The organism is Stenotrophomonas sp. NPDC078853 (assembly GCF_044901215.1).
Lineage (GTDB): Bacteria > Pseudomonadota > Gammaproteobacteria > Xanthomonadales > Xanthomonadaceae > Stenotrophomonas > Stenotrophomonas lacuserhaii.
Genome location: NZ_JBJDOQ010000005.1, coordinates 1 through 55837 on the forward strand (window position 1 = coordinate 1; position 55837 = coordinate 55837).

The window sequence follows — 55837 nt, forward strand, 5'->3', positions numbered from 1 at the left end:
AAATAAACCACATACAAGAAACTAAAGCCTGACGTGACGATGCCGAGCCGCGCGCGCGGTGAATCCAGCACGGTGCGGTCGATGCCGTTGGCACGCGCGAACGCCTGCGCGGCCTTGACCGCATAGCGGTGCAGGCGCATTTCCTGGTCCAGCGGCGGGTCCGGCCAGCGGATGTTGAGACCGCCGGCCGGCATCTCGAAGTCCTCGGGCAGCACGATGCGTCGTGCCAGCGGGTCCACGTCCACCGATGCCGATGATTCCACCGTCTCGGCGATGGTCTTGAAGCCGATCCAGCGCCCGGTGTAGCGGCTCATCGCCCAGCCCAGCACGCCCATGTCCAGGATGTCCTGCACACCGGCCGGGTTCAGCACCGGCATCATCGCGCTGACGAACTCGTCCTCGCTGCCGTGCGGCAGGGTGGAACTGCGGCAGGCATGGTCATCGGCCGCCAGCGCCAGCACGCCGCCCAGGCGTGAGGTGCCGGCCGCGTTGGCGTGCTTGAAGACGTCGCCACAGCGGTCCACGCCCGGCCCCTTGCCGTACCACATGCCGAACACGCCCTGCACGTTGGCACCCGGGAACAGGTTGGTCTGCTGCGTTCCCCAGACCATGGTCGCGCCGAGATCCTCGTTCAGGCCGGGGGTGAACTTCACCCTGGCCGCGTCCAGATGCTGGCGCGCGCGCCACAGTTCCAGGTCGAAGCCGCCCAGCGGGCTGCCACGGTAGCCGCTGATGAAGCCTGCACTGTCGATGCCGGCGGCGGCGTCGCGCAGACGCTGCATCAGCGGCAGCCGGACCAGCGCCTGCACACCGCTCAGGTAGATCCGCCCGGTTTCGCGCGCGTACTTGTGGTCAAGCGTGTAGTCGCGGTCGAGCTGGTCGGCAGAATCGGGAGACGTGAGCTGGGCGGTACTGGTCATGGCTGGCCTGGTTCGGATCGGCTGGCGCCGGCTGCGCTGGCGCAGGACCGGAGGGCGCGGATTGTAACAGTGGCCCGGTCGTCGGCCGGTACTCGCTTCTGGTACCGCACTGCGGTTAGGATCAGGAAGTGGGAGGTTGTTGTTGCAACCTGGGGAAAAATCGATGTCACTTGTTAGACAGTTCCTTGCCAGCCTGGTGCTGGTATCGGGGACAGCCGCTGCATGGGCTGCCCCCCTCCTGCCTGCGCCGCAGGAGTTCTATTTCGATCCTGATCCCGCTGCCGTTCCGGTGGTGGTGGTACAGGCCGAGGGCGATGAGCTGGTCAGCCAGCTGCTGCGCCAGCGCGAACGCGGGCGCAAGTCGCTCGAGGCGACCGTGCAGCTGGCCGGTGTGGCCATCGCGCAGGGCCGCACCGAACTTGGCCAGCAGCTCTACACCGAAGCGCTGCAGGCCACCGCGGCCAATTCGCCGTCGGGCCGGATGGTGCGCTGGAACCATGGCTGGGACCTGTTCCGCCAAGGCCAGCCTGAGGCGGCGCTGGAGCAGTGGCATGCCGCCGCCAACGCATTGCGAGGCAATCCGTCGTGGATTCCGCCGACCTACGCACTGGCCCTGTGGCAGCTCGGGCAGAAGGAGGAAGCGGTCAAGTGGTATGCCGCCGCCGTCCGCACCGAACCGGGCCAGTGGAGCACCTCGACGAACTACCCGAGCCTGTTGCCGACGTGGCGCGACAGCGAGCGCGCCACACTGGCACAGGTGCAGCAGGCCTGGGCCGCGCAGCCGCCGAAGTGGCCGTGAACGAGCATGCCGCGCCAGGCCGCCGGATGGCGCGCCCGGCGCCGGTCATCAATCGTCGGCGTTGACCGTGCGTGCTGCGGCCCACTCGCGCAGCGCCTGGACCTGTTCGGCCATCAGCACCGACAGCGGGCGGCTGCCGCGGATTTCCGCCATCAGCACGTCGGTATCCAGCGCCCGCTGGTCGGCATGGGCGGCGTACAGGCCGGCAACGATGGCCTGTTCGATCTCCGCGCCGGAAAAACCATCCGCCGCGGCCGCCAGCGCCGGCAGTGCGAAATCATCGGCATTCAACTGACGACGTGCCAGGTGCAGGCGCAGCAGTTCCACGCGTACATCCGGGCCGGGCAGGTCGACGAAGAAGATCTCGTCGAAGCGGCCCTTGCGCAGCAGTTCGGCGGGCAGTTCGTGCACCTGGTTGGCGGTGGCCACGATGAATACCGCTGCCTTGCGCTCGGCCATCCAGGTCAGCAGCGTGCCCAGCACGCGGCGTGATACGCCGCCGTCTTCGCCGCCGGTCGCCAGGCCCTTTTCGATCTCATCGATCCACAGCACGCACGGCGCCAGCTGTTCGGCCGATGCCAATGCCTGGCGCAGGTTGGACTCGGTTTCGCCGTGGTACTTGTTGTACAGCGCGCCGACATCCATGCGCAGCAAGGGAACGCCGAACCCAGCGGCGGTCGCCTTGGCCAGCATCGATTTGCCGCAGCCCTGCACGCCCAGCAGCAGCATGCCGCGCGGCGGATCCAGGCCGGCCGGTGCGGCGCCGGCCAGGAATGCGATCCGGCGCTGGTTAACCCAGCGCTTGAGCCGGTTGGCGCCGGCCACGTCGGCAAAGCGCGCGGTGTCGTACTCGTACATCAGGTGGCCGCTGCGGTTGAGCAGTTCGAACTTCAGCCGCGCCAGCTGCGGCAGGTCGTCGTCACCGAGCGCGCCATCGGCATAGATCAGCTGGCGGGCGATCCGCCGCGCATCGACCAGGCTCAGGCCCTGCAGGTTGCGCAGGATCTTCTTCACCGCCTCGCTGTCGACCTCGACGCGGCGGCCGCCGTGCTCGCGCGCGTAACCGGCCGCTTCCTCGCGCAGCATCTTCAGCAATGCGTTGGCGTCGGGCAGGCGCGGGTTGAACCGCGTCGCCAGCGCTTCCAGTTCGGGCGGCAGGGTCACTTTCGCGCCGATCAGCACCAGCACGTGCGGCTGGCTGTGGCGGCGCTGGATGAGGTCGCGCAGCGCGCGCTGGTGGCTGGCGTAACCCAGGTAGGGATGGAAATCGAGCAGCAGGTAGATGCCGCGCTGGTCGGCCTGCTGGATCATCTGCAGTGCCGCGCTGGCATCGGGCGGGCCGACCGCATCGTCTTCACGTTCCAGGTCGATGCGGCGCAGGCCTTCGGTGATCGACCAGCGATGCAGTGCCCGCCATACCTGCAGCAGGGTCTGCCGGAACAGTTCGATGATCCGACCCTCATCCTGGGTCTCGATCACGATCAGGGGCGTATTGGCGCGTATCAGCGCGCTGAGGTCCTGCAGTTCGCTCATGACGGTTCGATCCTTCGGGGGCGCCACGATAACAAAGCCATCGCCCGGGTGGTTCAGCCGCGCGACTATCACCCTCACCTGCACCGGTGTACGCTCGGGCAACGTTCTCCCGGAAGCGAGGCCTGCATGAAGACCATCCTGGTGGCCGGTTCCAAGGGTGGGGTGGGCAAGACCACCCTCGCCACCCACCTGGCCGCACATGCGGCACTGCAGGGCCGGCGTACGGTGATTGCCGACGCCGACCCGCAGGGCTCCAGTACCCGCTGGGCACAGCGCAGGTCCGAGCTGGAAAGCGCGGTGCTGCCGATCGACGTGCACAAGAAGAAGCAATGGGCGCAGAAGCTCCCCGATGGCACCGACACGGTGATCATCGACGCCCCGGCCGGTGCGCTGGCCGACGATATCCTGCATTTCCTCGACGCCGCCGATGCCGTGGTGGTGCCGGTGCTGCCTTCGGCGCTGGACATCGAAGCCATCGTGGGCTTCCTCAACAGCCTGTCCAAGGTGGCCCGGGTGCACAACCGCAAGCTGCCGGTCGGGCTGGTGCTCAACCGTACCAAGCCGTGGACACAGACCTCCCAGCAGGCCATCCAGATGCTGTCCGACTGGCCCTATCCGGTGGTGGCGCAGCTGCGTGACAGCCAGAGTTACGTGGTGATGACCGGGCTGGGACGCAGCTTGTTCGATTACCGATCCGCCCAGGTCCGCGAACACCAGGCCGACTGGGAACCTCTGCTGAAATGGCTGGACAAGGCATGAGCCGCTTGTACCCCTCATCCAATGGAAGACTCCGATGCGTGAACTGATCCTGCTTCGCCATGCCCACGCCGAACCGGCCAGCACCGGCCAGGCCGATCTTGACCGACCCCTTTCGGCGGTCGGACTTGCCGAGGCCGAAGCGGCCGGCAAGTGGCTCAAGGACAACAACCTGCAGCCTGATTGCGTGCTCTGTTCACCGGCACGCCGTACCCGCGAAACCCTGGAGGCGGTGGTCGGCGTCACCGGCTTCTTCGAACACAAGCTGGAAGACAAGGTGTACGACGCCACGCCCGGCACCCTGATCGGGCTGGTCGACGACCGCAACGACGTCGAACGACTGATGATCGTCGGTCATAATCCCGGCCTGGAGCGCCTGGTCGCCCTGTTGAACACGGGCGAGACCAGCGACTACCGTGGCATGCCGCCGGCAGGCATCGCGGTGCTGCAGTTCCCCAAGGAAGCCAGCATCGAGCCGGGCGTCGCCAGCCTCAACGCATTCTGGTGGCCGTGACCCGATGAACGCGTGGCAGAGGGGGCTGCTGCTCGGATTGGCCGTGGTTCCGGGAGCGCTGGCCGCACAGCCGGCGCCTGCGGCATTGCCGGTGTTGCCGCCAGTGCAGGTCGTGCACCGTGCGCCGCTGGTGCTGGATACACAGCGCTCGCGGCTGGGGTTCGAAGTGCGCAGCCGGCTGGGGCAGCGCATCGAAGGCAGCTTTCCGCATTTCGAAGGCCGCATCGAGGTGCTGTCCGATGGGCGCCACCAGGTCCACCTGAAGATGTACACCCGCTCGGTCGAGATCCCTGGCAAGCCGCGCTACACCGGCTGGATGCGCGGGGAAGAGTTCTTCGATGCCGCCCGCCACCCGGTGGTGGAATTCGATTCGCTTCCCTACGACCCCGCCCGGGTGGACCACGGGGGGGACATCGAAGGTCGCCTGATGCTGCGCGGGGTCAGCCATCCGGAAACGCTGCGGGTGGAAAAGGCGGAATGCGCCAGACCCGGCTATGATTGCGATGTCGTCAGCCGCGGGACCGTCCTGCGGGGCCGCTACGGCATGGACAACTGGCAGCTTGCCCTGAGTGATCGAGTGACCTTCGTACTGCGAGCGCGCCTGAGCGAGGCGCCGAAACCGTGAACCTGATGTGCCGCTGGGTGATGCTGGCAGGCCTGCTGCTGCTCGGCGGCTGCGCGTCGCTGTCCAACAGTGAGCGTGAGCGTGCCGCGGGGATCGCCGTGCAGGCCCGCTCCACCGTCGTGGACTGCGACCGCGCTGATCGCTGCGCACAGGATTCACCGCTGCGTGCGCTGGCCGGGCGTGCCTTCACCGCATCGACCCCCGACCAGCCCCGGCATTACGCCACCATCCTGGACGAGGGCGAAGAAGCGCTGGTGGCGCGGCTGAACCTGCTGCGCAGCGCCACCCGCAGCATCGACCTGCAGACCTACATCTTCGACAAGGATGACAGCGCCAGGCTGGTGATCGACGAACTGCTGGCGGCCAGCCGGCGTGGCGTGAAGGTGCGCCTGCTGATCGACCAGTTGTCGGCGATCTCCGACCTGCAGATCCTCGGCGCGCTGTCATCGGCCCACCAGAATTTCGAACTGCGCGTCTACAACCCGACCTTCGGCAAGGCGCAGCTGAACTACTTCGACTACGCAGGCAGCGTGCTGTGCTGCTTCCGCCGCTTCAACCAGCGCATGCACAACAAGCTGCTGGTGGTCGATGATGCGATCGGCGTGGTGGGCGGGCGCAACTACCAGGACGATTACTACGACTGGGATTCGGAATACAACTTCCGCGACCGCGACGTGCTGGTGGCCGGTCCCGAAGCGCGGGTGATGGCGGCCAACTTCGAAGCGTTCTGGAGGGCCCCGCGCAGCGTGCCGGCCGAACGCCTGAACGATGTCGGGCGGATCCTGCTCGACAGTGGCCCGCCTTCGCTGCCGCCGGCCGTGTATCGACGGCCCGAGCGGGTCGAGCGGGTGCTGGCCGAAGCCATCGATGATGCGTGGATCACCCGTAGCTTCGTCGACACCGCGCTGCCGGTGGCATCGGTGCGTTACGTCGCCGACCTGCCGCGCAAGCATCGCCGCGAAACCGTCGAGCAGCCACGCAACGGGCAGCATGTCACCGAACCGCAGCTGGACCGGCTGATCGCCGAGGCGCAATCCGAAGTGCTGCTGCAGACGCCGTACCTGGTGTTGTCCAAGCCGGCGCGCAAGCTGTTCGCCGACCTGCGCAGGCAGGCCGATCCGCCGCGCGTGCTGGTGTCCACCAACAGCCTGGCGGCCACCGACAACCCGATCGTCTACGCGCTGTCCTACAAGTACAAGCGGCGCAACATGCGCGAGCTGGGCTTCAATATCTTCGAGTTCAAGCCGTTCCCGCTGGATGCACCGGTGGATTACCGCAACCTGCTGCCGGACCCGATCGCCGGCGACTCCCCGGAAGGCGGTCGCGGCGGGCTGCTGGGCGGCAGTGCGGCCGGCAGCAATGCCCGGCCTCCCGGCAGCGGCGGCCGCAACGACGGCAGCGCACGCGACACGGCCGCGCCGCGCAGCAATCCACGCACCGGCAGTGCCTACCAGAACGCACGCGAACGTCGCCGCGCGGCCGGCAGTGAAGTGGAGCGCGACCTGCTGCGCACCGAGACCCGTCCCTCGTTCCTGGGCAGCAAGGCGGTCAATCGCCCGCTGCCGGTGACCCGCCAGGGCGCACGCATGGGGCTGCACGCCAAGTCGCTGGTGGTGGATCGCCGCATCGGCGTGATCGGTACGCACAACTTCGATCCGCGCAGCGAAAACTACAACACCGAAGGCGCGGTGATCATCGACGACCCGGTGTTCGCCCAGCGCCTGGCCGACAGCATCCTGCGCGACATCGATCCGCAGAATTCCTGGACGGTGGCACCGCGCAGCAAGCCGCCGGTGCTGTCCGGGCTGAACTACAGCATGGGCAAGGCCTCCGAGGCGCTGCCGATCCTGGATTTCTGGCCGTGGCGCTACGCCACCGACTACGAGTTCCAGCCGGGCCCGGCCTGCCCCGAGCCGCTGCCGCGGCAGCATCCGGACTTCCATGCCTGTTACACCGCCGTGGGTGACTTCCCCGAAGTCAATGTCGGCCCGAAATTGTTGCTGGTGCGCATGCTGACCGCCTTCGGCGCCGGCCTGGTACCGATCCTCTGACTGGAGTCGTGCCGTGCCTTCCGTATTCCGCCACGCGGTTTCCCTTGATGCCCTCAACGCGCTGAGCGCCAACACGGTGATATCCCAGCTGGGGATCGTCTTCAGCGCGGTCGGCGATGACTGGCTGCAGGCGACCATGCCGGTGGATGCACGCACCCACCAGCCCTACGGCATCCTGCATGGCGGGGCATCGGTGGTGTTGGCCGAGACCCTGGGCAGCAGTGCCGGCAACCTCTGCGTGGACAACAGCCAGCAGGTCTGCGTCGGGCTGGAGATCAATGCCAACCACGTGCGCGCCAAGCGCGAGGGCGTGGTCACCGGTACCGCGCGCGCGGTGCATGTCGGCCGCAGCACGCAGATCTGGGACATCCGCATCGAAGACGAACAGGCGCGGCTGGTCTGCACTTCGCGGTTGACCCTGGCGGTGGTGGCGGCCGGCCACGGTTGAGCGGCGAACTGCAACCGCGGCACCGCCAGGATGCTGCAGAACACAGCGTTGCCGCCGGATGGCCCATCCGCGCAGCCGCCTTGGCCACCCCGCGCTGGCAGGCGCTGCGGTGCTCGGGTATCGTTCCCGCATGAATTCCCCCACTCCGGCCACCCGTGGCGGCGTGGCGCGTGTGTGCCGTTACCTGTACCGCGTACCGCTGCTGCTCATCCACCTGCTCGTGTTCCTGCCGCTGATCCTCATCGGCATGCTGCCGCCGTGGGGCGAACTGCGCGTGGGCGATGAACCGCTTGGCTACAAAGTGGTCAACTGGTGGTCGGCCGGCCTGATGTGGATCTTCGGCTTCCGCCTGGTGCGCATCGGCAACCCGCTGCACGGCGCGGTGCTGTTCGTGGCCAACCATGTCAGCTGGGTCGACATCTGCGTGCTGCACAGCCAGCGCATGATGGGTTTCGTCGCCAAGCGCGAAATTGCCGGCTGGCCGGTGGTCGGCTGGCTGGCCGGTCGCGGACAGACCATCTTCCACCAGCGGGGCAGCACCGAATCGCTGGATGGGGTGATGCAGCAGATGGTCGTGCGCCTGCGCGAAGGCAAGGGCGTGGGTGTGTTCCCGGAGGGCCGCACCCGTGGTGGTCATGAAGTGGGGCCGTTCCACGCGCGCATCTTCCAGGCGGCGGTGGAAACCGGCGTACCGGTGCAGCCGGTGGCGCTGCGCTACGGTGCAGGCGGCGACGCACAGACCGTGGTGGCGTTCGGCCCGCGCGAGAGTTTCTTCGCCAACTTCCTGCGCCTGCTGGGCGAGCCGGCCCGCCGTGCCGAAGTGCATTTCCTGGAGCCGATCGGCGGGCAGGACCTGGAAGGTCGCCGGCGCATCGCCGAAACCTCGCGTACCCGCATCATTGCGGCAATGGCCGGCAGCTGAGCCGACGGTGTCCGTCCCCGCGCCCGCGATGTCCTTTGATTCCGGTCCGCCCGGACTGCTGACGGCGGCCGATTACCAGCCGCCGCGCTGGCTGCGCAACGCACACCTGCAGTCGATGCTCAGTTCAAGCCGGCTGCGCCTGCGGCGCGGGCAGGAGCTGCTGGCCGCTACCGGTGCGGCACATCGGGAGCTGATCGTCGATGGCGGGCAGGGCGTGCGCCTGCAGGCCTGGCACAGTGCCATCCAGGCACGCGCGCCGCGCGGCATCGCCCTGCTGCTGCACGGGTGGGAGGGCAGCGCCGAATCCAGCTACATGCGCATGACCGCGGCCCGCATGCTGGCTGAAGGCTTCGACGTGGTCCGGCTGAACTTCCGTGACCACGGCAATACCCACCACCTCAATCCCGGCATCTTCCACTCCAACCGCATCGATGAAGTGGTGCATGCGGCCGCTGACATCGCCCGCCGCTGGCCGCAGCTGCCGCTGGTGGCGGCCGGTTACTCGCTGGGCGGCAACTTTGTGCTGCGGCTGGCCCTGCGCGCGCCGGCGGCCGGCGTGCCGCTGCAGCGGGTGGCCTCGGTGTGCCCGGTGCTGGACCCGGGCCTGACCATGGACAGCATCGAAAACGGCCCGGCCATGTATGACTGGTATTTCCGCCGCAAGTGGGCCGGATCGTTGCGGCGCAAGCAGGCGGTCTATCCGGAGCTGAGCGACTGGGATGAACGCGTACTGCGGCTGGACATCCGGGCGCTGACTGCCTGGCTGGTCGAGCACCATACCGATTACGGCTCGCTGCAGGCTTATTTCGATGGCTATTCCATCGCCGGCGAGCGGCTGGCGGAGCTGCAGGTGCCAGCGGACATCCTGATGGCCAAGGATGACCCGGTGATCCCGTACACCACCTTCAACGACTGGCAGCTGCCGCGGTCGGCGCGCCTGCAGACCGCCGAATGGGGCGGTCATTGCGGCTTCCTGGAGAACTGGCGCGGCGATGGATTCTCCGAACGCTGGGTGGCCCAGCATCTGGGACAGGCCGCGCGGGACGGTTGAGCGCGGCCGCGCCTGCACGATCGATCAGGGTCGTTACAATGCGGGTTTGCACTCCAGCCGGACCCGTCATGCAAGATCAGATACTCCAAGCCCTGCGTCTTCGCGACGCCGATCAGGCCGTGCAGCTGGCCACCCGCTGGATCGCCGCCGAGCCGCAGCAGCCCCAGGCCTACCGCTGGCACGCGCTGGCGCTGCAGCAGCAGGGCCAGTTGGCGGCTGCGGTTGACAGCCTGCAGCGCGCGCTGGAACTCGCCCCGGACGATGCCGACCTGCACCTGCAGCACGCTGGCCTGCTGCTGGCACTGCACCAGTTCGAAGACGCCGAAGCGGCGCTTGGACGCACCACCGGTTTCAATCCCAACGAACTGTCGGCCTACCTGATGCAGGCGCACCTGGCATTGGCGCGCAACGACGTGGACGAGGCGGAAAAGCAGCTCAAGCTGGCCTCGCGCGTGGATGCCGGGAATCCCGAAGTGGTGGCGCTGTCGGGCATGCTGGCGCTGCGTCGTGGCGCGCTGGATGAGGCGTTGGCCCAGTTGTCCAGCGCCGTGCGGGCGCTGCCGGATGATCCGCGCATCGTCTATGCACTGGGTACGGCCTACCTGCGCAAGGACATGTTGGCCTTCGCCGAACAGGCATTCCGCCGCGTGCTGGTCCTGAACCCGAAGATGACCGCGCTGCATGGGCTGCTGGTGCAACTGGCACTGCGCCAGGACAATCCTGCCGCAGCGGCCGAGATCATCGAGCAGGCCCTGCAGCAGCCCGGGCAGGACAGCGTGGCGATGCGCCGCTTCGCCGCGCAGATGGCCCTGCAGTCCGGCCAGCCCCTGCAGGCGCGCGACCACCTTCGCCCGCTGCTGGCCAGCAACGCGGGCGATCCGCAGTTGCTGCAGCTGCTGTTGATGGCCTGGCAGCGCCTGGGCCGCGACGAAGAAGCGCGTACCGAACTGGATGCGGTGTTGGCCGACCACGACCAGTTGCACAATCTGTGGCTGGCCCGCCTGTCGGTGGAAGGCGTGGGCAGCGAAGGCGCCGTGGCCGTGGGCGAACGTTGGCTGGCGGCGATGCCGGCGCACCTGCCGGCGCTGGAAACCCGCATGCGCCTGCATGACATGAACGGCGAACAGGACGCAGCCGAAGCCATGGCAGAGCGCATCCTGGCGCTGGAACCAGGCCGTGTCAGCGGTGCCACGCGACTGGTGGACGGGCTGGTGCGGCGCGATCCTGCCGCCGCGGCAGCCCGTGTGCAGCAGATGGTGGACGCGGCCGAAGGGCGCGCCAAGGAAGACCTGCGCACCTGGCTGGGCGAAGTGCACGACCGTGGCGGCCAGCCGCGCGAGGCCCTGCGTACCTGGCTGGACCTGCATGCCGACAACGTGGCCAACCGCCTGCCGCTGCCGCCGCAGGCCAAGCCACCGGCCAGCTGGCCGGCCCTGGGCGAGGTCGATCCGGAGCTGGCATCGCGCCCGATGTTCCTGTGGGGCGCACCCGGTTCGAACGTGGAAAAAGTGATGAGCGCGCTCAGCGCGGCCAGTCCGCTGGTGCGCGTTGACCGCTTCAGCGCCACGCCCCCGGACGATGCCTTCCAGAACTACAACACGCTGCAGGACCTGGCTTCGGGCAAGCTGACGCCGCAGGCGCTGGTGGACGGCTGGCGTGCGTGCCTGCCTTCGCGCGGCTTGGCCAACGACACGGTGATCGACTGGTTGCTGTTCTGGGACAACGCCCTGCTGTGGGCGCTGCGACCTGCGTTGCCGCAGGGGCGTCTGCTGGTGGTGCTGCGCGATCCGCGCGACATGCTGCTGGACTGGATCGCCTATGGCTCCGGCGCGCAGCTGGCGATCACCAGCCTGCAGGAAGCCGCCGAATGGCTGTCCCGTGCGCTGACCCAGGTTGCCGTCCTGAGCGAGCAGGATCTGTATCCAAACGTGCTGGTGCGCGTGGACGCGGCGGGCAACGATCCACAGGCGATGGCGCTGCTGCTCAGTGAGGTGATGGGCGTGCAGCTGCCACCGGCACCGAACATCGGTCCGCCGCGCCTGCCGAGCGGCCACTGGCGCAACTACCGCGAGGTCATGGGCGCTGCCATCGAGCTGCTGACCCCGGTCGCGGTTCGCCTGGGTTACCCGGAGGAATGAGCCACATGCAACTGACCAGCACCAGCCTGATCAACGGCGCACCGATCACGCGCGAGTTCGCCGCCGGCGATGGCGATGGGTTCGCCCCGGATCGCAATCCGCAGCTGGCGTGGAGCGGGGTGCCGGAGGGCACCCGTTCCTTCGCGCTGATCTGCGTGGATCCGGATGTGCCGACGGTTGCCGACACCGTCGGCCGCCAGGACATGACCATTCCGCGCGACCAGCCGCGCTGTGATTTCGTGCACTGGGTGATGGCCGACATTGCCGCGGACGTGCGCGAGCTTGCTGCCGGCAGCTGCAGCGATGGTTTCGTGGCCAAGGGCAAGACCGCGCCGGCCGGCCCGGCGGGCAGCCGCCAGGGACTGAACGACTTCACCGGATGGTTTGCCGGCAATCCGGACATGGCCGGTGACTATCTTGGCTATGACGGCCCGTATCCGCCGTTCAACGACGAGCGCATGCACCGCTACTTCTTCCGCGTGTTCGCGCTGGACGTGGCGACGCTGGAGCTGCCGACGCCGTTCACCGCCGGCGACGTGCATCGTGCGATGCAGGGCCACGTGCTGGCCGAAGCTTCACTGCACGGCACTTACACGTTGAATCCTTCGCTGTAACAAGCAACGTCAAAAGTGGAAGAGCTGCTTGTTGGCGGGGCGGGGTGGCTGTGCAGGACACGCCGTGAATCCATCCATGGAGGCTCGCTTTTCGCATCCATGCGAAAAGACGGTCCTGCACAGCCACCCCGCCCCACCTTCGACAGGTCCATGGCGGCCATGGAACCTGCGGTAGCGCCGACCCATGGTCGGCGGAATCTTCCCGCCAACAGCCCGCTGCGCTCGCCGACCATGGGTCGGCGCTACCGCTTTTCCATTTTCTTATTACGCGGCGGGCGGCACTCGGAACCTGTCAGAGCGACGGGAGGGTGGGCTGTCCGGGACACTGTGAGGCAGAAGCCGAACAGTAGCCTACAGGGACGTACTTGCGGCGTGTCCCGGACAGCCCACCCTCCCGTCGCAAATCACGCAGCCTGCTCCTGGCAGCAGCACGCCGCGAGGGGGGTCTCACCCGTTCGCCGTCACTTCTCGACAGCCGACTCCACCACCATGTCCAGCACGTACGCCTGCGAGGATGCATCCGCCGGCGGGTTGGCCACCTTGAAGCGGTTCACACGCAGTACGTTGCGGGTGCCGGCCTCGTGGGTGTAGCCCTCGATGCTGTCGTAGAAATTCTCGAAGGCGCCCGGCTGACCCTGCTCCAGTCCCTGATCGTCGAACTGCACTTCGCGCACCTGCAGGCACTGCTTGTCCTTGATCAGCGGATGCGGGCACGGCTTGGTCTGTGCGGCCACTTCCAGGAACACGCGCTCACCCGGGCCACCGAAGCGGGTCTCGGCCGTGGGCTCCGGCGCGAACACCAGCACCTCGCCCTGGGCGGTGCGCAGGGTCAGCTCGCCGTTGTCGCCCAGTTCGGTCTTCAGCGGGCCCTGCAGGCGGCTGCCCACGGCCTCGTCCAGTGCCATCAGGTCCGGACCGCAGGCCATCCGCGTGGATGCCAGCTGAGACAGCACCAGGTTGCCATCGGCCAGGGTGTAACCGCCGTTCATGCCATTGCAGGTGTTGGACACCGATACGCGGCCATCGCTGAAGTCCAGCGTCACCGGCTTGTCGGCGCGTGCGAACAGCGCATCAATGCGCTTGCCACCGGCATCGGTGGCGTCCTTCAGGCGCCAGTGCTGTCCCTGCAGGCGCTGCACGTCCAGATGCGCGACGGTCTTCTGCGCGGCGGCCGCGGCCGGTGCCGGAGCGAGGTCGTCGGCATTGCCGGCCGGGGCCGGGTTCTGGCTGCAGGCCGCCAGCAATGCCAGCGGCAGGGACAGGATCAGGGTGCGCTTCATGTTGGATTCTCCTTGGATTGCCGGATTCAGAACGGATGCGCGCGCCCGGTGGGGTCATGCGCATCCCACCACCTTCAGTTGCCGGCAGGCAACCACAGCAGCAGTCCCGCGCCGAGCAGGATGCGGTACACCGCGAAGGCGGTGAATTTGTGAGACTTGATGTAGCCCAGCAGCCACTTCACTACGACGAAGCCGGTGACGACCGCGGCAAGGAACGCCACGCTCACCTCGGTCCAGTTCTCGCTGGCCAGCTTGCCTTCCTTGGCCAGTTCCAGGAAGGCATACGCGCTGGCGGCGAACATGGTCGGGATGCCGACCAGGAACACGAACTCGGTGGCCGCGGCACGGCGGCTCAGGCCCAGCAGCATGGCCAGGAAGATCGCCGATGCCGAGCGCGACGTACCCGGGAACACACCGGCCACCACCTGCGCGATGCCCACGCCGATGGCCACTGTCCAGGTCACCTGGTCACGATCGGGCAGGCGTGCCGTATAGGCCTCCACCAGCAGCATCCAGATGCCACCGATGATCAGCGCCCATGCAACCGGACTCACTGTCTCCGGCAGTTCCCAGCCGGCCAGGCGCACTGGCAGGCCGACCACCGCAGTCACCAGGAAGGCCGTGCCCAGCTTCATCACGTAGTCGCGGTTCTCACGCTGGTGCAGGCCGGTGGCGAGCGTCCACAGACGCTGGCGGAAGACCAGGGTGATGGCGAGGATCGCACCGGCCTGGATGATGATGTTGAAGAAGTCCGAGCGCGCGCCCAGCCAATGCTGGGCAATCAGCAGGTGCCCGGTGCTGGAGATGGGCAGGAACTCGGTGACACCTTCTAGGATGCCCAGCAGCAGGGCGGAGAGCAGGTCAGACATGGAGGAGGAATCGTCGGATGGCAGCAGAGGTGCCGACGAGGATAGACCATCTGCCTACGCACCAAGGCAGTGCGCGGCGCTGGTAACGCACCACCATGGTGCGTTTTGTTGTGCACCATTCAGGCGCACGCTCATGCAAATCAACGGCTTGTGAGGGTCCAGAAGTTGGCACGGAGATTGCTCTGGTAATCCCAGGCATTCAATTCCAACCGAGGTTCCACCCGATGTCCGTTGAAAACGTTGAGAAGCTGGTCAAGGACAACCAGATCGAGTTCGTCGATCTGCGTTTCGTGGACATGCGTGGCATCGAGCAGCACGTCACCTTCCCGGTCAGCATCATCGAAGCGTCGCTGTTCGAAGAGGGCAAGATGTTTGACGGCAGCTCCATCGCCGGCTGGAAAGGCATCAACGAATCGGACATGGTGCTGCTGCCGGATCCGTCCAGCGCGTACGTGGACCCGTTCTACGCCGACCCGACCATCGTCATCAGCTGCGACATCCTCGACCCGGCCACCATGCAGCCGTACGGCCGTTGCCCGCGCGGCATCGCCAAGCGCGCCGAAGCTTTCCTGAAGTCCAGCGGCATCGCCGAACAGGCCTTCTTCGGCCCGGAGCCGGAGTTCTTCATCTTCGATTCGGTCCGCTTCGCCAACGACATGGGCAACACCTTCTTCAAGGTCGATTCCGAAGAAGCCGCCTGGAACACCGGTGCCAAGTATGACGGCGCCAACAGCGGCTACCGTCCGGGCGTGAAGGGCGGTTACTTCCCCGTGCCGCCGACCGATTCGCTGCACGACCTGCGCGCGGAAATGTGCAAGACGCTGGAACAGGTCGGCATCGAAGTGGAAGTGCAGCACCACGAAGTGGCCACCGCCGGCCAGTGCGAGATCGGCACCAAGTTCAGCACGCTGGTGCAGAAGGCCGACGAACTGCTGCGCATGAAGTACGTGATCAAGAACGTGGCCCACCGCAACGGCAAGACCGCGACCTTCATGCCCAAGCCGATCGTCGGTGACAACGGCAGCGGCATGCACGTGCACCAGTCGCTGTCCAAGGGCGGCACCAACCTGTTCTCCGGTGATGGCTACGGCGGCCTGAGCCAGCTGGCACTGTGGTACATCGGCGGCATCTTCAAGCACGCCAAGGCGATCAACGCCTTCGCCAACGCCGGCACCAACAGCTACAAGCGCCTGGTCCCGGGCTTCGAAGCACCGGTGATGCTGGCCTACTCGGCCCGCAACCGTTCGGCCTCGTGCCGCATCCCGTTCGTGACCAACCCGAAGGCGCGTCGCATTGAAATGCGCTTCCCCGATCCGATCCAGTCCGGCTACCTGACCTTCACCGTGCTGATGATGGCCGGCCTGGACGGCATCAGGAACCAGATCGACCCGGGCGCACCGAGCGACAAGGACCTGTACGACCTGCCGCCGGAAGAAGAGAAGCTGATCCCGCAGGTCTGCTCCTCGCTGGACCAGGCGTTGGAAGCACTCGACAAGGACCGCGAGTTCCTCAAGGCCGGCGGCGTGATGGACGATGATTTCATCGACGGTTACATCGCGCTGAAGATGCAGGAAGTCACCAAGTTCCGTGCGGCCACCCACCCGCTGGAATACCAGTTGTACTACGCCAGCTGAGCACGCGCGGCGGTGGCGGAGGATACCCCTCCCACCTTCGTCATCGCCGCATCTTTTCCGGCTGGGGAGCCGGGACGGATGAGCCTGCAACGCGGTAGAAATCGTTCCACCGTTCAGGGGCAAGCAAAACCGGACGCGCGTCATGGGCCTACCTCCCTCCCGCGTCGCTGGCTGTGTTTGGAGAGAGACACAGCCGCCAGGGCCCAGACCACGTTCGGCGCGACAGCCACGGCCACCCTGCGGGGTGGCCCGTGGTTGCAGACGCCACGGCCTGCATCCGCCGTGGACCCATCCACCATCGGGATATGCGCATGAAACTGATCTCCGCCATCATCCGGCCGTTCAAGCTCGACGAGGTCCGCGAGGCCCTCTCCGATGCGGGCGTGTCCGGCATCACCGTGACCGAAGTGAAAGGTTTCGGTCGACAGAAGGGCCACACCGAGCTGTACCGCGGCGCCGAGTACGTCGTCGATTTCCTGCCCAAGATCAAGATTGAAACCGTGGTGACCGACGAGCGGACCGACGCGGTGATCGAAGCGATCCAGAACGCAGCGGGCACCGGCAAGATCGGCGACGGCAAGATCTTCGTCACGCCTGTCGAACAGGTCATCCGCATCCGCACCGGCGAAATCGGCGCGGACGCGCTGTAACCCACTCGGAGATCCCTCGCATGAAGATTCGACTGTTCGCCGGGTGGCAAGCCCGGTTCCATCTGGTGTGCCTGCTGATGCTGCTCAGTGCGTTGGCCGTGGGTGCGTTCCCCGGCGCTGCGCATGCCCAGGCGCAGGTCACCCCGGTGCCAACCGAAGAAGTGACCGTCGAGCCGCTGGCTGCCGAGCCGGTCGCCGCACCGGTGGCCGAAGCCGCCGCCGCGCCCACCTTCGACCACGGTGACGTGGCCTGGATGCTGACCTCCACGCTGCTGGTGCTGCTGATGGTGGTGCCGGGCCTGGCGTTGTTCTACGGCGGCCTGGTGCGTTCAAAGAACGTGCTTTCGGTGCTCAGCCAGATCCTGGTGGTGTTCTCGCTGGTGATCATCCTGTGGGTGGCCTACGGCTACAGCGCGGTGTTCAGCGAAGGCAACCCGTTCTTCGGCTCCTTCACCCAGTTCGCCTTCCTGAAGGGTTTCTCGCCCGATTCGGTGGGCAATACGCCGATCGCCGGCCTGCCGGATTATCTGTTCGTCGCCTTCCAGTCCACCTTCGCCGGCATCACCACCGCACTGATCGTCGGCGCCTTCGCCGAACGCATCAAGTTCAAGGCGGTGATCCTATTCTCGATCCTGTGGTTCACCCTCAGCTACATCCCGATGGCGCACATCGTCTGGGGTGGTGGCTACCTGGCCGAACTGGGCGCGATCGATTTCGCCGGCGGCACCGTCGTGCACATCAACGCCGGCGTGGCCGGCCTGGTCGGCGCGTACTTCGTCGGCAAGCGCATCGGCTACGGCCAGACCGCGCTGAAGCCGCACAACGTGGTGTTCACCTACATCGGCGCGATGCTGCTGTGGGTGGGCTGGTTCGGCTTCAATGCCGGCTCGGCCGCAGCCGCCGACACCGTGGCTTCGCTGGCCTTCCTCAACACGATCCTGGCCACGGCCGCAGCGGTGGTGGGCTGGACACTGGTGGAAGCGATCACCAAGGGCAAGCCGTCCGCACTCGGCGCTGCATCCGGCGCGGTCGCCGGCCTGGTCGGCATCACGCCGGCCTGCGGCACCGTGGGCCCGATGGGCGCTCTGGTCATCGGCGTTGTCTCCGGTGCGCTCTGCGTGTGGGGCGTCACCGGCCTGAAGCGCCTGCTGAAGGTCGATGACACGGCCGATGTGTTCGGCGTGCATGGCATCGGCGGCATCGTCGGTGCACTGCTCACCGGTGTGTTCAGCGCACAGTCGCTGGGCGGCACCAAGGCCGACCTGGATATCGGCCACCAAGTATGGGTGCAGTTCGTCAGCGTCGCCTTCACCATCGCCTGGTGCGCCGTGGTGACCGCGCTGATCCTGCTGCTGGTCAAGGCGCTGGTTGGCCTGCGCGTCACCGAAGAGGCCGAGCGTACCGGCCTGGACGTGACCTCGCACGGCGAGTCCGCTTACGAGGTCTGATCGACCTGCCTGCTGCAGAACAACTTGTTGATGGCGCCTGCGTGCGCCGTGACCGGCGGTCCGGGGGCCGCCGGTTTTTTAATGGGTACAATCGGAGCATGAAGATGATCCGCCACCTGGCCCTGCTGCTTTCCTGCGCGCTGCTGGCCGCCTGCGCCGGTGCGCCGGTGGAAGAGTGCAGTCCGCTGGCGACCTGGGTGCCATCGGCGAATCACAACGCGCGCATGCCGGTGATCATCGTGTTGCACCACACCGACCAGCACTCGGTGCAGCAGAGCCTGGATACGCTGCGCAGCGCCAACAGCGGCGGCAAGGTCAGTGCGCATTACCTGATCGGCGCCGACGGCAAGCGCTACCAGCTGGTCGCCGACGATCGCCGCGCCTGGCATGCCGGACCGGGCCGCTGGGGCACCATCACCGACCTGAACTCCGCATCGATCGGCATCGAACTGGACAACGACGGCGACACGCCTTTCAGCCAGGCGCAGGTCCAGTCCTTGATCGTGCTGCTGCAGGACCTCAGCACGCGCCTGCGGATTCCGCCCTCGCAGGTGATCGGCCATGCCGATCTGGCGCCTTCGCGCAAACAGGATCCCAGCCGCTTCTTCCCGTGGCAGCAGCTTGCGCAGGCCGGTTTCGGGGTCTGGCCGCGCGCTGCCGACGGACTGCCGCCGGCCGGCTTCGATGCCTGGCAGGCGCTGGCTGCGTTCGGCTATCCGCTGGACGACCGGGAGGCGGCCGTAAGGGCATTCCACCGGCGCTTCCGCGGCAGCGACGACCTGCCCCCACTGCTGGACGCCGAAGATGCGCGCATCCTGCATTCGCTGCTGCTGCAGCACCAACCAGCGCTCTGAGGCACACTCAGCGCCCTTTTTCCAGATTTCCGGGCTGCTGGCCCGGGCAGGACAGTTGATGAACACCGACAAGAAGTATTACAAGCACCCGGCCGAATCGGACCTGGGCAAGGGCAACGTGCTGATGGAAGCCCGTGGCGAAAAGATCCTGCGCCAGGTCGAAGTGTACGGATTGCGCGCGGTGTGGTCCGATGCCACCGGGCAGAGCGATGACCGCTTCCTGCTGGCCGACCAGCCGCTGTCCTTCTTCGATTTCGATGAAGATGACGAGATCAGCGCCCGCGAATTCGAGAGTGCCTGGAAAAAGGCGCGGGACGCCTCGGGCACGCCCTGAACGCTGACGGTTCCAACGCGTTCTCATTCGCGCAACCGCCCCGTTGTTCCGACTGAAATACCCCGGGTTTTGCACTACATTGGTGCAATGACTGTTTCCCCGCCGCCGCCCCTCGTTGAACAGCTCGGCACGCCGGTTGCCTGGGCCGATGCCGAAGGGCGCATCACCGGCTGCAACCCGGCGTTTGCGCGCTGGCTGGGGGTCAGCGGGCGTCGACTGGTCGGCCAGCCGCTGGTGGCGCTGGAAGCGCAGGGCGATGCGTTGGCGCATTTCCTCGCCCGCGACGAGCGCGACAGCCTGCGCCTGCACCGGTTGGCGCTTGCGCTGCCGGGCGAAGCCGCCCGCTTCGCCGAAGGCTGGATGAGCCGGCTGGACGATGGCGGCTGGTTGCTCGAAGCGCATCCGGTAGATGAATTCCCCGGGCTGGACCCGACCCAGGCCCTGCCCAGCGCGCTCAGTGCGGCCCTGAAAGGGCTCGCCCACGAGTTGCGCAACCCGCTGGCCGGATTGAAGGGTGCGGCCCAGCTGCTGGCGCGCCGGATAGCCCAGCGCGATGCCGACGAGCGCGAACTGGTGGACCTGATCGGCACCGAAATCGAGCGCCTCAACAGCCTGCTCGACCAGCTGCTGTCGCCCGCCCCGGCCGCCCCGCACGCCGCGCTGAACATCCACGCTGCGCTGGAGCAGGTGCTGCGCCTGGCAGAAAGCGAAGCCGGCTGGGCGGTCAGGTTGCAGCGCGATTACGATCCCAGCATTCCGGAATTCAATGGCGATGCCGACCGTCTCAGCCAGGCGGTATGGAACCTGGTGCGCAACGCCATCCAGGCCGGTGCCGGCGGCATCACCCTGCGCACGCGGGTGGAGCACGGCGTGCGCATCGCCGAGCAGCTTCACCCGCTGGCACTGCGGCTGGAAATCGCCGACGACGGCCGTGGCGTGCCCGAAGAGCTTGCCGAACACCTGTTCCTGCCGCTGGTGAGTGGCCGCGCCGAGGGCACCGGACTGGGCCTGGCACTGGCCCAGCAGGTGGCGCGCGAACACCGCGGTACGCTGACCTATCGCTCGCGGCCAGGCCATACCGTATTCACCCTGCTGCTGCCGATCCGCGGCGGCGCCCCCCATGAGGTCGTGGCCCATGACTGATGCCCCGCATCCCGCCCACCCCGGCCAGCGGGTCTGGGTGGTCGACGATGACCGCGCCGTGCGCTTCGTGCTCTCCACCGCGCTGCGCGATGCCGGTTACCAGGTGGAAGGTTTCGACAGTGCCGCCGCCGCGCTCGACGCGCTCACCCGCCAACCGGTGCCGGCGCTGCTGTTCACCGATGTGCGGATGCCCGGCGACGATGGTTTGGTGCTGCTGGACAAACTGAAGGCAGCCCACCCGCAGCTGCCGGTGATCGTGATGTCCGCCTATACCGACGTCGCCAGCACCGCCGGTGCCTTCCGCGGCGGCGCGCACGAGTTCCTGTCCAAGCCGTTCGACCTGGACGATGCGGTCGCGCTGGCGCGGCGCGCGCTGCCGGGCGCCGAAGCCCTGCTGCCCGACGATCCCGACCCGGGCGAGCCCGGCCAAGCGGACCAGACGCCACAGCTGGTGGGGGATACGCCGCCGATGCGGGCCCTATTCCGCGCCATCGGCAAGCTGGCGCAGGCGCCGCTGGCGGTATTGATCACCGGCGAAACCGGCACCGGCAAGGAGCTGGTGGCCAGTGCGCTGCACCGCGAATCGCCGCGGTCGCGTGCACCATTCGTTGCGCTGAATACCGCGGCCATCCCGGCCGAACTGCTGGAAAGTGAACTGTTCGGCCATGAAGCCGGAGCCTTCACCGGCGCACAGCGGCGCCATGTCGGGCGCTTCGAGCAGGCAGACGGCGGCACCCTGTTCCTGGATGAGATCGGCGACATGCCGCTGGCCTTGCAGACGCGCCTGCTGCGCGTGCTGGCACAGGGCGAATTCTTCCGCGTGGGCGGCCGCGAGTTGATCCATGTCGACGTGCGCGTGGTCGCCGCCACCCACCAGGACCTGGAAGGTCTGGTGGCGGAGGGACGTTTCCGCGCCGACCTGCTGCACCGGCTGGACGTGGTGCGCCTGCAGCTGCCGCCGCTGCGCGAACGCCGCGACGACATCGCCCAGCTCGCCACCACGTTCCTGTCCGCGGCGTCGCACAAGCTTGATGGCCCGGCCAAGCGGCTGACCGCGGCCGCGCTGCAGGCCCTGCGCGAGCACGACTGGCCGGGCAACGTGCGCGAACTGGAAAACGTCTGCTGGCGGATGGCGGCGCTGGCAGCCAGCGATACCATCGGCGCGGCCGACGTGGAGATGGCGCTGAACCGGGGAGCCGCGCGCAGCGGCCCGCGCGCCGGCCATGCCGACCCCGGTCAGTGGGAAGCGCTGCTTTCGCAGTGGGCGCGGCAGCGGCTGGCCGAAGGGGCCGAGGGCCTGCATGCACAGGTCCGCGAGCGCGTGGACCATGCATTGCTGGAAGCCGCCCTGCAGATCACCCATGGTCGCCGCGCCGAAGCGGCCGCGCGGCTGGGGCTGGGCCGCAATACGTTGACCCGCAAGCTGGGCGCCGGCCGCCGGCGTGGCAGCCATTGAACCGAAATCCAAAGCTGCCTGTGCACGCTCGACACCTGGCGTTGATGTGTCGTGGACAGGCAGGCCCGTAACGTGCATTGCAAGGAGTCCACGATGTCCTCGATCCGCCTGATCCTGCCGGCTGCCGCCGGCCTGTTGTTGGTTGCCTGCGGTACCACGCCGCCACCGCCCGCTGCGCCGCCGGTAGCGGTGAGCGTGGTGAGCACCGCGCAGATGGCCGAGAGCAATCTGTCGCCGGCTTCGGCCAGCATCGTCAGCGGTCGCCTCGCCCTGGTGCCCGAAACCGGTGGCGTGCACGTGACCGGTGTGATCGGCGGACTGCAGCCGCTGCAGCAGCCGGCGTTCCACGTGCACGAGCGCGGTGACTGCAGCGCCGTGGATGCCAGCAGCGCGGGCAACCATTTCAACCCGACCCAGCAGCCGCATGGCGCGCCGGGCAGCGGGCCGCACCACCTTGGCGACATGCCCAACCTGCGCGCCGATGCGCAGGGCCGCGCCAACGTCGATATCCACCTGCGAGGCGTCACCCTTGGCGGTGGCGCCGCCAACGACATCGCCGGACGTGCACTGATCGTGCACGCCCAGTCCGACGATCATCGCAGCCAGCCTGCCGGCAATGCCGGCGCACGCATCGCCTGCGGCCTCATCCGCATCACGAAGTAGCCCTTGGGCTGCGGGCCCTGCACCCATCCAATGGAGAACCACCTGATGCGCCTGATCCACACTTCGCTGTTCGTTGCCGTTGCCGCCCTTGGCCTGAGCGCCTGCAACAAGCAGCCGGAAAACGCCGCCGACACCGTTGCCCCGGCCACCCCGGCCGAAGCCGCCGCAGCCACCACCCCGGCCGAAGCCCCGCCGCCGATGACCGGCCCGACCGCAGAAACCGGCGCCACCGCCGTCGCCGAACTGGCACCGACCCAAGGCAATGAAACCAAGGGCTCGGTCAGCTTCAAGCTGGTCGACGGCCGCGTCCACGTCACCGGCCAGGTCAGCGGCCTGAAGCCGGGCAGCGAGCACGGCTTCCACATCCACGAAAAGGGCGACTGCAGCGCACCGGACGGCGCCAGCGCGGGCGGCCACTTCAACCCGGGCACCCAGGACCACGGCAGCGTGGCCAGCGACCCGCACCACGGCGGCGACATGCCCAACATCACCGCCAACGCCGAAGGCGTGGCCACCATCGACGCCCCGGTCTCGACCAACGTCAACATCGGCAAGGGCGACGACTTTGACATCATCGGCCGCGGCCTGATCGTCCACGCCGACGCCGACGACTACAAGACCCAGCCCACCGGCAATGCCGGCGCCCGCCTGGCCTGCGCAGTAATCAAAGCCCCGTAACAGATCAGCTGCACGCAAACAGGAACGCCGGCGAAAGCCGGCGTTCTGCTTTCAAATCCCCCACCGCCGCCGGCACCAGAAATCCGTCAGCAGAGTCGATGGTCCGGGTCAGGCAGGACCGTCTGTTGCCAAGGATGGCAACAGCGAGCCCCCATGGAAGGGTTCACGGCGTGTCCTGCCTGACCCGGACCATCGCCTCACCCCGACAAAATCAAAGCGCCGAGCAGCAGAAATTCACCGTTCCAACAACGCCCGCGCATCCTGCCCCGCCTCGCAATGCACGAACAACACCGGCACCCCATGCGCCTCCAACACCGCCGCCATCTGCCGCTGTCGCATCAGGTACTGCTCATACACGCCCTTCAACTGCTCGCAGTCATTGCGCCCGTGCGCGTAGTACGTGCACCAGCCTGCCGGATCGAACAGCGCCATCCGCGCCTCGCCCTGCGTATAACGCAGCAACGGCTCCGGCGCGGCATCCAGCCACTCATCCTGCCCCGGCGCCATGATCGCCGTCTCGATCAGCGGCCATAGAACCGCCAGGCCCTGGTTGTCGTACTGCATCGACATCATCGCGGCGAGATCGTTCACGGTGAAATAGCGTGCATGTTCCACGCGTGCACCAAACGCCTTCTGCGCCAGCAGCGCGGTATCGGCATGCGCCATGCCCTCGGCCAGCAGCACCGTTTCCAGCGCATCGGATACTGCCGCCGTGGTGGCCGCATCCGTGCCGGTCAGCAGGAACGGCAGCACGCGCAGGCCGCCGCCTTTCAGCGTGGCATCGGCCTGGAACGGCAACGGCACATCGCCATTGGCGTCGGCGCCGAAGGCCAGCAGGCGCGGGCCCTGGCTGCGACCCGGTGCGCGCATCTGCAGCTCTTCCAGGCGGCGGTGGATCGGCCAGCCCGGACGCAGCACTTCGGCCGGGTCGAAATGCGCCGCGGCGAACACCAGGTCCAGCTCGCTGGCCTGTGGCACCAGCTTGGCCAGGTCGCGGCCGATGCGCTCGGCAAGTTCGCCGGATTGGTCGGCGGTCAGTGCGGCCTGCGTGGGCGATTGCCCATCGGCGAGCTCAAGGGCCAGCACGCCGATGGCGTTCATGGCGGGGTCGGTTTTGCTCATGGTTTCACGGTTGGCCCATCACAGGGCGGCAGCTACACTTGGGACCATTATGCCTGCCATGTCGTGCAGGCCATGTTGCAGACACCCTATCCCATGCCAGGTATGTCCATGCCCAACGCCCGACCCGTCGCCATCCTCGGTGGCGTCCGTATTCCGTTCTGCCGCCAGAACACCGCATATTCGGATGTCGGCAACCTTGGCATGTCGGTGCGTACGCTCGGCGCCCTTGTCGAACGGTTCGGCCTGCATGGCCAGCAGCTCGGCGAAGTCGCGATGGGGGCGGTGATCAAGCACTCCAGCGATTGGAACCTCGGCCGTGAAGCCGCCCTGTCCTCGGGGCTGTCCGCGCTGACGCCCGGCATCACCATGCAGCGTGCCTGCGGCACCTCGCTGGACACCATCATCGCGGTAGCCAACAAGATCGCCCTGGGCCAGATCGAATCCGGCATCGGCGGCGGTTCGGATACCACCTCCGACGTGCCGATCGTCTATGGCAAGAAGCTGCGTGCCCGCCTGCTGGCGGCCAACCGGGCCAAGAGCCCCGGCGACAAGATCCGCGCGCTGACCCGCGGTTTCAAGTTCTCCGAGTTCAAGCCCGAGTTCCCCGGAGTGGCCGAGCCGCGCACCGGCAAGAGCATGGGCGACCACTGCGAAGACATGGCCAAGGAATGGAACATCTCGCGCGATTCGCAGGATGAGTGGGCGGTGTCTTCGCACCGCAAGCTGGCCGCAGCGTACGAGCGTGGCTTCTTCAACGACTTGATCGCCCCGTTCCGCGGCGTGGAGCGCGACAACATCCTGCGCGCCGACACCTCGCTGGAAAAACTGGCCACGCTGAAGCCGGCGTTCGACAAGGTCTCCGGCCGCGGCACGTTGACCGCCGCCAACTCCACCCCGCTGACCGATGGCGCCTCGGCGGTGCTGCTGGCCAGCGAAGAATGGGCGCGTGCGCACGGCCACGAACCGCTGGCCTACCTGCGTGACTCGCAGGTCGCAGCGGTCGATTTCGTGCATGGCGAAGGCCTGTTGATGGCTCCGACCGTGGCCGTACCGGAAATGCTCAAGCGCAACGGACTGACCCTGCAGGATTTCGACATCTACGAAATCCATGAAGCGTTCGCCGCGCAGGTGCTGTGCACGCTGCGCGCCTGGGAAAGCGAAGACTACTGCCGCAACCGCTTGGGCCTGGATGCTCCGCTGGGCCGCATCGATCCGGAAAAGATCAACCCGCTGGGTTCCTCGCTGGCCACCGGTCATCCATTCGCGGCAACCGGTGCGCGGGTGATCGCCACGGCGGCCAAGCAGCTGGCCGAGCGCGGCGGTGGCCGTGCGCTGGTGTCGATCTGCACCGCCGGCGGCATGGGCGTGGTGGCGATCGTCGAACGCTGATGGGCGTGATCCGGTAGCGCCGAGCCCTGCTCGGCGAGCCGGGCGCCGCATACGCCGAGCAGGGCTCGGCGCTACCTCAATGCTACGGAACGCGCGGGAAACCGTTGTCGTCGCGCGGCTCACCGGCGTCGTACACCGGCGGCACCGGCGCCATCACCTGCTCTTCCACCGTTGCGCGCGGGGCCACCACCACGGCCGGCTCCGGGCGTACCAGCGCGATGCTGTCTTCGCCGCGCTGCTCGCGCAGTGCGTTGGCCAGGCATTGTGCGGCCAGCGTGGTCTCACCGCGGGCGAGCAGCGATGCGCCCAGCGCTTCCCACGCCGATGCACCGGCGCCGGCGGCGATCGCCTCGTGCAGCAGCACTTCGGCCTCTTCATTGCGGCCCTGTGCCAGCGCCACGCGACCCTGTGCCAGCAGCAACGCGGGCGAACCGTCGTGCACCCGGCGCCAGCGCGCCAGGTTGGATTCGCGGGTCGCCAGCCGCGATGCCGGCAGCGCCCCATAGAGCTCCACCAGCTCATCGCTCCAGCGTTGGTCCAGCGCCTGTTCCAGCGCCAGCAGGGCCGGCTCGTCCCAGTCCAGTGCCACTGCACGTGCGGCATAGGCGGACACCACCGCAGGGTCGGCACGCAGCGCCTTCGGCGTGGTCTCCCACTGCGCGGCGAGTGCGTTGACGTCGGCCGCTTCCAGCAGCGCCTGTGCCGCCAGCCGGGCTTCCAGCGTGGTCAGGGCATCGGCGGGCAGCACCTTGCTCTGGCGCAGTGCACCCAGCTGACCGTACGCCTCGTGGGCACGGCCGGCGCGGGCCAGCGCTTCACTGCGCAGCCACAGTCCGCGCGGCGGCAGTGGCTGCAGGTTGGCCGCATCCAGGGTGTTGATCGCATCCACCGGCAGGTCGTCGGCGAGCAGCTGTTCGGCGCGCAGCAGCGCCAGACTGGTGGCATCGGCAGCGCCAAGGCGCTGCAGGTAGGTCTGGCTGGCGGTGTCGTCACCGCGCGCACGCGCACTGCGCGCCGCGTTGGCCAGCGCCACGCCGGTCACTTCCTGGTCCTGGGCCGCGCCGTCGAACAGCTTCTCCGCGCGCTGCCAATGGCCGTGTTCATAGGCCTGCAGGCCATCTACCAGGCGCACGCGGCCCTGCTTGCGGCGATAGCGGCCCCATGCACGGAACGGTGAAGCGATCAGGCTCCACAGCAGCCACAGCACCAGCAGCGTCACCAGCACCAGCAACGCAACCTGCGGCAGGGTGCTTCGGTAATCGGTACCGCCGTAGCGGAAGATCACTTCGCCATACTGGTTCAGCGTGTTGGCGCCCAGCCACTGCGCGCCGACTACGCCCAGCGCCACGGCCAACAGCAGCACGATCAGGGATTGCAAGGGCTTCATAACGGGGTCTCTCCATCGCGCAAAGTACGAAGTTGTTGCAGGGTGCTGCCCAGTTCCGGTGCGCTCAGGCGCAGCGGCGCCGAGCGCAATGCACGCAGTTCAGCACGCTGCCTGCGCAGGTCCGGTGAATCCGGCCACAGCCGGGTCATCCCGTGTTCAATCCGGTCCAGCGCCTGCTGCAGGGCCGTGCTGTCGCCGCGTTCCACCGCAGCGCGGGCGAGGGTCAGCTCCACCTGCAGCGCGTCGGCACCGGCCACGCGCTGGGCATCGGTCAGCGGGCCACTGAGGCGGCTGGGCGTGATCTGCACGAACGGGGCCAATGCGACCTCCCACCACGGTCGTTGCCGTGCGGTGCTGGTCGGCGACGCCGGGGCCTGCAGCGGCAGGGTCTGCAACGCCTGGGCGAAGGTCGCCAGGCGCAGCCGGGCATCGGCCCGCGGCCCGTTGCCGGCAGCATCAAGCACGTTGCGTTCCTGCAGCAGCGCCTGGCGCAGGTTCAGCCCGCTGGCGGCCGGCAGGTCTTCCAGTTGGGTGGCGGCAAGCGCATACAGCCGGCGCGCGCCGGCCAGGTCATCGGCGCCATCCAGCCGCTGCGCGGCCTGGGTCAGCAGCAGTTCGGCCTCGTCCGCATGCAGCGCATGGCTGTCCTGGCGGGCGCTTTCGGCGAGCCGCGCCAGGTTCTCTTCAATCAAGGCGCTGCGCTGGCCCAGGCCCAGCACTTCGTCACGCAGCACCCGGTTGGTGCTGGCCGCGTCCTGCAGCCGGGCGCTGGCCGCGCGCTGGTCGCGACGCAGCGCTTCCACGCTGTCCAGCAGGCCCTGCAGCCGGACCGCGTCGGCCTGCGACTGCAGGCGGGCACGTTCCTGCCATTGCTGCACGGCATGCCATCCCCAGCCGCTGGCGGCGACCAGCAGCAGGACAAGGACCAGCGGAACGATCCAGCGCAGCGACCGCTGCGGCGGGGTGGGTGGGGGAGTTTCAGTCATCAGGACAGCATCCCTGTTGCATGCGCCAGCGGCAAGCAGCGCAGAGGGGGGCAGGGCCGCGACATGCCTGGCGGACGTCACCTTGGACCTCGGCATGACCGCCGCTGCGCTCGCCGAGCGTGGCTCGGCGCTACCGGGTCTGGTTCACATCAGCGTGCAGTGCCAGCGCGGCGGTGGCCATCTGGCTGGGAGTCGGTCCGGCGGCCACCCGCACCGTGGCCAGGCCCAACGCCCGTGCCTGCACCGCCAGCCGCTCGCTGGCGACCACCACCGCCATGTCGGCCTGCCAGCGTGCCTGCCACGTCGGCGACAGCTGCGCCCAGACACGCTCCAGGGCTTCGCCACTGCTGACCGCCAGCACCCACGGCCGTGGTGATCGCGACAACCGCGCCAGCGTCCGCGCCGGCAGCTGCACGGGCACACGGCGGTAGACGTCGGCGCGCAGCAGCCGGGCACCGCGCGCCTGCAGATCGGCGGCAATCAATCCGCGTCCACCGGGTGCGGTGACCAGGCCTATGGTCATTCCCTGCACATCGGACAGTACGGGCAACGCCAGCAGGCCCTCGCTGTCCATCCGCGAGGGCGCGATGGCATGTTCGATACCGTGCGCACGCAGGGCGCGCAGCGTGCCTTCACCCACCGCCAGCCAAGGTCGTTCGGGAGCATTCAGGAAACCATCGCCGCAGGAGGCCGCCGCAGCCACCGCGCCGGGGCTGGTGAAGATCACCGCAGAGGCCTGCAGTGCCGTGCACAAGGCGCGAGCCCCTGCGGCATCAGGGCGGCGCTGCAGCCGCCACGGCGACAAGGCGACGATCTGCGCCCCTGAATGGGCCACGGCGGCACGCAGCGCCGCGTGCTGCCCCTTCGGGCGCAGCGACACCAATGTCCAACCACACGGTTTCGCATGTTCATCCATTGCCTGCATTATGCGGGCCCGCGTTGTTGCAGGTGTAACCACCGATGTCCGTCGAACCCGTTTCCTCCTCGCTGCTGGTCCTGCAACAGGTGCTCGACAGCATGCCGCCGGTGCGGGCGATGCAACTGCGCCTGGAAAGCTACGCCGATGGCCAGCTGCAGCTGACCGCGCCCTTGGCGGTCAACGTCAATGACAAGGGCAACGCCTTCGGTGGCAGCCTGGCCTCGGCCATGACGCTCTCTGGCTGGGCCCTGGTGACCCTGCGCCTGCGGCTGGCCGGCTTTGAAGCGGAGGTGTACGTGGCCGACAGCCAGCTGCGCTACCGCGCCCCGGTGTACGGCGACCTGCATGCACAGGCGCAGATCGATCCGGACAGTGACTGGGACACCTTCCTGTCCACGTTCAAGCAGCGCGGCAAGGCGCGGATCGGCGTGGTCGCGGTGCAGCCCGGGACCGATGGCAAGCCGGCCGCTGAACTGAGCGGTCGTTTCGTTGCCTTCGCCAAAGGGTAGGATGGCAGGCTGATGCCTTGGGGAGCAGACCGTTGAAGCACCTGCACATGCGCCGCCTGATCCAGTTGTTGATGCTGTCCAGCCTGCTGGTCGCCTCGTCCATGACGATGGCCGCCGATTTCAGCCGCAAACAGCGCACGATGCTGGAAGAGACCCAGAACGCCTACGGATCCACCATCCGCTGGGGCAGCATGGAAGACGCCGTCGGCTATCTCGACCCCGAACGGCGCAAGACCAACCCGCCCACCGAATTCGAGCTCAACCGCTATTCGCAGCTGCGCGTTTCGGCCTACCGCGAACGCAGCACCGCGTCCTTGCCGGATGGCACGGTGGAGCGCCGCGTGGAAATCGGCGTGATCAACATCAACACCCAGGCCGAGCGCCTGGTGACCGTGGTGGAGCGCTGGCGCTGGGATCCCGAAGGCAAGCGCTGGTGGCAGTTCAATGGCCTGCCGGACCTGTGGCAGGGGCATTGAGGCCCGCTGTGGCCGATCGCCGGCGGCCGGGCTGACGCCGGAAATCGCCGCTGGAATCCCGCGCCCATCGCCTTGTGCGACAATCGGCGCCCGCTTATCGACCCGTGACCTGCGTGAATTACGAAGAGTTGGTGGCCTTTGCAGGCCGAAACCCCATGCTGTCGGCCGCCCTGGTGGGCCTGACCGCCGCGATCATCGTCACTGAAATCCGCCGTCTGTTCCGTGGCTACAAGTCGCTCAAGCCTGCCGAGCTGGTGCAGCTGATGAACGCCGGCGACGCCGTGGTGGTGGACCTGTCCGCCAGCAGCGACTTCGAGAAGGGCCACATCGCAGGCAGCAAGAACGTGCAGGCCAGCCAGTTCGGCCCGGAGCACAAGCTGGTGGCCGCGGCCAAGCAGCGCCCGGTGGTGCTGGTATGCCGTGCCGGCACCGCATCCGAAGCCGCTGCCAAGACGCTGAAGAAAGCCGGTTTCGAGCAGGTTTCCGTGCTCGACGGTGGCTTGCCGGCGTGGCAGCAGGCAGAACTTCCGCTGGTCAAGGGTCGTCATTGACCTGATGGCGCAGGCAGGGGTTGTGCACTGCATGACCCGCCCCCATCGCTGTTGATGCAACATACCGATCAAACATAACGTTCAACGAATAATCTGGAGCAACAGGAAATGTCCGAAGAAAACACCAACGGCGCCGTCGCGCCGGTCGACGCCGCCAACGGCCCCGCGTTCACCGTCGAAAAGATCTACGTCAAGGACGTTTCCTTCGAATCGCCGAATGCTCCGAGCATCTTCAACGACCAGGTGCAGCCGGAACTGCAGCTCAACCTGAACCAGCAGGTTCAGCGCCTGGGCGAGAACGCCTTCGAAGTCGTGCTGGCCGTCACCCTGACCTGCAAGGCCGAAGACCGCACCGCGTACGTGGCCGAAGTGAAGCAGGCCGGCGTGTTCGGCCTGGTCGGCCTGGACCCGCAGTCGATCGACGTGCTGCTCGGCACCCAGTGCCCGAACATCCTGTTCCCGTACGTGCGTTCGCTGGTCAGCGACCTGATCCAGGCCGGCGGCTTCCCGCCGTTCTTCCTGCAGCCGATCAACTTCGAAGGCCTGTACGCGGAAACCCTGCGCCAGCGCCAGGAGCAGGGTGAAGCGTCTTCGCTCGCCAACTCCGAGCCGGCCGGCAACGCCTGATCGGCGTTCCGACCCCGCGCATGAGCGATAACGCTGACAAAGTAGCCGTACTCGGCGCCGGTTCCTGGGGAACCGCGCTGGCCAGCCTGCTCGCCCGGCATGGTCTTCGGACCGTGCTGTGGGGACGCGACGCGGCGATGGTGGAAGCCATCGACCAGCGCCACGAGAACACCCGTTACCTGCCGGGCATCCCGCTGCCGGAGTCGCTGCGTGCGACCACCGACATGGCGCAGGCCGTGGAAGGCGCCGCGTGGATCCTGGTCGTGACGCCGTCGCATGCGTTCAACGAAACGGTGACCGCGCTGGCGCCGCTGCGTCCGGCCGGTGCCGGCGTGGCATGGGCGACCAAGGGCTTTGAACCGGGCTCGGGTCGCTTCCTGCATGAAGTAGCGCGCGAGATCCTCGGCGATGACGTGCCGCTGGCGGTGGTCACCGGGCCGTCGTTCGCCAAGGAAGTCACCCAGGGCCTGCCCACTGCGATCACCGTGCACGGCGACGTGCCCGAATTCGCGCAGGCCGTGGCTGAAGCCATGCACGGTCCCGCCTTCCGCGCCTACACCGGCGATGACATGCTGGGAGCCGAGCTGGGCGGTGCGATGAAGAACGTGCTGGCCGTGGCCACCGGCGTTGCCGATGGCATGCAGCTGGGCCTGAACGCACGTGCCGGCCTGATCACCCGTGGCCTCAACGAGATGCTGCGCCTGGCCGCGGCCATCGGTGCCAAGCCGGAAACCCTGATGGGCCTGGCCGGGCTGGGCGACCTGGTGCTGACCTGCACCGGCGATCTGTCGCGCAACCGTCGCCTGGGCCTCGCCCTGGGCCGTGGCCAGACGCTGCAGGATGCCATCCGCGAAATCGGACAGGTGGTGGAATCGGTGCAGACCGCTGACGAAGTGATGCGCCAGGCGCGTCGTTACGGCATCGACCTGCCGATTTCCGATGGCGTTCGTGCCGTGCTGCACGGCGAACAGACCCCCTCCGAAGGCCTGCGCACCCTGCTGGCGCGTGAGCAGAAGCCGGAGTATCCGGACACGCTGTTCAAGTGACCCGGGCAGGGCTCGCCTGATCTGACCTGACGAACCCCGGCCAACGCCGGGGTTTTTCTTTGCCGATAGCGCCGCGCCATGCTCGGCGGTTGCTCGCGGAAAGTTAAAGAGTGCGCGTGACTTTTTAACTTTTCGTGGATAAAGTTAAAAAGATAGCCTGTTTTTTAAACTTTCGAGGTGATCGGCCATGCGACAGAGTGATGTAGCTCCGCACCTGCGCCAACATCTCGTGCCGGTGGACGGGAAACCCAACGTGCGCGCCATGGTGGCGCCGCCCACGCCGAGGGCGTTGCCTGCAGGATCCGGTTCGCCTGAACTTGCCCACGCCGCGAGCCAGGCACTCGGCCGCCTTATCGGTGCGATGGAGGGATGGAACAACCCGGATATCCTGACCCGCACACTGGTGAGGCGCGAGGCGGTTCAGAGTTCACAGATCGAGGGCACAAAAACCGATCTCGATGAATTGCTGACCTATGAAGCGACATGGAGCGCCGATGGCCTTCCGCCGGACGTGCGCACCACCCAGCATTACGTGGAAGCGTTGCAGTACGGACTGGACGCCGTGCGAAGCGGGGGACGGGCGGCGCTGGATTGCACGCTCGTCAGGCAGATCCATGCAATGCTGATGGAGCACGAGAACGTTCCAAGGGGCACTTACCGTGACATCCAGGCATGGATAGGCACGGGCAGGATCGAGGACGCAAGCTTCGTGCCTGCGCCGCCCGCCCATATCGACGCGTGCATGCGCGATCTCGAACAGAACATGCTGCGTTACGCCCGTCGTGAAGATGAGCAGGGTGAGCTGACCGTGCTTGCCCAGATGGCGATCGCGCATGCGCAGTTCGAGACCATCCATCCCTTCAACGATGGAAACGGGCGGACCGGACGTATCCTGATGCCGCTCATTCTTGCCGCTGAAGGCTTGCCCCCGCTCTACCTGTCCGGAATGCTGATGCGTAACCGCACCGGCTATTACGCCGCGCTCAAACAGGTCCAGTTGCAGGGGAAATGGGGTCCCTGGATGGATATGACCTACCGTGCCGTGCTTGAGGCGGCGGGCGAGTACGTATCGTTGGCCGACGATCTGCGCGCGATCGGGCGCGCATGGTCAAAGGCGACCTCGGGCTATCGCAGCCACTCGGTGGTGAGGCGGCTTCCCGACTTGCTGATAGAGCAACCGGTGGTTACCGCAAACAACGTCGCAGCCCTGCTGGACGTGTCGCTGGTAGCGGCGACCAAGGGCATCAACGAGCTGATGACGATAGGCATCTTGAAAGCGAAGGACCAACGGACCTGGGGTAGGTCATTCCATGCGTCCGAAATCATCGATCGCCTGAACAAAGCGCCCGCCACGCCTCGTTGAGCCTGCATGGAGGGGCCAAAAAAAGAGCCCGACCAAAGGCCGGGCTCCGTGGGCGTATGGGAGAGAGGTCACACGCCGTTTCGCACTTACCACCACACCATTCTTACAACTACGTATTACGCACTAACGACAGGCGTTCTTACCAGGTGAAGCGCGGACCGACGAACCACTCGCGGTCACCGGCCTTGGCCAGCTTCACTTCGCCACTCAGGCCCCAGTTCTGGTTGAACTTGGCGGTGGCGCCGACGCGGCCGTAGAACTCGCCGTCCGGATTGATGCCGTGCTTCTCGCTGAAATCTTCGTAGCCGGCCAGCGCATAGCCTTCGATCATCGGGGTGAACGCAGTGCGCACGCCGACTTCGGTCGAATAGCCATTGAAGTCCAGGCCACGCTTCGGATCGAACTTCTGGTACGCGACGCGGGCCACCAGGTCGGTGGTCGGCGCGATGCCGTAGTTGTAGCCGACACCCAGGCGCCACTGATCGACGTCAGCGTTGCTGCGCTCGGTTTCCTGCGCGCTGTAATCACCAAAGATGTGGAAGTTCGGATGCACCGCGACCGAACCCTTGACACCCCAACCGTCGGCATCGCCGCCACGGGCGTCGGTGTTCACGTAACCGCCTTCCACGTAGTTGTAGGACAGGCCATCAGCGGCGGAGGCCGCGAACGGCATGGCAACCACGAGACCCAGGGCCAGCAGGGAAATCTTGTTCATCGGGACACTCACACCTTTCTTGTTTTGGTAGATCGGACGAGCCTGAAAAACCCGTTCGACAGGTGTGAATTATCCGTTTGCCACCGCAATCGCTCCTGAATATTGAACTGACTGGTACATGAACTTGGTCCCCGTTCAGGGAACTAAGGCACCGGCTTGTGGGGCGAACACACGCGGAGCAGCGGCCTGGTAGCTACTGCGGGCAGCGTCGGCTGGACCACCGCGATGCGCAGGCACTGTTGGACGGCGAGAAAGCGCGAGCGTCGGTCTGGCGCCGCACGGGGGAGGCTGCGCGGCCGTTGATGACGCTGCGAATCCACACATGACGCTGGCGGCACCTTCCCGATGGATATCTTGCCGGGACGTTCGCCCACGATGAGCTCGCCGCGCTTCAGGACCACCTGGACCGATACTGCTGCCACCAAGCAGGTCTGTTTCGTGATCAGTGAGCCCGCTTGGTCTCTTTCACGCCAGCTGATCTATATTCGGCCCCAACAGGCCGCACGCCGCGGCCGCGTCGGGAGATTTCCATGACAAGCGCACGACTGCTGGGCGTTGCATTGACCACGGCGGCACTGCTGGCCGTGACCCCGGCCTGGGCCGACCCGCCGCACCATGCCAAGGGCAAAGGCCCTCCTGCCCATGCCGGTGGACCGCACAACCGCGATGCGCCGCCGCCCGGCTGGCAGAAGAAGGCGTGGCGGCGGGGTGAGCGCCTGCAATGGGCGGAGGTGGATCGTCGCTATTGGGTCGACGATTACGCGCACTACCGGCTGCGCGATCCCGGACGCGGCGAGCGCTGGGTCCGGCAGTCCGACAGCGAGTATCTGCTGGTGGAAATCGCCACCGGCTTGATCATCGACGCCCTGCATCGGTGATCCAACACGGATGAGCGACGAGGCGGCTGGCCGGATCGACGCATCGGCCCGGCCAGCGCCAGACAGTTCCCTGAAGACACCATCGGCCCGCTCTTTCCGCGAAGGCTGCGTTGGCGGATACCGCGCTGGATCCCGCTCGGAGAACCAAGATGAAACGTCTTGCCACGGGTCTATCCGTCCTGCTTCTGTCCGGCTGTGCGGGCTACGCGCCCAAGCCGGTTTCCGCGCCCGCCACGATGGCCGCCGCGCAGGATGCCGCCGACGTCATCTACTTCGGCGGTGACGTCGTCACGGTGAACGACGCGCAGCCCACGGCAGAGGCGGTGGCGATCAAGGACGGCAGGATCCTTGCCGTTGGCCGCCTGGAGGATCTGGTCGCCCGCGCACAGGGCGCTGGCACGCAGCTGATCGACCTGGCAGGAACCACGATGCTGCCGGGTTTCATCGACCCGCACAGCCACTTCCTCAACGCCATGACGATGGAGGACCAGGCCAACATCACCGCCCCGCCGGTGGGTCCGGCCAGCACGGCCGCCGAGATCGTCGCTGAACTCCAGCACTTCGCAAAAGCGAAATCCAAGGCGCCTGGTGACCTTGTCATGGGCTATGGGTACGACGAGAACCTGCTTCCCGGCGACCACCCGCTGACCCGCGATGACCTGGATCCGGCGTTCCCGGACACTCCCGTGGTCGTCGTGCACGTGTCCACCCATGGCGCGGTGCTCAACTCGGCCGCGCTGAAGAAGTTCGGAATCTCGGCCGCCACGCCCACGCCGCCCGGCGGCATCATCGCGCGCAGGCCGGGCACCCGGGAGCCGACCGGGCTGCTGATGGAAACGGCCTGGATTTCCCTGCACGAACAGATGCCCGCTGCTTCGCAGGAACAGGAGCCGCGCCAGCTCCGCTATGCGCAGGACCTGTATGCCGCCGCAGGGGTCACCACCGCCCAGGACGGGGCCTCGATGGCCGCACAGGTAGAGGTGCTGAAGCGCGCTGCGGACCGCGGTGAGCTCTTCATCGACATCATCTCCTACCCCTTCATCGGCGGACTGGAGAAGGTCCTGCAGGCACACCCCGCCAGGACGTTCGGTCACTACGACAAGCGCTTCAAGCTGGGGGGCTGCAAGATCATGGCCGACGGTTCACCGCAGGGCAGGACGGCCTACTTCACCACGCCCTACCTGACCGGCGGCCCCGGCGGCGAAACAGACTGGAAAGGTGAGCCCACTTTTCCGCGGGACATCCTCGATGGCATGTTCAGGACCTGCTATGACCGGGGGCTTCAGGTCATCGCCCACGCAAACGGCGACGCTGCCATCGACACCGTCCTCGGCGCGCATGCGGCCGCCACCGCTGGCACCGCACCCAGGGACCGTCGCACGGTGGTCATCCATTCCCAGTTCGTCCGCCGGGACCAGCTGCAGCAGTACGTGGACCATCAGCTGATCCCCTCGTTCTATACCGAACACACCTTCTTCTTCGGGCAGGCGCACATCAAGAACAGGGGGATCGCGCAGGCATCGTTCATCAGCCCGATGAAAACGGCCATCGCGATGGGGCTCAAGCCGACCAATCACACCGATTTCAGCGTCGCGCCGATCGATCAGATGATGGTGGTGTGGTCAGCAGTGAATCGCAGACTACGCAGCGGAGATACCCTGGGGCCCGCTGAACGGATCAGCCCCTTGGACGCCCTCAAGGCGATCACACTCCATGCCGCCTACGCGTACTTCGAAGAAGCGGAAAAGGGCTCGATCGAACCGGGAAAACTGGCCGACCTGGTGATTCTTGACGGCAACCCGCTCACGGTCGACCCAGGTGCGATCAAGGACATCAAGGTGGTCGAAACCATCAAGGAAGGCAGGACGATCTACCGGGCAGCGTATGACCGATCGTCGGGCGTCGCCAGCCCCGAAGGCGGGTAACACCTGCAACGCTGCACCAGTACCATGGCGAAAAAAGGGATCTTGCATGCTCGAGACAGGAAGTGCGCGAAGCAGCCGGGAATGGGTGACCCGCAAGTTCCCCGATCACTCGCAATGGCCGCGCGTGAAGCGTCTGCTGCACCTTGGAGGGATGGTCTGCGTGCTGCATGGCGTGGCGTGGGCGGCCTACTACGGCAGTCATGGCATGCTCGTGCTGGCCTGCGTGCTGTGTGCGCTGATCCTGGTGGGTGTGGGCTGCTTTGTCATCGCCAACCGGCGCGACCGGCTGCCGATCGTGCTCATCGCGCACGTACTGCTGCTGATGACCATCTTCGTCAGCCTGGCGGAAACGCCTACCCTGGCGGCGGCACGTTCCACCCACCTGTTCCTGCTGCCGATTGGTGCGGCGACCTTCTTCCTGTTCCGCAGCGAAGGCGTCTACCTGCGCTGGATCCTGCCGACGCTGTGCGTGGTCGCGCTGGCCTGGCTGGCGATCAGCCCGGCCAGCCTGGGTGCCGGCCTGGAACTGCTCTCCGACACCGTGCGCAGGGTCCGCCATGGCCTCAATACGGTGACGGCCATGGCGTTGACCGTCGGGGTGCTGGCGATCTTCCGCGAAGACTTCAGCACCCAGATGGACCAGTATGCCGCGCTGGTGCGTGGCATCGCCCAGCGCGAACTGCGCGGCTACCTGCAGCCGCAGGTGGCGCTCAACGGCCAGGTCGTGGGGGCCGAGCTGCTGCTGCGCTGGGACCGGCCCGGGCACGGGCTGCAGTCGCCCGCAAATTTCATTCCGCTGGCCGAGCAGACCGGCCTGATCCACGAAATCGGCCTGATGGCGCTGCGCCGTGCGTGCGTGCAGTTGGCCGCATGGGCCACGTTGCCGGGCGTCAATACGTGGGTACTGTCGGTGAACGTGAGTCCGCTGCAGCTGGCCTCGGACAGCTTCGTCAACGACGTGCGCGGGATCTTGCGCGGCACCGGGGCGCCGGCCAACCGGCTGCGCCTGGAGATCACCGAATCCGCCCTCGCCCACGACCACGCGCAGATCGCTTCAACGATGAACGCCCTGCGCGAGGACGGCGTCTCCTGGTCGCTGGATGACTTCGGCACCGGCTTTTCGTCGCTGTCGCTGCTGCAGGTATTGCCGCTGGATGAGCTGAAGATCGACCAGACGTTCGTAAGCGGGATGGGCGGGGACGCAAGCCATCGCGAACTGGTGCGCAAGATCATCGAGATCGCCGCCATCCTCGGGGTGTCCACCGTGGCCGAAGGCGTGGAAACCGAGCAGCAGCGCGCATGGCTTGCCAGCATGGGTTGCCGGGTGTTCCAAGGGTATCTGTTCGGCCGGCCGGTGCCGGCCGATGACTTCCATGCCGCGCATGTGGCGCCGCTGGTCTGAGCGGCGCTACCCGGCTGGGGTTCGCAGCATGCCCTTGGTAGCGCCGAGCCATGCTCGGCGGGGGCATCGTGACGCGGCAACGAACGGCCGCCGAGCACGGCTCGGCGCTACCGGTATCCCGGCTGGCGGGCGCTGGCCGACCACGAGCGCACGCCCAGCATCGCCAAGCCGATGAACACCACGTACAGCGCGGCGGTCACGTGCAGTGACTTGAACAGGTACACGCCGATATAGATCACATCGACGAAGATCCACAGCCACCACGCCGCTACGTGCCGGCGCGCCTGCCACCACTGCGCGACCAGGCTCAGCGCCGCCAGCAGCGCATCCAGCCACGGAATCGCCGCGTCGGTGAGGGTGTGCATGCCGGCACCGAGCGCCAGCCCGAAGGCCACGCCGATGCCGAGATCGCGCACTACATGACGCGCCGGCAACGGCACGATGCTCACCCGGCCATCGGCCTGCGCGCTGTGCCGCCAGCTCATCCAGCCGTACACCAGGAAACCACCGAACACGACCTGCAGCAGCGTGTCCGAATACAGGCGCGCCTCGGCGAACACCAGCGCATACAGCGCCACCGAGGCCAGCCCGATCGGCCAGCCGATCAACCGCCGCCGGGTCATCAGCCACACACCGGCGATGCTGAGCGCCGCGGCCGACCATTCCAGCAGTTCGGCGTTCATAGCGCGATGGTGACCGACAGGCGCGCCTGCCGTGGTGCGCCGGCGAACAGGTAGTAATCGCCGGCGCTGCTGCCGGTATCACGCCAGTAGAATTTGTCGAACACGTTGTCCACCGACAGCCGCCAGGTGACTGGCTGCTGGCGCAGCGTGTGCTGGTAGCGCAGGCCCAGGTCGACCACGCTGTAGCTGGGCGCGCGCACGCTGCCATCCACCGTGGCGGTGTTGGACGAGGCATAGCGCCAGCCACCGGTGACGCCCATGCCGGCGACCAACGGCAGCGCGTAGTCCAGGTGCACGGAGGCCCGCGTCTTTGGCACGTTGACCAGCTGGTGGTCTTCGTAGGCGGCCGTGGCGGTATCGCGTGCACGCGCCTGCAGAACACTGGCGCTGGCCGTGATCTGCAGCTGCTCGGTGAGGTGCCCGTTGGCGGTCAGCTCCAGCCCGGTGTGGGTCTGCTGGCCTTCCTGCACGAAGGTGTATCCGGCATCGCTGTCATCGGCACGGGCGTACTGGAAAGGCTGGCTGGTGCGGAAGAGCGCGGCCCCCAGGGTCAGCGCATCGGTGGCGCCGTACTTGATGCCCACTTCCAGCTGGCGCGACAGCACCGGCGCCAGGAACTCGCCATCGTTGGACGTCCAGAACGGGGCCTCCTGCCCCAACGAAATGCCGCGCACGTAGCTGACGTAGGCGTTCACTTGATCGGTCGCGTTCCAGATCAGCGCGGTCTGCGGCAGGAAGCGTGAGATCCGGCTGTGACGTTCCGGATTGCCGCGCTTGTCGTAGGCACGTTCGTCCAGCCGCACCATGCGCCCACCGGCCAGCCACTGCCAGTCATCGCCGAAGCGCATGCGGTCCAGCACGAACAGGCCATCCTGGCGGCTGTCCAGCCGACGCACGGAGGCGCCGGGCTGCAACGGGGAAGGCGCGAACACCGGTACCTGCGGGTCATGGATGTTGGCGGTGCCGACGTACTCGTTGACGTTCTGCCGCTTGTCCACCGTGCGCCGGAAGGTATCGGCGCCGATGCTCAACTGATGGGTGACGCGGCCGATGTCGACGCTGCCGCGCAGCTCGGCGCGCAGTTCCTGGTTGACCCGGGTGTCGTCCGGGCTGCGGTAATCGTAGATGTCATAGTCGCCGTTGGGCGCGAAGTAGTTGCCCGGCACGCTGCCGTCGGCGCACTGCGCGGCGTAGTAGCAGCCGTAGGCGAAGGCCACGTTGTCATCGATCACCGAACGGCTGTGGCTGGCCGACACCCGCGATTGCCAGCGCGGCCCCAGCTCAAAGGTATGCAGGGCGGTCAGGTTGGTACTGGCGATGCCGACCGGCTGCTGCCACGGCTGGTAACCGAGCATCTTCGAGCGGTCCACGCCGCGCGGCAGCTCGGTTGCGCCCAGCAGCTGGAAACCCGATGCCGAGCGCTGTGCGCTGGTCTGGTAGTTGGCATCCACTTCCAGCTTGCCGCGTTCGCCGATCAACCAGTCCGCAGCGAGCGAATAGAAGTTGCGCCGCCCGTGGGCGTGGTCGATGTAGGACGCGCTGTCTTCCCATGCGGCGTTGACGCGCACGCCGAAGCGCGGGGTCAGCCAGTGGCCCACGTCCACAGCGGTGTAGCGGGTGCCTTCCGAATCGGTGCCCAGGGTGACGGTGCGCACTTCGGCGGTGCGCTTGCCGACGTAGTTGATGATGCCGCCCGGCGCCATCACGCCGGCAGCCAGCCCGGCTTCGCCCTTCAGGATTTCCACCTGCTGGATGTTCTCCAGCGCGATGCGCTGCTCGCCGGTGGTGGCCAGGCCATTGAAGCGGTAGCCGGTGGCGGTATCCAGCGCAAAGCCGCGGATGGCGATGTTCTGGTAGTAGCCGACCGGCGCGTAGCTGTCGCCCAGCGAGGCATCGTTGGCGGCCACTTCGCTCAGCGTGCGCACCTGGCGGCTGTCCAGCAGGGTGCGGTCCAGCACGTTCACCGAGGCCGGGGTGTCCTTCCAGCTGGCCGCACCGAAGCTGCTCGACGGCGTGATGGCGGCCGGAGCCTGCTGGGCCTGCACGCGCACGGCAGCCAGTTCGGTCGGTGAGCGATCGGGGACATCGGCAAAGGCATCGGCAGCGTGCAGCGGCAGCACGGCACAGAGGGCAATGGTCATCAGCGTGGGGCGCAGGCAGCGGTTCATTCGATTCGTCATCAACAGGAAGAAAGACGAAGCGACGGCGCGCGCGCAGTGACCCGATGGGTCCATGTGCTTGCAGCTCAAAGCTCCCTACGCCGGTGCAAACCGGATCAGGTTCCAAGGGACTCTCTCAGCCTGGTCAACCCAGGCACCCCCGCTTCAGGCGCTCATTTCACACCAAAACGGCTGAAGAAGCGAATCAGCCGCTCAGGCGGCGCCGCGCAGGGTGGCCAGCAGGCCCTGGCCGGCGGGCGTGCGGAACCAGTCGGCGTGGCCGAGCAGGAAGGCCCGGTAGGCCACGTCGGCGTTGGCGCGGGAGCGGGTGATGGCGTGGAAATACTCAACTTCAGACAGCGCGAAATCCAGGTGCACCACGGGCAGCAGGTCGGCCAGCAGCTGGACCTGGTCGGACGACAGCGCACGCGCATCGCGGTAGCCGACCAGCAGCGCCAGTGCGATGTCACCGCGCACCGCCTGCGCGCCACGGTCCAGTTGCAGCCACGCGATGGCATTGCGCTCGATCGCCGTGGCCAGGTCGTACAGCGCGCTGGTGGGCGAGGCCAGCCCGAAATCGAGCACGCTGCTGACCGTGGTGACGCCGCTGCCGGTCTGCCACAGCAGGTTGGACACATGCCAGTCGTTGTGTCCCCACAGGCGAGGCTCGGCGGCCAGCCGCGTGGCGAGTCCCATGTGCCAGGGCAGGATCGCGCGCTGCAGCTCGGCCCGCCACGGCGTGTCGGCCAGGTACGCGGCCAGCCCGGGACGGTCGGGCAACTGCGCGGTGAGCGCCGCGATCGGGTCCTCGGCGCGGATCAGGTCATCGCGGGCCACCAGCAGGTGCGTGGCCCGCTGCGCTGCGTGGAAGCCTTCTGCGGCGGTGTGCAGCAGGGCCAGCATGCGGCCGGCCTGCCAGGCCTGTTCGACGCTGGCCGGTGGCGTCCATGAGGGCACGTCGCGATACAGGTCCTGGCCGATGCCTTCGGCATGCACTTCGAAGGTCCAGACGCCGTGCTCGAGTGCGGTCGCGCCATTCTGATCGGCAATCACCTGCACCACCGGCAGGCCCTGCGCGGCCAGATGGGCGATGAAGCGATGTTCTTCGGACAGCACCGCGGCGCTGCGCACGCTGTGGTGGTGGCGCTTGATGAAGAACCGTCCGTGTGGGCCCTGCACGAGCGCGGCCGCGGAAAACGGCCGCGGGCTGTGCCACAGCAACCGGCAGTCGCCCTGCAGCTCCACGAAATGCTGCTGCAGCCACGCGATCTCGCCGGCGCTGATCGCAGGCCAGTCGGCTGGGACCTCGTCGTTGTCGAGACCTTGGACGTGGTGGGCAGGAGTGGTCATGGGCAGGCTTCAGCAGGGACGCCATGGTACTCCGCCGACGTGGTTGCGCTCTGCGATGTCATGTCCACGTCATTCCCCCTGCCAATACTCCGGCGGACCCCACCCCATGAACCGACCCGATGCCTGCTCCCGGACATAGCCGCTATCCGCGTATTTCCCTGCTTGCCTTGATGTTGCTGCCTGCGCTGCATGCCTATGCGGCAGAAGAAGCCGCCCCTGCCGACGATGCGCGCACGCTGGACCAGGTGCAGGTGATCGGCCAGGCCACCAGCTATGCCAAGACGTCGGTCAGCAAGGAAACCATCAACCGGCAGACCATCCTGAGCAGCGTCAACAACGCGCTGAACGAGCTGCCGGGCGTGGTGGTCAGCGAGGCCGATGCCACCGGTTCGTCGGTGTGGGGCACGCAGATCAGCATGCGCGGTTTCGTCACCAACCGCGATACGCAGCAGATCGGCACCACCATCGACGGCCTGCCCAACGGCGGGTCCGGCTATGGCGGTGGTTCGCTGGCCAACCGCTACATCGACACCCTGGACCTGGAAACGGTGGAGGTCAGCCAGGGCACGGCGGATATCTCATCGCGTTCCAACGAAGCGCTGGGCGGAACGCTGAATTTCCTCACCAGCGATCCGCTGCAGGAACAGCGCGTGCGCTTCGTCGTTGGCGGCGGTGACAACGATGCACGCAAGTATTACGCACGCTTCGATACCGGCCTGCTGGCCGGCCACACCCGCGCCTGGATCAGCGCTTCGTCGGCCGAGGTGCGTGACTGGATCGACGGTAGTGGACGCACCAGCAACGACCACGTGGCGGCCAAGTTCGTCACCGAACTGGATCGCTGGACGCTGAGCGGCTACGCCTCCTACAACGATGCCAACGAACCGGAATACACCAGCGTTTCGCCGGCCAGCTTCGCCACCAACCCCGAACGTGATGGCCTGGTCGGCAACCTGACCGGCATCCCGAACCTGGACCAGAACTTCCGCTCCGGCTCGCGCGCGCTGCGCGAAAACACGTTCGGCTACCTGCGCGCGGCGTTCGATGGCGGCAACGGTTTCAAGGCCAGCGTGGCCGGCTACGCGCACAAGATGGAAGGGCGGGGCGACTGGCTGCCGCCCTATCTGGTGCAGGCGCGCGAAGACGGCGTGGGCAATCCTGAGTCCGAGTACCGTGGCGGCGACACCGTGTACGGCGGGTCCGCGCTGGGCCAGTTCTATTTCGTCAATCCCGATGGCAGCGCCGCGCAGATGATCCCAGGATGCACGCCGCGTGCCGGATTCACCGCCGACTACGATCCCAACTGCTACGCCGCAGGCGTGCAGGGCGTTCAATCCTATCGTCACTCGCACTACGACAACGATCGTGCCGGCTTCACCGCCGACGTGGAATGGAAGCAGGATTTCGGCCGCATCGACAACACCGTGCGCGGTGGCGTGTGGGTGGAGAACGTGGACCGCAGCGTGCGCCGCGACTGGCACCGTCTGCTCAATGTCGGTACCGATATCTCATTCGACAACGTGCCGTACTGGGTGCAGTTCGAAGACCGTTACAAGGTCGACGAACAGATGTACTACGTCGAAGACGTCGCCCGCTTCGGTCCGTTCAGTGCACGCGTTGGCGTCAAGCAGTTCTTCGTCGACCAGAAGCGCCAGCGCACGATCGGCGCGGCGGAGAACGTGCGTTCGGATTCGAAGTCCGATCCGCTGCTGTCCGCAGGCGCCACCTGGACGTTGCCGGTGCAGGGCCTGGAGGCATTCGCCGGTTACTCGCAGAATTTCGCCGCCATTCCGTCCGGCGTGCTCGGCGAGACCGACGCCCAGCGCTTCGCGCGGGTGGAGCCGGAAACCGCAGACAACATCGAACTGGGCCTGCGCGTCAGCCGCTGGCCGCTGACCGGCTCGATCACCCTGTACAACATCAAGTTCGACAACCGCATCGTCTACCTGCCCGCGCGCCTGGCCGACGGCATTGATTACCTGGACGAGACCGATGGCGTCTACGAGAACTTCGGTGGCGTGGAAAGCACCGGCGTGGAAGCCGCGCTCGGTTACGGCTGGGACAACGGTTGGCGCATCAACGGGGCCTACACCTACAACCGCTCTGAATACCTGGGCAGCGGCAACGCCGCGCGCGATGCCGAACTGGGCATCGTCGACGGCGCCGATGTGATCGGTCAGCCGCGCCATATCCTGGTGATGTCGGCCGACTGGCAGGGTGAAAGCTGGAACTTCGGTGTGTCCGGCCGCTACCTGGGCGAGCGTTACCTGGATGCGTCCAATGCCAACAAGCTGCCGTCGGCCACGGTGTTCAACGCCAACATCGGCTTCGATCTGCAGGACCTGTCGCCCAAGCTGAAGGGCGTGGGTGCCAGCTTCGTGGTCAGCAACCTCACCGACCGCCGCTACCTGTCCGGGGTGGATGGCAGCGATACTGCGTTCATCGGTGCGCCGCGCACCGTGGGCTTCTCGGTACGGGTAGATCTGTGAGCGAACAGCCGCACACGCCGCACGACATCGGCCGCCGCCGCCTGGTGCAGGGCGGCATTGCGGCCGGCATCGCCGCGTTGATGCCGAGCATCGCGCGCGCGGCGGCGATCGCCCCGGACGCGCGCACGCGCAGCCTTCAGGACCTGCAGCACATCGTGGTGCTGATGCAGGAAAACCGCTCGTTCGATCATTACTTCGGCACCCTGCCGGGCGTGCGTGGTTTCGGTGACCGTTTCGTGCCGCCGGCGCCCCCTCTGGAGCCAGGCCAGCCGGCGCGCACGCTGTGGCTGCAGCCCAATGCCGCCGGTACCCACGGCATCGCGCCGTTCCCGCTGGATACCGCCGCGCACTTCGGCCACATGCGGGTGGAGGGCACCCCGCACACCTGGCCCGATGCACAGAAGGCGTGGGACCACGGGCGCATGGCGCACTGGCCTGCGGCCAAGCAGGACCACGCGATGGGCTATTACCAGCGCGCCGACCTGCCGTTCCAGTTCGCCCTGGCCGAGGCCTTCACCGTCTGCGATGCCTACCACTGCGCGATGCAGGCCGGCACCAACCCCAACCGGCTGTTCCTGTGGACCGGCCATAACGACCCGCACGCCCTTGGCGGCGGGCCCGCGGTGGCCAACTCGCACGACAACTTCCCTGAGCTGGGCGGCCACCCCGCGTCCTACACCTGGACCACCTACGTCGAGCGGCTGCAGCAGGCAGGCGTGGACTGGCGCATCTACCAGGACATGGCCGACAACTTCACCGACAACCCGCTGGCGGGCTTCGAAGCATTCCGACTGGCCTGGCGGAACGCACCCGGGCACGATGCCGAACTGCGCGAACGCGCGGTCAGCACGCGCGGACTGGACCAGCTGCGCCAGGACGTGCTGGACGGGCGCCTGCCGCAGGTCAGCTTCCTTATTGCCGATGCCGCCGGCAGCGAGCACCCCGGCCCCTCCAGCCCGGCGCAGGGCGCGGCCTATACCGCGCAGGTGCTGGACGCCCTGACCGCCGATCCGGCGGTCTGGAGCCGCACTGCGCTGCTGGTGATGTTCGACGAGAACGATGGCTTCTTCGACCACATGCCGCCGCCGGCGCCGCCCTCGGCCGACGCTGCGGTGGCGGGCGGATGGGCCGGCGCTTCGGTGGTGGGCACCGAAGGCGAATACCACCGGCATCCTTCGCCGGGTAATGAGAAGCAGGACGAAGCCGCGCTGCGTGGCCGCCCCTATGGGCTGGGGCCACGCGTGCCGATGTACGTCATTTCACCCTGGAGCCGCGGTGGCTGGGTGGATTCGCACGTTTACGACCACACCTCGGTGATCCGCCTGATCGAGCGCCGATTCGGCGTGGCCGCGCCGGACATCTCAGCGTGGCGGCGCGCGGTGTGTGGCGACCTGACCGCGGCGTTCGACTTTTCGCAGATCGACAACCGCCCGTTCGCGCACGCATTGCCGGCCACGGCCGCAACCGCCGCGCGCGCCGCCGCCTTGCCCGCGCGTACCGTGCCGGTACCTCCGCAGGCCCTGCAGCCGGCGCGCCAGGAGCCCGGCGTGCGACCCTCCCGCGCGCTGCCTTACCGCCCCGACGTGGCCATCCAGACCGACCCGCAGGCAGGCGAAATCCGCCTCACCCTGGCCTGCGAGGGGGCTGCCGCCGTGCTGCACGTCTACGACCTGCTGCGCCTGGATGCGCTTCCGCGTCGCTACACCGTAGGCCCGGGCAAGCAGCTGCAGGGCAGCTGGCCGCTGCATGCGGAACAGGGCTACGACCTGTGGGTGCTCGGCGCCAATGGCTTCCATCGGCGCTTCCGCGGCAGCGCGCAGGCGCCGATGCCGGTCGAAATGGAGATCGAGCGTGTCGCAGATGGCATGGTCCTGCAGCTGCGCAACCCCGGTTTGGCGCCCGTGTCGGTGGCGGTGCGCGGGGCGGCCTATCCGGGCCTGATGCCGGAGCGATCGCTTTCGCTGGATGCCGGTGAAGCGGCGCGCATCACCTGGCCGGCGGCTCCAACGGGCGCCTGGTACGACCTGCAGGTGCAGCAGCCGGGGGCCCGCCAGCGGCTGGCCGGGCGCGTGGAAAACGGCCAGTCCGGCAGCAGTGATCCGGCCATGGGCACTGCCCCGCTGCGGTTGGAGGTGGGATGAAACCGGTGCGGAATCAGAGTTGGCCGTTGCGCAGGTAATCGAACAACTGCGCATCGCTGTTCAACCCCAGCTTCAGCATCGCATCGCCCTTCTGGCGGCTGATGGTGCTGGCACTGCGATGCAGCAGCGTGGCGATCTCCTTTACCGTCATGCCCTTGCCGAGCAGGCGCAGCACCTCCACTTCGCGCGGTGACAGCGGGCGGCCTTCGCCTTCCACCATCGCGCTGCTGCCTGCTGCTTCCACGCGTTCCTTCAATGACAGGCTGACGTAGGGCAGGCCACGGTGGACCGTGCGGATGGCGACGGGCAGTTCGTCCATCGACGATCCCTTGTCCACCAGCCCCAACACGCCGGCGTCGCGCACCATGCGCAGGATCGCCAGGTTGCTGGACACGCTGAGCATCAGCACCGGCAACAACGGATAGCGTCGACGGATCATGCTGATCATCGCAAAGCCATCCGGCACGGTGCTGTCCGGCATCGAGTAGTCGGTGACCAGTACATCGCAGGGATGGGTGGACAGGTAGGCCAGCAGGTCCTGCGCGGTGGCGGCCTCGGCCACGACTTCACCGACGCCGCTGCCGTGGATGACCGACCGGGCGCCGATGCGAACCACGGGGTGGTCGTCAGCGATGATGATGCGAAGCGTCATGCTCTAGTATGGCCCCGGGTGACATGGGTTGGGTGGAAAGCAGGCATCGACGATATCCCTATTCTAAGGAGAGCGAAGCTGGTGCGCACGATCCTGGCTCACTGTCGAGGATGCGGCATGGGCGTGCTGCTGTCGCTGTTGCCTGCGATGGCATGGGCCGCGCCCCCCGCTCCGCGCGCCGAGGCACCGTCACCTGCACGGCCCCACGCGGTTCTGTCGGTGGGGGTCTACGACAGCGGCTGGCCGCCGTTCGAGTTCGTCGAAGGGGACAGGGTGCGCGGGCTGGGCCCGGACACGCTGGACGATCTTGCGACACGGATGGGCGTGAGGCTGGACTACCGTCGCTATCCGGACTGGGCACAGGTGCTGGAAGCCGCCTGCCGGGGCGATATCGACGTGGTGATGAACGTATCGCCGAGCGCGTCCCCGAACCGCTGCCTGGCCTACAGCACGTCGTATGCGACCGCGCCGTTGGCGGTGGTGGGACGCAGCGATGACCTGCGCGCGTCCAATGATCCGGACCTGGCGGGCCTGCGCGTGGTGAGCGAGCAGGGCTTCCTGACCCAGGCGCAGATCCGCACCCGCTTTCCCGCCGCGCGCCAGTTGCTTGCAGCGCACACGCTGGACGCGCTGCGGATGGTGGCGCGGCAGGAGGCGGATGTGTTCATCGGCAATGCCTACGTGGCCAGCCAGCTGATCAATGACTCCGCGTTGGAAGGCATCGCCCTGTTGCGTCCGATCGACATGGAGCTGGATACGCTGCACTTCGGCGTGCCGCCCTCCCGGCCGCAGCTGGTGGAAGCGCTGGACCAGGCGATGTCGCAGCAGCCGGCGTCGGTGCGTGCAGGCATTGCCGCGCGCTGGCTGCGCGTGCCGGTGTGGTCTGCGCCGGCGCGGCAGGCATTGGACCAGGTGGAGCGTCGGGCGTTGTCCACGCCACTGCGTACCGGCTTTGCGCCCAATGCCGCACCGCTCTCCTTCACCGATGCCGATGGTCGGCCTTCCGGGCTTGCCAGTGACTACCTGCAGCGGCTGCGGCAGGCCGGTGCCACGCTCACCCCCGAACCCAGCCACGACTGGTTCGACCTGCGCGAGAAAATGCGTCGCGGCCGCATCGATGCGGTGATGGGCGTACCCAACGATTCCCGTTACCTGGGCGAGGGCTGGGTATTCAGCCAACCCTTCATCAGCGTGCCCAATGTCATCGTGACCGGGCCCCGCAGCGGCAGCGTGCTGGACATGGACGACCTGGCCGGCAAGCGCGTGCTGTTGTCCGACCCCGAACGGCTGCGCCTGCCGGTGCTGCAACGTGCGCCGGAGGCGCGCATCCTCGCCGCGCGCAGCGCGGAACAGGCGCTGCAGCGGCTGCTCGATGGCGAAGCACAGGCCTACATCGGCAACCTGGCGATCGTCGACCGGCTGCTGCGCGAGCGCTTCCCCGGCCAGTTGCAGGTGACTGCACCGGCGGGCTTCGACGATGACCTGTCATTGGCGGTAAAACGCGAGCACGCCGGGCTGGCAACACGGTTTGATCGCCTGCTGCAGGAAATGGGCCCACGCGAGCGCGAGGCGCTGCGCAACGACTGGCTGGCGGTGGCCTACCAGGGCGGCATCGACTGGCGAACGATGGCGCGCTGGGGCATTCCGATCACCCTGGTGTTGTTGACCGCGCTGCTGGTGCACCTGCTGGGCTACTGGCGGCTGCAGCGGGAAGTGAGCAGCCGTCGGCGACTGGAGAAGCGCCTGGCCGACGTCACCGGCAACCTGCCCGCAGTGGTGTACCAGATGCGACGCGCGGCCGATGGCGGCCTTGATTTCCCCTACGTTGCCGGCGACATGCAGCCGCTGTTCGGCATCGACCACGACAAGGCGATGGCCTCGGCGCAGGCGGTGCTGGACGCGATCGATGCGCGTGACGTGGCCGACGTGCAGGCCGCCATCGAACGGGCGGCGCGCGATTTCCTGCCCTTCGAGCTCGAGTTCCGCACCGTCGGCATGCCGCAATCGCCGCGCTGGGTACGCAGCCAGGCCCAGCCGTACGCGGCCGATGCCGGTATGGTCACCTGGAGTGGCTACTGGGTGGACATCAGCGAGGCGCGCGCACAGGCCGACGCATTGGAAGCGGCGATGGCCGCGGCCGAGCAGGCGGCCGAGGCGAAGGCCCGCTTCCTGGCGACCATGAGCCACGAGATCCGCACGCCGATGAGCGGCGTGCTGGGGATGCTGGAGATGCTTGCCCATACGGCCCTGCAACCGGCCCAGCGCACGCAACTGGAGGAAGCGGAATCGGCCGCCCAGTCGCTGCGGCAGATGCTGGACGACATCCTCGATTACGCCAAGATGGATGCCGGTGCACTGCGCCTGGATCCGTTGCCACTGCCGTTGCGCCCGCTGCTGGAATCGCTGCAGCAGCGCTACGCCAGGCAGGCTGCGGCCAAGGGCCTCGGCCTGCGGCTGGAACTCGACGTGCGGCTGGCGGCCACCCACGAGGTGGACGGACTGCGGCTGCGCCAGGTGCTGGAGAACCTGCTGGACAATGCCATCGCCTTCACCAGCGAAGGGGAGGTGGTGCTGCGCGCGGAGGTGCTGGAAGGAAGTTCGCCGAGCCTTCAGGAACTGCGCCTGCAGGTCATCGACAGCGGCATCGGGATGCAGCCGCAACAGGTGCAGGCGTTGTTCCAGCCCTTCACCGAAGTAGACCCCAGCGCGCCGCACCACCAGGGTGGCATCGGCCTGGGACTGACGCTCTGCCAACGCCTGGTGCAGCTGATGGGCGGGCGCCTGCTGGTGCACAGCGTGGCGGGTAAGGGAACCGAGGTCGACGTGCTGCTGCCGCTGCCGGTGGCCAGCGATGATGACCTGGTGGCCAGCGCGCCGGGGCCGGGCAGCGTCCCGCCGCTGCCGGTGCACCTGCGCACGGCGCGGGTCCTGGTGGTGGAAGACCACCCCACCGCACAGGCGATGATGGCCTGGCGCCTGCAGCAGCTTGGTGTATCGCACGCGGTCGCGGGCGATGGCCGGGAAGGGCTGGAACTGCTGGCCGCCTCCGCCTTCGACATGGTGATCAGTGATTGCCGCATGCCGGTCATGGATGGCTATGCGTTCACCCGCCTGCTGCGCGAGCGCGAACAACGCCAGGGCGTTCGGCGCCTGCCGGTGGTGGCGTTGACGGCCAGCCTGCTGGAGCAGGACCTGCGGCGTTGCCGTGAAGCGGGCATGGATGAAGTGCTGACCAAGCCGTTGTCGCTGGCCCAGCTGCGGCAGTGCCTGCTGCGCTGGTTGCCGGCCTCGCCGGTGGGCGCCGCCGGCGCCTAGCGCGCGTTCTGCTGCAGGTATTCGATGACCAGCCGGCGCCGCTCCGGATCCGGGAACGCGTTGTACATGCGCGTGCCCGGCACGCTGGCGCCCGGTGAACGCAGGAAGGCGTCCAACGTCTGTTCGCTCCACACGATGTCCGCTGCACGCATGCCATCGGAGTACGCATAGCCGGCCAGGCTGCCTGCGCGCCGTCCGAACACACCATGCAGGTTGGGGCCATAGCGGTTGATGCCACCGGCGTGCACGGTATGGCAGCCGGCGCAGATGGCGAAGGCGCGCTCGCGCTCCAGCGCGGCGGCCTGCTCCGGATCCTGCGGCGCAGGCGCGCCACAGGCACTCAACCCGACGATGCTGGCCAACAACAGCAGGATCCGCATCGTCGCATCACATGCCGGCGTAGTTCGGGCCGCCGCCACCCTGCGGGGCCACCCACACGATGTTCTGGGTAGGGTCCTTGATGTCGCAGGTCTTGCAGTGCACGCAGTTCTGCGCGTTGATCTGCAGGCGCTGGTCGCCCTCGCTGCCGACGAATTCGTACACCCCTGCCGGGCAGTAGCGCGCTTCGGGTCCGGCGTACTCGGCCAGGTTGACCTGCACCGGAATACGGGCGTCCTTCAGTGTCAGGTGGCTGGGCTGGTCTTCGGCGTGGTGGGTGCTGCTCAGGAACACCGAGCTGAGCTTGTCGAAGGTCAGCACGCCATCCGGCTTGGGATAGTCGATCCTGGTGTGCTGTGCCGCCGGCTCCAGGCAGGCGTGGTCCGGGGTGCTGTGGCGCAGCGTCCACGGCGCGTTGCGGATGCCCAGCTTGGGCAGCAGCCACTGCTCGATCCCGGTCATCAGCGTGGCCACCGCCTGGCCCTTCTTGAACCACTGCTTGAAGTTCTTGGACTGCTGCAGCTCGGCATGCAGCCAGCTGGATTCGAACGCCTGCGGATAGGCACTGAGCTCATCGTGCTGGCGGCCTGCGGCGAGTGCATCGAAGGCGGCGTCGGCGGCCAGCATGCCGGTCTTCAGCGCCGCGTGGCTGCCCTTGATGCGGCTGGCGTTGAGGTAGCCGGCTTCGCAGCCGACCAGCGCTCCGCCCGGGAACACGGTTTTCGGCAACGACAGCAGGCCACCGGCGGTGATCGCCCGTGCGCCGTAGCCGATGCGCTTGCCGCCTTCCAGGTGCGTGCGGATCGCCGGGTGGGTCTTGAAGCGCTGGAACTCTTCGAACGGGCTCAACCAAGGGTTCCTGTAGTCCAGCCCCACTACGTAGCCGATGGACACCTTGCCACCTTCGGCGTGGTACAGGAACGCGCCACCGTAGGTGCTGCCGTCCAGTGGCCAGCCCGCCGCGTGCACCACCAGGCCGGGCTCGTGCTTGGCCGGGTCGATCTGCCACAGCTCCTTGATGCCGATGCCGTACGCCTGCGGATCGCGGCCTTCATCCAGCTTGAAGCGGTTGATCAGCTGGCGGCCGAGGTGACCACGCGAGCCCTCGGCGAAGACGGTGTACCTGGCGAGCAGTTCCATGCCGCGCTCGTAATTGGGGCCATGGCGGCCATCCTTCTCGATGCCCATGTCGCCGGTGGCCACGCCGATGACTTCACCGTTCGCCCCGTACAGCACTTCGGCAGCGGCAAAGCCGGGGAAGATCGCCACCTCCAGCGCCTCGGCCTGCTGGGCCAGCCAGCGGCCCACTTCGCCCAGGCTGACGATGTAGTTGCCTTCGTTGTGGAAGCACTCGGGCAACAGCGGCTTGGGCGTGGTGCGTGCGCCGGTTTCACTGAGGAACAGGAACTCGTCGCGGGTGACTTTCTGCTTCAGCGGCGCGCCGCGTTCGGCCCAGTCCGGGAACAGCTCGGCCAGTGCACGCGGATCCATCACCGCGCCGGACAGCAGGTGCGCGCCCGGCTCGGAGCCCTTTTCCAGCACGCACACCGACAGTTCGCTGCCGGCTTCAATGGCACGCTGGCGCAGGCGGATGGCCGTGGCCAGGCCGGCGGGGCCGGCGCCGACGACGACGACATCGAATTCCATCACTTCGCGTGGGGGCAGTTCGGTGGCTTCTGCGCTCATGGATGACCTGACTCTTGGGTAGACCGCTCTGCTGCAGGGGCGGTGGTTGCCTTGGAATAACGCACGTGCTGCCACGGCGAAACGGATGTTTGAATCCATCAGGTTAACGGCTGGCCGACGGATCGGCCAGTTGCCCGGCGCGATGTGGGCTGCATCGATGGCAGGGCGCGCGCTGCGGGCCCGGGATGCTGCAATGCAGCAGGTGTGCCACGTCGCGTGCGAACCGTTGACGCCGTCCGGTATAGCGCGCATCGCCACCAATGTTCGCCTTCATCGTTTTTCTTGAACGATGCGCGTTCTGAGCAGGCCATCGCCCACTGAAACAGCCACTTATTCCTACGCTGTAGCGGACCGTGGGATGAGAGGAATGCGCGATGTCACGCCGGCAGGTCCGCGACGCATCAGGGTTCTACGCGGTGCCTGGCCGCGTAGACCAGAGGGCGGCGCGGCAGGACCCGGTACGGTGTGGCCACCTGACGTCGGCGCATCTTGCCCTGGTCTGGGTGCTGGCACGCGTGGCGGATTGCCTGGCCGGTGCCGGCATGACCTGCCTACTTCTGGTGTTCTCCCCGCAGAAGCTCGACCAGGGCAAGTTCGGCGAGCTGGATCGTCAGTTGGCCGGGCAGCAGGCAGGTCTCAACGCGCTGACGGTGGAGGAATACCTCGGCGCGCGCGCGCGCTTCGACCCCCGTGCCCGCGATCCCCAGGTTGCGCGACGGGCGCGCAGCTCGTGGCGGAGCAAACTGGCCGCTGCGCACGGTGAGGCGCTTGCCGGGCAGGGCATTCCCCCGGCCGAAGCGGGCGAGCGCGCCGCGCTGCTGGCTGATCAGCAGATGCGCAGCCTGCACGCGCTGCATAATCCGGACCGGGTCGTGGGCGGGCACGATCTGATCGGCGACTTCGGCGACGGCCAGGTCAACTGCACCATCGGCCGCCAATGGACGCTGGCACGCCGGGGAGAGAGCTCGCGCGTACAGCAGCTGGATGCTGCCGCATCGCGGGTGCCGGAGTGGCTGCGCGGAAGCACGCGGATGAACGGGCAGCTGGTACGGGAACCGCCCGCCGTCCTCGACGCCGCACTGTGCCACCACCACAATGACCACGATTCCGGCCCACCTGGTGCACCCGATGCGACTTGATCCCTGCGACCTGTTCGATGTCCGTTCCCTGCTCAGCGAAGAAGAGCGCGCCGTGCAGGACAGCGTGGCGCGCTTCGTCGACCAGCGCGTGCTGCCGATCATCGGCGACTGCTTCGACCAGGCGCGTTTTCCCGCTGAACTGGTGCCGGAGATCGCAGCACTTGGCCTGCTCGGCGCGACCCTGCCGGTGGAATACGGCGGCGGGGGCATGGACGCGGTGGCCTATGGGCTGATCTGCCAGGAACTGGAGCGCGGCGATTCCGGCCTGCGCAGTTTCGTGTCGGTGCAGAGCTCGCTGTGCATGCATCCGATCTTCGCCTACGGCAGCCAAGCGCAACGCCTGCGGTGGTTGCCGGCGATGGCTCGCGGTGAAGTCATCGGCTGCTTCGGCCTGACCGAAGCGCATGGCGGATCGGACCCTTCCAGCATGAAGACACGTGCGGTGCGCGACGGTGACCAATGGCGGCTGGACGGCAGCAAGATGTGGATCACCAATGCGCCCATCGCCGACCTGGCCATTGTCTGGGCGCAGACCGAAGACGGTGTACAGGGCTTCGTACTGGAGCGCGGGATGGAGGGATTCAGCGTGCAGGACATCGGCCGCAAGATGAGCCTGCGGGCGTCGTCCACGGGCGCCTTGTTCTTCGACCAGGTCCGCGTGCCGGAGGCCAACCGGCTGGCAGGGGTGGTGGGCATGAAGGGTCCGCTGGGCTGCCTGAACCAGGCGCGGTTCGGCATCAGCTGGGGGCCGATCGGCGCAGCCAGTGCCTGCCTGCGCGAGGCGCTGGCGTACGCCGGCGAACGCGAACTGTTCGGTCGGCCGCTGGCGGCCACGCAGAGCGCCCAGGTCAAGCTGGCCGACATGGCCCGGCGGATCACCGGGGCACAGCTGCTGGCCCTGCAGCTGGGCCGGCTGAAGGAGGCGGGCCGGCTGCAGCCGCAGCAGGTAAGCCTGGCCAAGTGGAACAACTGCCGGATGGCGATCGACATCGCGCGTGAGTGCCGTGACCTGCTGGGCGCGGCGGGGATCACCACCGAGCATGCCGCGATACGGCATGCGCTCAACCTGGAATCGGTGATCACCTACGAAGGCAGCGAGACGGTGCACCAGCTGGTGATAGGCCGCGAACTGACCGGCATCAACGCGTTCTGAGGGTATTTTTTTCGCTT

Annotated in this window: 49 protein-coding genes, 1 pseudogene and 1 riboswitch; of the genes and pseudogenes, 34 read left to right on the forward strand and 16 right to left on the reverse strand. The window is 67.3% G+C overall.

The window, feature by feature from the left end:
• Nucleotides 1-920: pseudogene (locus ACI2JH_RS06980) on the reverse strand (indolepyruvate ferredoxin oxidoreductase family protein); the annotation flags it as partial.
• Between the two features lie 163 nt (nucleotides 921-1083).
• On the opposite strand from ACI2JH_RS06980, the gene ACI2JH_RS06985 reads away from it, so the two are divergent.
• On the forward strand, nucleotides 1084-1719 hold the full coding sequence (locus ACI2JH_RS06985; RefSeq protein ID WP_101101629.1) for a M48 family metallopeptidase: 636 nt from the start codon (nucleotides 1084-1086) through the stop codon (nucleotides 1717-1719).
• A gap of 48 nt (nucleotides 1720-1767) precedes the next feature.
• Here the strand turns inward: ACI2JH_RS06985 and ACI2JH_RS06990 are convergent, their stop codons facing one another.
• Nucleotides 1768-3252 (reverse strand): AAA family ATPase, encoded by a 1485-nt coding sequence (locus ACI2JH_RS06990; RefSeq protein WP_101101627.1) that lies wholly within the window; start codon nucleotides 3250-3252, stop codon nucleotides 1768-1770.
• Between the two features lie 126 nt (nucleotides 3253-3378).
• On the opposite strand from ACI2JH_RS06990, the gene ACI2JH_RS06995 reads away from it, so the two are divergent.
• The 9 genes from ACI2JH_RS06995 to ACI2JH_RS07035 all read left to right on the forward strand — a co-directional run bounded on the left by ACI2JH_RS06995 (nucleotide 3379) and on the right by ACI2JH_RS07035 (nucleotide 12371).
• Nucleotides 3379-4011 (forward strand): ParA family protein, encoded by a 633-nt coding sequence (locus tag ACI2JH_RS06995; protein WP_042612208.1) that lies wholly within the window; start codon nucleotides 3379-3381, stop codon nucleotides 4009-4011.
• A gap of 34 nt (nucleotides 4012-4045) precedes the next feature.
• The gene (locus tag ACI2JH_RS07000; RefSeq protein ID WP_042612209.1) at nucleotides 4046-4522 is read left to right on the forward strand and encodes a histidine phosphatase family protein; all 477 of its coding nucleotides are present in this window, start codon (nucleotides 4046-4048) and stop codon (nucleotides 4520-4522) included.
• Nucleotides 4523-4526: 4 nt separating this feature from the next.
• Complete coding sequence (locus tag ACI2JH_RS07005; protein ID WP_404735789.1) at nucleotides 4527-5147, forward strand: YceI family protein; 621 nt, start codon at nucleotides 4527-4529, stop codon at nucleotides 5145-5147.
• Nucleotides 5148-5152: 5 nt separating this feature from the next.
• A complete protein-coding gene (locus tag ACI2JH_RS07010; RefSeq protein ID WP_404735897.1) occupies nucleotides 5153-7198 on the forward strand; it encodes a phospholipase D family protein in 2046 nt (681 codons plus the stop codon).
• Nucleotides 7199-7211: 13 nt separating this feature from the next.
• Entirely contained in the window at nucleotides 7212-7646 is a 435-nt protein-coding gene (locus ACI2JH_RS07015) for a hotdog fold thioesterase (protein WP_101101619.1), read from the forward strand.
• 58 nt (nucleotides 7647-7704) lie between these two features.
• The gene (locus ACI2JH_RS07020) at nucleotides 7705-8568 is read left to right on the forward strand and encodes a lysophospholipid acyltransferase family protein (protein ID WP_404735790.1); all 864 of its coding nucleotides are present in this window, start codon (nucleotides 7705-7707) and stop codon (nucleotides 8566-8568) included.
• A 28-nt stretch (nucleotides 8569-8596) separates the two neighbouring features.
• Nucleotides 8597-9619 carry a YheT family hydrolase gene (locus tag ACI2JH_RS07025; protein ID WP_404735791.1) on the forward strand — a complete coding sequence of 341 codons (1023 nt, stop codon included), beginning with the start codon at nucleotides 8597-8599 and terminating at the stop codon, nucleotides 9617-9619.
• A gap of 68 nt (nucleotides 9620-9687) precedes the next feature.
• Nucleotides 9688-11757, forward strand: coding sequence for a tetratricopeptide repeat protein (locus ACI2JH_RS07030; protein ID WP_101101617.1), 2070 nt, complete (start codon nucleotides 9688-9690; stop codon nucleotides 11755-11757).
• A gap of 5 nt (nucleotides 11758-11762) precedes the next feature.
• Nucleotides 11763-12371 (forward strand): YbhB/YbcL family Raf kinase inhibitor-like protein, encoded by a 609-nt coding sequence (locus tag ACI2JH_RS07035; protein WP_404735792.1) that lies wholly within the window; start codon nucleotides 11763-11765, stop codon nucleotides 12369-12371.
• A 461-nt stretch (nucleotides 12372-12832) separates the two neighbouring features.
• Here ACI2JH_RS07035 and ACI2JH_RS07040 read toward each other — a convergent pair whose 3' ends face one another.
• Entirely contained in the window at nucleotides 12833-13651 is an 819-nt protein-coding gene (locus ACI2JH_RS07040; RefSeq protein WP_404735793.1) for a DUF4377 domain-containing protein, read from the reverse strand.
• 74 nt (nucleotides 13652-13725) lie between these two features.
• Complete coding sequence (locus ACI2JH_RS07045) at nucleotides 13726-14520, reverse strand: undecaprenyl-diphosphate phosphatase (RefSeq protein ID WP_101101612.1); 795 nt, start codon at nucleotides 14518-14520, stop codon at nucleotides 13726-13728.
• Between the two features lie 224 nt (nucleotides 14521-14744).
• On the opposite strand from ACI2JH_RS07045, the gene glnA reads away from it, so the two are divergent.
• The 9 genes from glnA (at nucleotide 14745) to ACI2JH_RS07090 (ending at nucleotide 23380) form a co-directional block, all read left to right on the forward strand.
• On the forward strand, nucleotides 14745-16154 hold the full coding sequence (gene glnA / locus ACI2JH_RS07050; RefSeq protein ID WP_042614703.1) for a type I glutamate--ammonia ligase: 1410 nt from the start codon (nucleotides 14745-14747) through the stop codon (nucleotides 16152-16154).
• Between the two features lie 311 nt (nucleotides 16155-16465).
• Nucleotides 16466-16804 (forward strand): P-II family nitrogen regulator, encoded by a 339-nt coding sequence (locus tag ACI2JH_RS07055; RefSeq protein WP_042614733.1) that lies wholly within the window; start codon nucleotides 16466-16468, stop codon nucleotides 16802-16804.
• Between the two features lie 20 nt (nucleotides 16805-16824).
• Entirely contained in the window at nucleotides 16825-18252 is a 1428-nt protein-coding gene (locus ACI2JH_RS07060) for an ammonium transporter (protein ID WP_101101608.1), read from the forward strand.
• Nucleotides 18253-18350: 98 nt separating this feature from the next.
• Nucleotides 18351-19106: an N-acetylmuramoyl-L-alanine amidase gene (locus ACI2JH_RS07065; RefSeq protein WP_404735794.1), complete on the forward strand. Its 756-nt coding sequence runs from the start codon at nucleotides 18351-18353 to the stop codon at nucleotides 19104-19106.
• 58 nt (nucleotides 19107-19164) lie between these two features.
• On the forward strand, nucleotides 19165-19440 hold the full coding sequence (locus ACI2JH_RS07070; protein ID WP_101101604.1) for a hypothetical protein: 276 nt from the start codon (nucleotides 19165-19167) through the stop codon (nucleotides 19438-19440).
• Between the two features lie 87 nt (nucleotides 19441-19527).
• Complete coding sequence (locus tag ACI2JH_RS07075) at nucleotides 19528-20583, forward strand: ATP-binding protein (protein WP_349999846.1); 1056 nt, start codon at nucleotides 19528-19530, stop codon at nucleotides 20581-20583.
• Nucleotides 20576-22039 (forward strand): nitrogen regulation protein NR(I), encoded by a 1464-nt coding sequence (ntrC, locus tag ACI2JH_RS07080; RefSeq protein ID WP_404735795.1) that lies wholly within the window; start codon nucleotides 20576-20578, stop codon nucleotides 22037-22039. Before ACI2JH_RS07075 ends, ntrC begins: the two co-directional genes overlap by 8 nt.
• A gap of 93 nt (nucleotides 22040-22132) precedes the next feature.
• Nucleotides 22133-22702, forward strand: a complete 570-nt coding sequence (locus ACI2JH_RS07085) for a superoxide dismutase family protein (RefSeq protein ID WP_182656525.1) — start codon at nucleotides 22133-22135, stop codon at nucleotides 22700-22702.
• 45 nt (nucleotides 22703-22747) lie between these two features.
• A complete protein-coding gene (locus tag ACI2JH_RS07090; protein ID WP_404735796.1) occupies nucleotides 22748-23380 on the forward strand; it encodes a superoxide dismutase family protein in 633 nt (210 codons plus the stop codon).
• Nucleotides 23381-23614: 234 nt separating this feature from the next.
• On the opposite strand, the gene ACI2JH_RS07095 is transcribed toward ACI2JH_RS07090, so the two are convergent.
• Nucleotides 23615-24502: a hypothetical protein gene (locus ACI2JH_RS07095; protein WP_346590859.1), complete on the reverse strand. Its 888-nt coding sequence runs from the start codon at nucleotides 24500-24502 to the stop codon at nucleotides 23615-23617.
• A 93-nt stretch (nucleotides 24503-24595) separates the two neighbouring features.
• Between ACI2JH_RS07095 and ACI2JH_RS07100 the strand changes: the two genes are divergently transcribed.
• On the forward strand, nucleotides 24596-25891 hold the full coding sequence (locus ACI2JH_RS07100) for an acetyl-CoA C-acetyltransferase (protein ID WP_101101594.1): 1296 nt from the start codon (nucleotides 24596-24598) through the stop codon (nucleotides 25889-25891).
• Between the two features lie 82 nt (nucleotides 25892-25973).
• On the opposite strand, the gene ACI2JH_RS07105 is transcribed toward ACI2JH_RS07100, so the two are convergent.
• The 3 genes from ACI2JH_RS07105 to ACI2JH_RS07115 form a co-directional block, all read right to left on the reverse strand.
• Nucleotides 25974-27278 (reverse strand): heme biosynthesis protein HemY, encoded by a 1305-nt coding sequence (locus tag ACI2JH_RS07105; protein ID WP_404735797.1) that lies wholly within the window; start codon nucleotides 27276-27278, stop codon nucleotides 25974-25976.
• Nucleotides 27275-28264, reverse strand: a complete 990-nt coding sequence (locus tag ACI2JH_RS07110) for a uroporphyrinogen-III C-methyltransferase (RefSeq protein ID WP_404735798.1) — start codon at nucleotides 28262-28264, stop codon at nucleotides 27275-27277. Before ACI2JH_RS07110 ends, ACI2JH_RS07105 begins: the two co-directional genes overlap by 4 nt.
• Nucleotides 28265-28394: 130 nt before the next feature.
• Nucleotides 28395-29189 (reverse strand): uroporphyrinogen-III synthase, encoded by a 795-nt coding sequence (locus tag ACI2JH_RS07115; RefSeq protein WP_404735799.1) that lies wholly within the window; start codon nucleotides 29187-29189, stop codon nucleotides 28395-28397.
• A 35-nt stretch (nucleotides 29190-29224) separates the two neighbouring features.
• On the opposite strand from ACI2JH_RS07115, the gene ACI2JH_RS07120 reads away from it, so the two are divergent.
• The 6 genes from ACI2JH_RS07120 (at nucleotide 29225) to ACI2JH_RS07145 (ending at nucleotide 33755) form a co-directional block, all read left to right on the forward strand.
• Entirely contained in the window at nucleotides 29225-29692 is a 468-nt protein-coding gene (locus ACI2JH_RS07120; protein ID WP_101101586.1) for a YiiD C-terminal domain-containing protein, read from the forward strand.
• A 47-nt stretch (nucleotides 29693-29739) separates the two neighbouring features.
• On the forward strand, nucleotides 29740-30168 hold the full coding sequence (locus ACI2JH_RS07125) for a hypothetical protein (protein WP_101101584.1): 429 nt from the start codon (nucleotides 29740-29742) through the stop codon (nucleotides 30166-30168).
• Nucleotides 30169-30281: 113 nt separating this feature from the next.
• Nucleotides 30282-30719: a rhodanese-like domain-containing protein gene (locus ACI2JH_RS07130; protein ID WP_057509246.1), complete on the forward strand. Its 438-nt coding sequence runs from the start codon at nucleotides 30282-30284 to the stop codon at nucleotides 30717-30719.
• Between the two features lie 108 nt (nucleotides 30720-30827).
• Nucleotides 30828-31346 carry a protein-export chaperone SecB gene (secB, locus tag ACI2JH_RS07135; protein ID WP_042614716.1) on the forward strand — a complete coding sequence of 173 codons (519 nt, stop codon included), beginning with the start codon at nucleotides 30828-30830 and terminating at the stop codon, nucleotides 31344-31346.
• A 20-nt stretch (nucleotides 31347-31366) separates the two neighbouring features.
• On the forward strand, nucleotides 31367-32392 hold the full coding sequence (locus tag ACI2JH_RS07140; protein ID WP_101101582.1) for an NAD(P)H-dependent glycerol-3-phosphate dehydrogenase: 1026 nt from the start codon (nucleotides 31367-31369) through the stop codon (nucleotides 32390-32392).
• Between the two features lie 187 nt (nucleotides 32393-32579).
• On the forward strand, nucleotides 32580-33755 hold the full coding sequence (locus ACI2JH_RS07145) for a Fic family protein (RefSeq protein WP_404735800.1): 1176 nt from the start codon (nucleotides 32580-32582) through the stop codon (nucleotides 33753-33755).
• Nucleotides 33756-33894: 139 nt separating this feature from the next.
• On the opposite strand, the gene ACI2JH_RS07150 is transcribed toward ACI2JH_RS07145, so the two are convergent.
• Nucleotides 33895-34470, reverse strand: a complete 576-nt coding sequence (locus ACI2JH_RS07150; protein WP_182656519.1) for an Ax21 family protein — start codon at nucleotides 34468-34470, stop codon at nucleotides 33895-33897.
• Nucleotides 34471-35000: 530 nt separating this feature from the next.
• Between ACI2JH_RS07150 and ACI2JH_RS07155 the strand changes: the two genes are divergently transcribed.
• The 3 genes from ACI2JH_RS07155 (at nucleotide 35001) to ACI2JH_RS07165 (ending at nucleotide 38675) form a co-directional block, all read left to right on the forward strand.
• The gene (locus ACI2JH_RS07155; protein ID WP_404735801.1) at nucleotides 35001-35348 is read left to right on the forward strand and encodes an RcnB family protein; all 348 of its coding nucleotides are present in this window, start codon (nucleotides 35001-35003) and stop codon (nucleotides 35346-35348) included.
• 149 nt (nucleotides 35349-35497) lie between these two features.
• Nucleotides 35498-37273, forward strand: coding sequence for an amidohydrolase (locus ACI2JH_RS07160; RefSeq protein ID WP_404735802.1), 1776 nt, complete (start codon nucleotides 35498-35500; stop codon nucleotides 37271-37273).
• A 46-nt stretch (nucleotides 37274-37319) separates the two neighbouring features.
• On the forward strand, nucleotides 37320-38675 hold the full coding sequence (locus ACI2JH_RS07165; protein WP_404735803.1) for a putative bifunctional diguanylate cyclase/phosphodiesterase: 1356 nt from the start codon (nucleotides 37320-37322) through the stop codon (nucleotides 38673-38675).
• A 107-nt stretch (nucleotides 38676-38782) separates the two neighbouring features.
• On the opposite strand, the gene pnuC is transcribed toward ACI2JH_RS07165, so the two are convergent.
• From pnuC to ACI2JH_RS07180, 3 genes are all read right to left on the reverse strand, one after another.
• On the reverse strand, nucleotides 38783-39358 hold the full coding sequence (pnuC, locus tag ACI2JH_RS07170) for a nicotinamide riboside transporter PnuC (protein WP_191769033.1): 576 nt from the start codon (nucleotides 39356-39358) through the stop codon (nucleotides 38783-38785).
• Nucleotides 39355-41526, reverse strand: coding sequence for a TonB-dependent siderophore receptor (locus ACI2JH_RS07175; protein ID WP_404735804.1), 2172 nt, complete (start codon nucleotides 41524-41526; stop codon nucleotides 39355-39357). Before ACI2JH_RS07175 ends, pnuC begins: the two co-directional genes overlap by 4 nt.
• Before the next feature lie 67 nt (nucleotides 41527-41593).
• Nucleotides 41594-41689: riboswitch (TPP riboswitch) on the reverse strand.
• 41 nt (nucleotides 41690-41730) lie between these two features.
• Entirely contained in the window at nucleotides 41731-42867 is a 1137-nt protein-coding gene (locus ACI2JH_RS07180; protein WP_404735805.1) for a phosphotransferase enzyme family protein, read from the reverse strand.
• Nucleotides 42868-42986: 119 nt separating this feature from the next.
• Here ACI2JH_RS07180 and ACI2JH_RS07185 point away from each other — a divergent pair, with 119 nt between their 5' ends.
• Complete coding sequence (locus tag ACI2JH_RS07185) at nucleotides 42987-45356, forward strand: TonB-dependent receptor (protein WP_404735806.1); 2370 nt, start codon at nucleotides 42987-42989, stop codon at nucleotides 45354-45356.
• The gene (locus tag ACI2JH_RS07190; protein ID WP_404735807.1) at nucleotides 45353-47497 is read left to right on the forward strand and encodes a phosphocholine-specific phospholipase C; all 2145 of its coding nucleotides are present in this window, start codon (nucleotides 45353-45355) and stop codon (nucleotides 47495-47497) included. Before ACI2JH_RS07185 ends, ACI2JH_RS07190 begins: the two co-directional genes overlap by 4 nt.
• A gap of 13 nt (nucleotides 47498-47510) precedes the next feature.
• Here the strand turns inward: ACI2JH_RS07190 and ACI2JH_RS07195 are convergent, their stop codons facing one another.
• Complete coding sequence (locus tag ACI2JH_RS07195) at nucleotides 47511-48149, reverse strand: response regulator transcription factor (protein ID WP_042614729.1); 639 nt, start codon at nucleotides 48147-48149, stop codon at nucleotides 47511-47513.
• Between the two features lie 117 nt (nucleotides 48150-48266).
• On the opposite strand from ACI2JH_RS07195, the gene ACI2JH_RS07200 reads away from it, so the two are divergent.
• The gene (locus tag ACI2JH_RS07200) at nucleotides 48267-51464 is read left to right on the forward strand and encodes an ATP-binding protein (RefSeq protein WP_404735808.1); all 3198 of its coding nucleotides are present in this window, start codon (nucleotides 48267-48269) and stop codon (nucleotides 51462-51464) included.
• On the opposite strand, the gene ACI2JH_RS07205 is transcribed toward ACI2JH_RS07200, so the two are convergent.
• The 3 genes from ACI2JH_RS07205 to ACI2JH_RS07215 all read right to left on the reverse strand — a co-directional run bounded on the left by ACI2JH_RS07205 (nucleotide 51461) and on the right by ACI2JH_RS07215 (nucleotide 53802).
• The gene (locus tag ACI2JH_RS07205) at nucleotides 51461-51844 is read right to left on the reverse strand and encodes a c-type cytochrome (RefSeq protein ID WP_101101517.1); all 384 of its coding nucleotides are present in this window, start codon (nucleotides 51842-51844) and stop codon (nucleotides 51461-51463) included. The genes ACI2JH_RS07200 and ACI2JH_RS07205 overlap by 4 nt on opposite strands.
• A 7-nt stretch (nucleotides 51845-51851) precedes the next feature.
• On the reverse strand, nucleotides 51852-53528 hold the full coding sequence (locus ACI2JH_RS07210; protein WP_182656510.1) for an electron transfer flavoprotein-ubiquinone oxidoreductase: 1677 nt from the start codon (nucleotides 53526-53528) through the stop codon (nucleotides 51852-51854).
• A 103-nt stretch (nucleotides 53529-53631) separates the two neighbouring features.
• A complete protein-coding gene (locus tag ACI2JH_RS07215; protein WP_182656509.1) occupies nucleotides 53632-53802 on the reverse strand; it encodes a hypothetical protein in 171 nt (56 codons plus the stop codon).
• A 268-nt stretch (nucleotides 53803-54070) separates the two neighbouring features.
• Between ACI2JH_RS07215 and ACI2JH_RS07220 the strand changes: the two genes are divergently transcribed.
• The gene (locus tag ACI2JH_RS07220; RefSeq protein WP_404735809.1) at nucleotides 54071-54667 is read left to right on the forward strand and encodes a polymorphic toxin type 15 domain-containing protein; all 597 of its coding nucleotides are present in this window, start codon (nucleotides 54071-54073) and stop codon (nucleotides 54665-54667) included.
• Nucleotides 54657-55820, forward strand: a complete 1164-nt coding sequence (locus tag ACI2JH_RS07225) for an acyl-CoA dehydrogenase family protein (protein WP_404735810.1) — start codon at nucleotides 54657-54659, stop codon at nucleotides 55818-55820. The genes ACI2JH_RS07220 and ACI2JH_RS07225 overlap by 11 nt, the downstream gene beginning before the upstream one ends.
• The last annotated feature ends 17 nt before the right edge of the window (nucleotides 55821-55837 follow it).

What these genes read in the sequence shown, in the direction of transcription:
- ACI2JH_RS07035 (WP_404735792.1), top strand. Translation starts at nt 11,763, where the DNA reads ATGCAACTGACCAGCACCAGCCTGATCAACGGCGCACCGATCACGCGC.
- ACI2JH_RS06985 (WP_101101629.1), top strand. Translation starts at nt 1,084, where the DNA reads ATGTCACTTGTTAGACAGTTCCTTGCCAGCCTGGTGCTGGTATCGGGG.
- ACI2JH_RS07215 (WP_182656509.1), bottom strand. Translation starts at nt 53,802, where the DNA reads ATGAAGGCGAACATTGGTGGCGATGCGCGCTATACCGGACGGCGTCAA.
- ACI2JH_RS07020 (WP_404735790.1), top strand. Translation starts at nt 7,705, where the DNA reads ATGGCCCATCCGCGCAGCCGCCTTGGCCACCCCGCGCTGGCAGGCGCT.
- ACI2JH_RS07180 (WP_404735805.1), bottom strand. Translation starts at nt 42,867, where the DNA reads ATGACCACTCCTGCCCACCACGTCCAAGGTCTCGACAACGACGAGGTC.
- ACI2JH_RS07010 (WP_404735897.1), top strand. Translation starts at nt 5,153, where the DNA reads ATGTGCCGCTGGGTGATGCTGGCAGGCCTGCTGCTGCTCGGCGGCTGC.
- ACI2JH_RS07225 (WP_404735810.1), top strand. Translation starts at nt 54,657, where the DNA reads ATGCGACTTGATCCCTGCGACCTGTTCGATGTCCGTTCCCTGCTCAGC.
- ACI2JH_RS07085 (WP_182656525.1), top strand. Translation starts at nt 22,133, where the DNA reads ATGTCCTCGATCCGCCTGATCCTGCCGGCTGCCGCCGGCCTGTTGTTG.
- ACI2JH_RS07160 (WP_404735802.1), top strand. Translation starts at nt 35,498, where the DNA reads ATGAAACGTCTTGCCACGGGTCTATCCGTCCTGCTTCTGTCCGGCTGT.
- ACI2JH_RS07025 (WP_404735791.1), top strand. Translation starts at nt 8,597, where the DNA reads ATGTCCTTTGATTCCGGTCCGCCCGGACTGCTGACGGCGGCCGATTAC.
- ACI2JH_RS07125 (WP_101101584.1), top strand. Translation starts at nt 29,740, where the DNA reads ATGCGCCGCCTGATCCAGTTGTTGATGCTGTCCAGCCTGCTGGTCGCC.
- ACI2JH_RS07220 (WP_404735809.1), top strand. Translation starts at nt 54,071, where the DNA reads ATGACCTGCCTACTTCTGGTGTTCTCCCCGCAGAAGCTCGACCAGGGC.
- ACI2JH_RS07045 (WP_101101612.1), bottom strand. Translation starts at nt 14,520, where the DNA reads ATGTCTGACCTGCTCTCCGCCCTGCTGCTGGGCATCCTAGAAGGTGTC.
- ACI2JH_RS07140 (WP_101101582.1), top strand. Translation starts at nt 31,367, where the DNA reads ATGAGCGATAACGCTGACAAAGTAGCCGTACTCGGCGCCGGTTCCTGG.
- ACI2JH_RS06990 (WP_101101627.1), bottom strand. Translation starts at nt 3,252, where the DNA reads ATGAGCGAACTGCAGGACCTCAGCGCGCTGATACGCGCCAATACGCCC.
- ACI2JH_RS07005 (WP_404735789.1), top strand. Translation starts at nt 4,527, where the DNA reads ATGAACGCGTGGCAGAGGGGGCTGCTGCTCGGATTGGCCGTGGTTCCG.
- ACI2JH_RS07210 (WP_182656510.1), bottom strand. Translation starts at nt 53,528, where the DNA reads ATGAGCGCAGAAGCCACCGAACTGCCCCCACGCGAAGTGATGGAATTC.
- ACI2JH_RS07120 (WP_101101586.1), top strand. Translation starts at nt 29,225, where the DNA reads ATGTCCGTCGAACCCGTTTCCTCCTCGCTGCTGGTCCTGCAACAGGTG.
- ACI2JH_RS07040 (WP_404735793.1), bottom strand. Translation starts at nt 13,651, where the DNA reads ATGAAGCGCACCCTGATCCTGTCCCTGCCGCTGGCATTGCTGGCGGCC.
- ACI2JH_RS07090 (WP_404735796.1), top strand. Translation starts at nt 22,748, where the DNA reads ATGCGCCTGATCCACACTTCGCTGTTCGTTGCCGTTGCCGCCCTTGGC.
- ACI2JH_RS07055 (WP_042614733.1), top strand. Translation starts at nt 16,466, where the DNA reads ATGAAACTGATCTCCGCCATCATCCGGCCGTTCAAGCTCGACGAGGTC.
- ACI2JH_RS07000 (WP_042612209.1), top strand. Translation starts at nt 4,046, where the DNA reads ATGCGTGAACTGATCCTGCTTCGCCATGCCCACGCCGAACCGGCCAGC.
- ACI2JH_RS07105 (WP_404735797.1), bottom strand. Translation starts at nt 27,278, where the DNA reads ATGAAGCCCTTGCAATCCCTGATCGTGCTGCTGTTGGCCGTGGCGCTG.
- ACI2JH_RS07155 (WP_404735801.1), top strand. Translation starts at nt 35,001, where the DNA reads ATGACAAGCGCACGACTGCTGGGCGTTGCATTGACCACGGCGGCACTG.
- ACI2JH_RS07070 (WP_101101604.1), top strand. Translation starts at nt 19,165, where the DNA reads ATGAACACCGACAAGAAGTATTACAAGCACCCGGCCGAATCGGACCTG.
- ACI2JH_RS07060 (WP_101101608.1), top strand. Translation starts at nt 16,825, where the DNA reads ATGAAGATTCGACTGTTCGCCGGGTGGCAAGCCCGGTTCCATCTGGTG.
- ACI2JH_RS07030 (WP_101101617.1), top strand. Translation starts at nt 9,688, where the DNA reads ATGCAAGATCAGATACTCCAAGCCCTGCGTCTTCGCGACGCCGATCAG.
- ACI2JH_RS07145 (WP_404735800.1), top strand. Translation starts at nt 32,580, where the DNA reads ATGCGACAGAGTGATGTAGCTCCGCACCTGCGCCAACATCTCGTGCCG.
- pnuC (WP_191769033.1), bottom strand. Translation starts at nt 39,358, where the DNA reads ATGAACGCCGAACTGCTGGAATGGTCGGCCGCGGCGCTCAGCATCGCC.
- ACI2JH_RS07175 (WP_404735804.1), bottom strand. Translation starts at nt 41,526, where the DNA reads ATGAACCGCTGCCTGCGCCCCACGCTGATGACCATTGCCCTCTGTGCC.
- secB (WP_042614716.1), top strand. Translation starts at nt 30,828, where the DNA reads ATGTCCGAAGAAAACACCAACGGCGCCGTCGCGCCGGTCGACGCCGCC.
- ACI2JH_RS07165 (WP_404735803.1), top strand. Translation starts at nt 37,320, where the DNA reads ATGCTCGAGACAGGAAGTGCGCGAAGCAGCCGGGAATGGGTGACCCGC.
- ACI2JH_RS07200 (WP_404735808.1), top strand. Translation starts at nt 48,267, where the DNA reads ATGGGCGTGCTGCTGTCGCTGTTGCCTGCGATGGCATGGGCCGCGCCC.
- ACI2JH_RS07110 (WP_404735798.1), bottom strand. Translation starts at nt 28,264, where the DNA reads ATGACTGAAACTCCCCCACCCACCCCGCCGCAGCGGTCGCTGCGCTGG.
- ACI2JH_RS07115 (WP_404735799.1), bottom strand. Translation starts at nt 29,189, where the DNA reads ATGCAGGCAATGGATGAACATGCGAAACCGTGTGGTTGGACATTGGTG.
- ACI2JH_RS07185 (WP_404735806.1), top strand. Translation starts at nt 42,987, where the DNA reads ATGCCTGCTCCCGGACATAGCCGCTATCCGCGTATTTCCCTGCTTGCC.
- ACI2JH_RS07100 (WP_101101594.1), top strand. Translation starts at nt 24,596, where the DNA reads ATGCCAGGTATGTCCATGCCCAACGCCCGACCCGTCGCCATCCTCGGT.
- ACI2JH_RS06995 (WP_042612208.1), top strand. Translation starts at nt 3,379, where the DNA reads ATGAAGACCATCCTGGTGGCCGGTTCCAAGGGTGGGGTGGGCAAGACC.
- ACI2JH_RS07195 (WP_042614729.1), bottom strand. Translation starts at nt 48,149, where the DNA reads ATGACGCTTCGCATCATCATCGCTGACGACCACCCCGTGGTTCGCATC.
- ACI2JH_RS07075 (WP_349999846.1), top strand. Translation starts at nt 19,528, where the DNA reads ATGACTGTTTCCCCGCCGCCGCCCCTCGTTGAACAGCTCGGCACGCCG.
- ACI2JH_RS07150 (WP_182656519.1), bottom strand. Translation starts at nt 34,470, where the DNA reads ATGAACAAGATTTCCCTGCTGGCCCTGGGTCTCGTGGTTGCCATGCCG.
- glnA (WP_042614703.1), top strand. Translation starts at nt 14,745, where the DNA reads ATGTCCGTTGAAAACGTTGAGAAGCTGGTCAAGGACAACCAGATCGAG.
- ACI2JH_RS07205 (WP_101101517.1), bottom strand. Translation starts at nt 51,844, where the DNA reads ATGCGGATCCTGCTGTTGTTGGCCAGCATCGTCGGGTTGAGTGCCTGT.
- ACI2JH_RS07095 (WP_346590859.1), bottom strand. Translation starts at nt 24,502, where the DNA reads ATGAGCAAAACCGACCCCGCCATGAACGCCATCGGCGTGCTGGCCCTT.
- ntrC (WP_404735795.1), top strand. Translation starts at nt 20,576, where the DNA reads ATGACTGATGCCCCGCATCCCGCCCACCCCGGCCAGCGGGTCTGGGTG.
- ACI2JH_RS07065 (WP_404735794.1), top strand. Translation starts at nt 18,351, where the DNA reads ATGAAGATGATCCGCCACCTGGCCCTGCTGCTTTCCTGCGCGCTGCTG.